Annotated in this window: 38 protein-coding genes (1 of these 38 running past the window's edge); 20 read left to right on the top strand and 18 right to left on the bottom strand. The window is 68.9% G+C overall.

Translation table 11 applies throughout. From position 1 onward, the window contains the following. Positions 1-326: 326 nt before the first annotated feature. Positions 327-1,850 (top strand): MocR-like pyridoxine biosynthesis transcription factor PdxR, encoded by a 1,524-nt coding sequence (gene pdxR / locus AC6LJ2_RS08135; protein ID WP_263912580.1) that lies wholly within the window; start codon positions 327-329, stop codon positions 1,848-1,850. 57 nt (positions 1,851-1,907) lie between these two features. Here the strand turns inward: pdxR and AC6LJ2_RS08130 are convergent, their stop codons facing one another. The 11 genes from AC6LJ2_RS08130 to xsc form a co-directional block, all read right to left on the bottom strand. After that, on the bottom strand, positions 1,908-3,314 hold the full coding sequence (locus AC6LJ2_RS08130) for an NAD(P)/FAD-dependent oxidoreductase (RefSeq protein ID WP_498151143.1): 1,407 nt from the start codon (positions 3,312-3,314) through the stop codon (positions 1,908-1,910). A gap of 63 nt (positions 3,315-3,377) precedes the next feature. Further along, entirely contained in the window at positions 3,378-3,770 is a 393-nt protein-coding gene (locus AC6LJ2_RS08125) for a nuclear transport factor 2 family protein (RefSeq protein WP_263912578.1), read from the bottom strand. 176 nt (positions 3,771-3,946) lie between these two features. Further along, positions 3,947-4,930 (bottom strand): CobW family GTP-binding protein, encoded by a 984-nt coding sequence (locus AC6LJ2_RS08120; protein ID WP_498151142.1) that lies wholly within the window; start codon positions 4,928-4,930, stop codon positions 3,947-3,949. A gap of 1 nt (position 4,931) precedes the next feature. Beyond that, complete coding sequence (locus tag AC6LJ2_RS08115; RefSeq protein ID WP_498151141.1) at positions 4,932-6,584, bottom strand: amidohydrolase; 1,653 nt, start codon at positions 6,582-6,584, stop codon at positions 4,932-4,934. 25 nt (positions 6,585-6,609) lie between these two features. Beyond that, positions 6,610-7,617, bottom strand: coding sequence for an ABC transporter ATP-binding protein (locus AC6LJ2_RS08110; RefSeq protein ID WP_263912575.1), 1,008 nt, complete (start codon positions 7,615-7,617; stop codon positions 6,610-6,612). Then, on the bottom strand, positions 7,614-8,612 hold the full coding sequence (locus AC6LJ2_RS08105) for an ABC transporter ATP-binding protein (RefSeq protein ID WP_263912574.1): 999 nt from the start codon (positions 8,610-8,612) through the stop codon (positions 7,614-7,616). The genes AC6LJ2_RS08110 and AC6LJ2_RS08105 overlap by 4 nt, the downstream gene beginning before the upstream one ends. Then, entirely contained in the window at positions 8,609-9,514 is a 906-nt protein-coding gene (locus AC6LJ2_RS08100; protein ID WP_263912573.1) for an ABC transporter permease, read from the bottom strand. Before AC6LJ2_RS08100 ends, AC6LJ2_RS08105 begins: the two co-directional genes overlap by 4 nt. Next, the gene (locus AC6LJ2_RS08095; protein WP_263912572.1) at positions 9,511-10,479 is read right to left on the bottom strand and encodes an ABC transporter permease; all 969 of its coding nucleotides are present in this window, start codon (positions 10,477-10,479) and stop codon (positions 9,511-9,513) included. Before AC6LJ2_RS08095 ends, AC6LJ2_RS08100 begins: the two co-directional genes overlap by 4 nt. Before the next feature lie 12 nt (positions 10,480-10,491). Continuing rightward, on the bottom strand, positions 10,492-12,069 hold the full coding sequence (locus tag AC6LJ2_RS08090; protein WP_498151140.1) for an ABC transporter substrate-binding protein: 1,578 nt from the start codon (positions 12,067-12,069) through the stop codon (positions 10,492-10,494). 127 nt (positions 12,070-12,196) lie between these two features. Then, a complete protein-coding gene (locus AC6LJ2_RS08085; RefSeq protein WP_498151139.1) occupies positions 12,197-13,117 on the bottom strand; it encodes a bifunctional enoyl-CoA hydratase/phosphate acetyltransferase in 921 nt (306 codons plus the stop codon). 3 nt (positions 13,118-13,120) lie between these two features. Next, the gene (gene xsc / locus AC6LJ2_RS08080) at positions 13,121-14,932 is read right to left on the bottom strand and encodes a sulfoacetaldehyde acetyltransferase (protein ID WP_445658857.1); all 1,812 of its coding nucleotides are present in this window, start codon (positions 14,930-14,932) and stop codon (positions 13,121-13,123) included. A gap of 160 nt (positions 14,933-15,092) precedes the next feature. Between xsc and AC6LJ2_RS08075 the strand changes: the two genes are divergently transcribed. From AC6LJ2_RS08075 to AC6LJ2_RS08050, 6 genes are all read left to right on the top strand, one after another. Then, positions 15,093-15,911, top strand: coding sequence for an IclR family transcriptional regulator domain-containing protein (locus AC6LJ2_RS08075; protein ID WP_263912568.1), 819 nt, complete (start codon positions 15,093-15,095; stop codon positions 15,909-15,911). Positions 15,912-16,015: 104 nt separating this feature from the next. After that, positions 16,016-17,404, top strand: coding sequence for an ATP-dependent RNA helicase DbpA (gene dbpA / locus AC6LJ2_RS08070; protein WP_445658855.1), 1,389 nt, complete (start codon positions 16,016-16,018; stop codon positions 17,402-17,404). Between the two features lie 181 nt (positions 17,405-17,585). After that, a complete protein-coding gene (locus tag AC6LJ2_RS08065) occupies positions 17,586-17,993 on the top strand; it encodes a DoxX family protein (RefSeq protein WP_498151138.1) in 408 nt (135 codons plus the stop codon). 238 nt (positions 17,994-18,231) lie between these two features. Beyond that, positions 18,232-18,375, top strand: a complete 144-nt coding sequence (locus AC6LJ2_RS08060; protein WP_175194236.1) for a hypothetical protein — start codon at positions 18,232-18,234, stop codon at positions 18,373-18,375. 30 nt (positions 18,376-18,405) lie between these two features. Next, the gene (locus AC6LJ2_RS08055) at positions 18,406-19,659 is read left to right on the top strand and encodes an adenylate cyclase (RefSeq protein ID WP_445658854.1); all 1,254 of its coding nucleotides are present in this window, start codon (positions 18,406-18,408) and stop codon (positions 19,657-19,659) included. Positions 19,660-19,757: 98 nt separating this feature from the next. After that, positions 19,758-20,297, top strand: a complete 540-nt coding sequence (locus AC6LJ2_RS08050) for a peroxiredoxin (RefSeq protein WP_263912564.1) — start codon at positions 19,758-19,760, stop codon at positions 20,295-20,297. A 69-nt stretch (positions 20,298-20,366) separates the two neighbouring features. On the opposite strand, the gene AC6LJ2_RS08045 is transcribed toward AC6LJ2_RS08050, so the two are convergent. Beyond that, the gene (locus AC6LJ2_RS08045) at positions 20,367-21,815 is read right to left on the bottom strand and encodes a CoA transferase (protein ID WP_498151146.1); all 1,449 of its coding nucleotides are present in this window, start codon (positions 21,813-21,815) and stop codon (positions 20,367-20,369) included. A gap of 297 nt (positions 21,816-22,112) precedes the next feature. On the opposite strand from AC6LJ2_RS08045, the gene phrB reads away from it, so the two are divergent. Both phrB and AC6LJ2_RS08035 read left to right on the top strand, forming a co-directional pair. Next, complete coding sequence (gene phrB / locus AC6LJ2_RS08040; protein ID WP_498151137.1) at positions 22,113-23,531, top strand: deoxyribodipyrimidine photo-lyase; 1,419 nt, start codon at positions 22,113-22,115, stop codon at positions 23,529-23,531. A 163-nt stretch (positions 23,532-23,694) separates the two neighbouring features. Continuing rightward, positions 23,695-25,389 (top strand): methyl-accepting chemotaxis protein, encoded by a 1,695-nt coding sequence (locus AC6LJ2_RS08035; RefSeq protein ID WP_498151136.1) that lies wholly within the window; start codon positions 23,695-23,697, stop codon positions 25,387-25,389. Positions 25,390-25,439: 50 nt separating this feature from the next. On the opposite strand, the gene AC6LJ2_RS08030 is transcribed toward AC6LJ2_RS08035, so the two are convergent. Both AC6LJ2_RS08030 and pdxA read right to left on the bottom strand, forming a co-directional pair. Beyond that, a complete protein-coding gene (locus tag AC6LJ2_RS08030) occupies positions 25,440-26,114 on the bottom strand; it encodes a beta/alpha barrel domain-containing protein (protein ID WP_263912561.1) in 675 nt (224 codons plus the stop codon). Positions 26,115-26,133: 19 nt separating this feature from the next. After that, on the bottom strand, positions 26,134-27,141 hold the full coding sequence (gene pdxA / locus AC6LJ2_RS08025; RefSeq protein WP_498151145.1) for a 4-hydroxythreonine-4-phosphate dehydrogenase PdxA: 1,008 nt from the start codon (positions 27,139-27,141) through the stop codon (positions 26,134-26,136). 169 nt (positions 27,142-27,310) lie between these two features. Here pdxA and AC6LJ2_RS08020 point away from each other — a divergent pair, with 169 nt between their 5' ends. Beyond that, entirely contained in the window at positions 27,311-28,189 is an 879-nt protein-coding gene (locus tag AC6LJ2_RS08020; protein ID WP_498151135.1) for a LysR family transcriptional regulator, read from the top strand. A 55-nt stretch (positions 28,190-28,244) separates the two neighbouring features. On the opposite strand, the gene AC6LJ2_RS08015 is transcribed toward AC6LJ2_RS08020, so the two are convergent. After that, on the bottom strand, positions 28,245-28,580 hold the full coding sequence (locus AC6LJ2_RS08015) for a hypothetical protein (protein ID WP_263912559.1): 336 nt from the start codon (positions 28,578-28,580) through the stop codon (positions 28,245-28,247). A 370-nt stretch (positions 28,581-28,950) separates the two neighbouring features. Here AC6LJ2_RS08015 and AC6LJ2_RS08010 point away from each other — a divergent pair, with 370 nt between their 5' ends. The 4 genes from AC6LJ2_RS08010 to AC6LJ2_RS07995 all read left to right on the top strand — a co-directional run bounded on the left by AC6LJ2_RS08010 (position 28,951) and on the right by AC6LJ2_RS07995 (position 33,652). Next, positions 28,951-30,519 (top strand): DUF1800 domain-containing protein, encoded by a 1,569-nt coding sequence (locus AC6LJ2_RS08010; RefSeq protein WP_498151134.1) that lies wholly within the window; start codon positions 28,951-28,953, stop codon positions 30,517-30,519. A 23-nt stretch (positions 30,520-30,542) separates the two neighbouring features. After that, on the top strand, positions 30,543-31,745 hold the full coding sequence (locus AC6LJ2_RS08005; protein WP_498151133.1) for a DUF1501 domain-containing protein: 1,203 nt from the start codon (positions 30,543-30,545) through the stop codon (positions 31,743-31,745). A gap of 175 nt (positions 31,746-31,920) precedes the next feature. Beyond that, positions 31,921-33,123: an MFS transporter gene (locus AC6LJ2_RS08000; protein WP_263912556.1), complete on the top strand. Its 1,203-nt coding sequence runs from the start codon at positions 31,921-31,923 to the stop codon at positions 33,121-33,123. A gap of 34 nt (positions 33,124-33,157) precedes the next feature. Further along, on the top strand, positions 33,158-33,652 hold the full coding sequence (locus tag AC6LJ2_RS07995; RefSeq protein ID WP_263912555.1) for a glutathione peroxidase: 495 nt from the start codon (positions 33,158-33,160) through the stop codon (positions 33,650-33,652). Positions 33,653-33,734: 82 nt separating this feature from the next. Here AC6LJ2_RS07995 and AC6LJ2_RS07990 read toward each other — a convergent pair whose 3' ends face one another. Continuing rightward, complete coding sequence (locus tag AC6LJ2_RS07990) at positions 33,735-34,202, bottom strand: Lrp/AsnC family transcriptional regulator (RefSeq protein WP_175194257.1); 468 nt, start codon at positions 34,200-34,202, stop codon at positions 33,735-33,737. 123 nt (positions 34,203-34,325) lie between these two features. Here AC6LJ2_RS07990 and AC6LJ2_RS07985 point away from each other — a divergent pair, with 123 nt between their 5' ends. The 6 genes from AC6LJ2_RS07985 to AC6LJ2_RS07960 all read left to right on the top strand — a co-directional run bounded on the left by AC6LJ2_RS07985 (position 34,326) and on the right by AC6LJ2_RS07960 (position 38,576). Continuing rightward, positions 34,326-35,231, top strand: a complete 906-nt coding sequence (locus tag AC6LJ2_RS07985) for a DMT family transporter (RefSeq protein WP_445658849.1) — start codon at positions 34,326-34,328, stop codon at positions 35,229-35,231. Between the two features lie 175 nt (positions 35,232-35,406). After that, positions 35,407-36,105 (top strand): glutathione S-transferase N-terminal domain-containing protein, encoded by a 699-nt coding sequence (locus tag AC6LJ2_RS07980; protein ID WP_263912553.1) that lies wholly within the window; start codon positions 35,407-35,409, stop codon positions 36,103-36,105. A 12-nt stretch (positions 36,106-36,117) separates the two neighbouring features. Then, positions 36,118-36,600: a GNAT family N-acetyltransferase gene (locus tag AC6LJ2_RS07975; RefSeq protein WP_263912552.1), complete on the top strand. Its 483-nt coding sequence runs from the start codon at positions 36,118-36,120 to the stop codon at positions 36,598-36,600. A 38-nt stretch (positions 36,601-36,638) separates the two neighbouring features. Next, complete coding sequence (gene lplB, locus AC6LJ2_RS07970) at positions 36,639-36,914, top strand: lipoate-protein ligase small subunit (protein WP_263912551.1); 276 nt, start codon at positions 36,639-36,641, stop codon at positions 36,912-36,914. Beyond that, on the top strand, positions 36,911-37,687 hold the full coding sequence (locus AC6LJ2_RS07965) for a lipoate--protein ligase family protein (protein ID WP_445658848.1): 777 nt from the start codon (positions 36,911-36,913) through the stop codon (positions 37,685-37,687). The genes lplB and AC6LJ2_RS07965 overlap by 4 nt, the downstream gene beginning before the upstream one ends. Positions 37,688-37,754: 67 nt before the next feature. Beyond that, on the top strand, positions 37,755-38,576 hold the full coding sequence (locus AC6LJ2_RS07960) for an RsiV family protein (RefSeq protein ID WP_263912549.1): 822 nt from the start codon (positions 37,755-37,757) through the stop codon (positions 38,574-38,576). Positions 38,577-38,748: 172 nt separating this feature from the next. Here AC6LJ2_RS07960 and AC6LJ2_RS07955 read toward each other — a convergent pair whose 3' ends face one another. Next, the gene (locus AC6LJ2_RS07955) at positions 38,749-40,038 is read right to left on the bottom strand and encodes a Glu/Leu/Phe/Val family dehydrogenase (protein ID WP_263912548.1); all 1,290 of its coding nucleotides are present in this window, start codon (positions 40,036-40,038) and stop codon (positions 38,749-38,751) included. A 145-nt stretch (positions 40,039-40,183) separates the two neighbouring features. After that, positions 40,184-40,600, bottom strand: partial view of a GlxA family transcriptional regulator gene (locus tag AC6LJ2_RS07950; protein ID WP_498151132.1) — the 3' end only. Its footprint extends 654 nt past the window's final position; the window shows 417 of its 1,071 coding nt (coding positions 655-1,071); the start codon falls outside the window, past its right edge — the gene reads right to left on this strand; its stop codon occupies positions 40,184-40,186.

Genomic DNA, 40,600 nt, shown 5'->3' with positions numbered 1-40,600 from the left:
ACGCCTGTTGAGTCGGCAGTGTCGATTGGGAATAAGGAACCGGGCCAGGGGCGGGGGCCGCGGCGTGGATGGGCCACGCAAGGTGAGCGCAACGACGCCTGGCAGCCGATTACCGGCCTGCCCGAAGGGTGAGCACCCAAATGAGCGCCTCTCAGCGTTGCGAATGCTCGCCGGGGGCCTGCCACGACTGCGCTTCGCGCCTTGACAGTCACTCATTTGGGCGCTCATGCGAGGCTCCTTTCAGTGTGAACAGGCCCCAGCCCCCCGCCCCGCTCCGCGCCTCGCGCCGGCACGGCCGGGGCGCGTCGCCACTACAAGGAGCCGCCATGTCCAGCCAGGCCTCGATGCTCAAGCCTGTGTTGTGGGAACGCCTGTTCGAACGCGAAAGCGCGCCCAATCTCAGCCTGCAGGGCCGGGTCCGGCAGATGCTGGTGTCGGCCATTCTCAGCGGCCATCTGCCGCCGGGCGCACCGGTGCCGTCCAGCCGCTATCTGGCCGACCAGTTGCGCATCGCCCGCAACACCGTCGTGTTCGCCTACCAGCAGCTGGTCAGCGAGGGCTACCTGGAATCGCGCGAGCGCAGCGGCCACTTCGTCAGCGCCGACGTGCTGCAAGGGCGCGCCGCGCAGCACGCGGACCCGTGCGCCTCGAACGTGGCGGCCGACGCCGTGCGCTGGGACGAGCGGCTGCGCTTTCGCCCGACCCGCCAGCGCAACATCGTCAAGCCGCAAGACTGGCAGAAGCAACCCTATCCCTTCGTCTACGGCCAGTTCGACCAGGACCTGTTTCCCACCGCCGAATGGCGCGAATGCTGTATCAAGGCCCTGTCGGTGCTGGACATCCGCAGCTGGGCGCCCGACCTGATCACCCACGACGACCCCGCGCTGATCGAGCAGATCCGCACGCAGGTGCTGCCGCGCCGCGGCGTGTGGGCCGACGCCGAGGAAATCGTCATCACCGTGGGCGCGCAGCACGCGCTGTATCTGCTGGCCGACCTGCTGGTCAATGAAGACACGGTGGTGGGCATGGAAGACCCGGGCTATCCCGATGCGCGCAACATCTTCGCCAGCCACACCCGCCACCTGCTGCCGCTGCCGGTGGACGGCCAGGGCCTGTGCACCGGCACCCACCTCCTGGGCTGCGACTACCTGTTCGTGACGCCGGGCCACCAATGCCCCACCACCGTCACGCTGTCGGCCGCACGCCGCGACACGCTGCTGACGCTGGCCCGCCAGGCCGACAGCCTGATCATCGAAGACGACTTCGAAAGCGAAAGCCGCTGGGGCGAAGGCGCGATCCCGGCGCTGAAAAGCCAGGACCGCGACGGCCGCGTGATCTACGTGGGCAGCCTGGCCAAGTCGTTTGCGCCGGGGCTGCGCATCGGCTACATCGTCGCCCCGCGCGAACTGGCCGCCGAACTGCGCGCGCTGCGCCGCCTGATGCTGCGCCATCCGTCGGCCTACATCCAGCGCGCGTTCTCGCTGTTCATCTCGCTGGGTCATCACCATTCGCTGCTGCGCCGGCAATCGCAGGCCTACCAGCAGCGCGGCGCCGAGCTGACGGCGGCGCTGGCGCGCTGGCTGCCCGACTTCACGGCGGTGCCCATCACCGGCTCGTCATCCTGCTGGCTGCAGGGGCCGGCATGGCTGGACGCCACCGAACTGTCGCAGGCGGCGCTGGCCGAAGGCGTGGTGGTGGAGCCGGGCAAGGTGTTCTTCATGGACGGCGCCAACGCGCCACGCAATTTCCTGCGGGTGGGGTTCACGTCGATCCGTGCCGAGCACATCGGGCGCGGCATCGAGAAGCTGGCGCAGGTGGTGCACCGTTACCGGCTGCGGGCCGCGGCGTAGCAGGCGGGCGCCGCGCCGGGTCGCGGCCCGGCTGCCGCCGCCCCCGGCGCACCGCCGTCAGAGCATTTCGTCGCGCAGGTAGTACCACCGGTACAGCAGCGCCTGCCCCAAGCGGCGAAACGGCGCGAACAGGTGCCCGGGCAGCGGCGTGTCGTAGATCGGCAGGTCCCACGCGATGCCGTCCTGCCCCATCATGCGCTGCGCCAGGCGGCGTCCGGCGTGCGCCGAGAACGCCACGCCGTTGCCGCCATAGCCAAAGGCGTAATACACCCGCTGCGCCGGATCGGGCTGCGTGATGCGCGGCATCATGTCGTGGCTGACGTCGACCCAGCCCCACCAGGAATAGTCCACCTCGACCCCGCGCAACGACGGGAACTTGCGCGCCAGGCCGTTGCGCAGCAGCGCCAGGTGGCGCGGGTGCTGCGCGTCGGCGCCGCGCAGCGCGCTGCGGCTGCCGATCTGCATGCGGCCGTCCGGCAGCAGGCGGTAGTAGAAGCGCAGCGTGCGCGTGTCGGTGATGAACACCGTGCTTTTCAGCCCGGCGCGCTCGCGTTCGGCGGGCGTCAGCACCCGGGTGACCATGGAATTGGACAGCACCGGCATGATGCGGTTGTCCAGCAGGCCGTTGACCCCCTGCGCGGTGTAGCCGCCGGTGGCGAAGGCCACCCGCTTGGCGCGCACCGTGCCGCCTGGCGTCTGCAGACGGTAGCCGCCAGCCTCTTCGGTCCAGCCCAGCACGGGGCTGCCCGGATGGATGCGCACGCCCAGCGCGCGGGCCTGGCGCATGTAGCCGTAGGCCAGCTTGAGCGGATGCACGCCCACGCCGTCCGGCTCGTGCATGGCGCCCACGGCCTCGTGGTCGTCGACATAGCGTTCGCGCAGCGCGGCCTTGTCCAGCATATGCGTGTCGTAGCCGAACTGTTCGCGCATCACGCGGGCCTCGTTGCGCAGGAACGCCATCTTCTTTTCGCGGTGGGCGGTGTACAGATGGCCGCCGGGCTGGGCGTCGCAATCGACCTGGTCCACCAGGCTTTTCCAGTACTCGAAGCCTTCGCGAATCTCGGCGTCCAGCCGGCGCGCGGTGGGCAGGCCCCAGCGTTCGATCCATTGCGACCGGTACAGCCGCCCCGACGCGTTCTGGCCCTGCCCGCCATTGCGGCTGGTGCAGCCCCACACGGCGCGGTTGGCCTCCAGCACCACGGCTTTCACGCCGTAGTCGCGCGCCAGCGCCAGCGCCGCCGACAGGCCGGTGAAGCCCGACCCGACGATCACCACGTCGGCGTCGATGTCGCCCTGCACCGGCCCGTCGTCGGCCGGCGGCGGCCCGGCCGTCGCGACCCAATAGGTCGGCGCGTAGTCCTGCCCGCGGCCCGGCGGCGAGACCAGCGGATCGTAGGTGGGGTTGTAGGCGCTGGCGGCGGGGCTGGCGGCGTCCGGGGGATCGAAAGGCATAGCGGTATCCATGCGGCGGGGTCCGGTAGCGGTGGGCGGGGTCGGGGCGCGATGGCGGCCAGGGAAATCGGCGGGTCAGCCGCGAGCGGGCAAGGCCGGGCGCTGTTTGCGGAACGCGTTCTTGACGCGGATCTTGCCGCCCTGGAAGGTGAAGACATCGACCATGTCGGCCTCGATGCGCGAGCCGTCGGCGGCAGTGCCGGTGAAGGTGGATTCCGACACGCCCCGGTCCCCCGCCACCCAATGGCGGCCGTGGTTCCATTGCGCATCCGGGAAGTTCTTCCAGGCGGCTTCGAACGCCGCGCGCACCGCCTCGCGGCCGGCGTGGCGGGCGCCCCAGCGCTCGGGGCCGCCCACGGTTTCAAAGACGCAGTCGTCGCTCATGAAAGACATCAAGGCGTCGATATCGTGGCGGTTCCACGCGGCCGCGAACTCGGCCAGCATGTCCACGGTGACGGTCTGGTGCATTGCCTACCCTCCTGAATCCGCGGGCGCGACATGCGCCTGCGTGCCAAGCCCAAGGTACGCGCGGGGCCTGGCAGGGTCTAGAACCAGACGCGGGCAATCGCTTGCACCAGACGGCCGCGATGGCGCCGCGCCACGCGGGCAGCTCGGGCCATCCGTGCAGCTCGGCGCGGCGCCCGTCACGCCGCAGCCGCCGAGAGATGCGCGGCCACCTCGCCGCCGCCGGCCCCATCGCGCAGTCCGATGAACACCAGCGCCGGCCGCTCGATCTCGGCCGGGCGTTGCGCCTGCGTGTCAAAGCGCACCCGGCGCCCCGCCAGCTGCACCAGCACCCACCCATGGCGTTCGGTGCGCACCCAGCCCTTGGCGCGCAGCCAATGCCGGGGCAGCTGCCGCAGGCTGCTGGCCAGCCGGTCGGCATGCAACAGGTCCGGCGCCGGCCACAGCCAGCTTTGAAACGGATGCGCGGGGTCGTCATCGTGGCGGGGGCCGTCATCGTGGTGATGCGACGCGTCGTGGCTGTGCCGGCCACAGTCGGCATGGGTGCAGGCGTCATGGGTGCAGGCGTCATGGATACAACCCACGCCCCCCAGCGCGCTCAGATCGACCCGCCCTTCCCGCGCGGCCACGATCGGCGCGCCGCCCGATTGCTCGCCCAGCCAGGCCCGCAGCGCCGCCGCCTCGTCGGGCGCCACCAGATCGGTCTTGTTCAATACCAGCAGGTCGGCGGCGCGCAACTGGCGCATCACGGTGTCGGCCAGCAGCGGATCAGCGGCCGTCTCGCGGATGGCGCCGGCATCCACCAGCACCACCACGCCTTCCAGCTGCAACAGGGGGTCCGCCATGCCCACCTGCGCGATGCGGCCGGGGTCGGACACGCCGCTGGCTTCGATGACGATCCATTGCGGCGCCGGCTCCATGGCCAGCACCCGCGCCAGCGCGTCGTCCAGCCCGCCGGCCATGGAACAGCAGACGCAGCCGTTGGCCAGCCGGATCACGTTGTCGGCGCGCTGGGCGACCAGGCCCGCGTCGATATCGATCGGCCCGAAATCGTTGACCAGCACCGCCGCCCGGCGCGGGCTGCCGGTCAGCACATGGTTCAACAACGTCGTCTTGCCCGCGCCCAGGAAGCCGCCCACGACCGTCAGCGCAATGCGCGCCATGTCAGGCGCCCTGGCGCGCCAGGGGCCGGCCACCGACCATCGTGCCCAGCACGGCAATGTCCTTCAGGCTTTCGGGCGGCACGGCCAGCGGATCGTCCTGCAACACGCAGAAGTCGGCCTGTTTGCCCACTTCGATGGACCCGACCAGGTGATCCAGGTGCAGCGTATAGGCGGCGCCCAGCGTAATGGCGTGCAATGCCGCGTCGACGCTGATGCGTTCGGATTCGCCCAGCACCCGGCCCGACGCGGTCTGGCGATTGACGGCGCACCAGGCGGTGAACAGCGGCCCGAGCGGCGTGATGGGTGCGTCGGAATGGATGCCGAACGGCACCCCGGCGCGCATCGCCGAGGCGCAGGCGTCCATGCGGTTGGCGCGGTCCGGGCCCATGGTGAGCGCGTGGTGGGCGTCGCCCCAATAGAAGATGTGGTTGGCGAACAGGTTGACGCACAGCCCCAGGCTGGCCATGCGCCGGAACAGCGCGGCGTCGGCCATCTGGCAGTGCTGCAAGGTGTGGCGGTGATCGGGCCGCGGGCTGCGGCGCAGCGCCCGGTCGATGGCGTCGATGGCGCGTTCGGTGGCCTCGTCGCCGTTGGTGTGGATATGCAGCTGCACGCCGGCCTCGTGATAGGCCTGCACCAGCGCATCCAGCTCGGCCGGCGCGATCACCCAGATGCCGTTGGCCGCGCCGTTGTAATAGCCCGGCCAGCGCAGCCGCGCCGTGAAGCCCTGGATGGACCCATCCACCACCAGCTTGACCATGCCCAGGTGCAGCTTGCCGTGGTTCAGCCGGCGCGCGGTTTCCAGCCGCGCCAGGCAGGCGGCGGGGTCGCCGGCAAAGGCCAGCGCCGACGCGGCCGGCACGATCCGAACCGGATAATCCGGCTCGGCCGTGACCCGCGCCAGGGTCGCCAGGCCGTCGTCGCCCAGCTCGTTGACCAGGTCGGTGGCGGTGGTGACGCCGGCCCATTGCGCCACCTGGCCGAACAGGCGCAGGCCGTCTTCCGACAGGCCCACCGTGCGGAACGGGCTGCCGATCAGGCGCATCACCGGGAACATGGCGGCGAACTCGCACAGTTCGCCGTTGGGGGTGCCGTCGTCGAATCGGCTGATGCCTTCGATGTCGGTATCGCGGTCGATGCCGGCCCGTGCCAGCATCGGCGTGTTCACGTTCATCAGGTGCATACTGGCGTGCATCACCACCACCGGCCGTTCGGCCGACACGGCGTCCAGGTCGCGCACGCTCATGCGCTGGCCGCCGAAGAAGATCGGATCGAAGCCCCAGCCGATGAGCGTTTCGCCCTTTGTCAGGCCCTGGCCGAATTCGCGCAGGCGGGCCGCCACGGCGTCGAAGCTCTTCAGGCCCGGCCACAGGCGGCCGTCCGGCCCGCGGCGCTCGTAGAACCCGACATAGGCGAACTTCCACATACCGCCTTCGGGCAGATGGCAATGCCCTTCCACCAGCCCCGGCATCAGCACCTGGCCGGCGTAGCGCTCGTCCAGGTCGGCCGGCCCCCAGCCGGTCAGGTCGTCCAGGCTGCCCACGCCCAGGATGCGGCCGTCGCGCACCGCCACGTGCGTCGCGCGCGGTTGGGCCGGATTCATGGTCAGGATGCTGCGGGCGGAATAGATCGTGGTGCGGGGGGCAACGGACATCGGGACTCCTTCGGTTGGGGCGGCGTCACGCCTGCAGCGGCGAGACGGCGGCGCCGTGACGGGATTCGACGAAATGGCAGGCCACGTGGTGGCCGGGCGCGGCCTCGCGCAGCGGCGGTTCCTGGGAGGCGCACAAAGGCTGCGCCACCGGGCACCGCCCCGCGAAGCGGCAACCGGGCGGCGGATTCACCGGGCTGGGCGGATCGCCCGTCAGCCGCACCCGGCGCGCGGCCGCATCGCGCCCGCCCTTCACCGTGGGCACGGCCGACATCAGCGCCACGCTGTACGGATGCAGCGGGCGCGAGAAGAACGCTTGCCGCGTGGCCCGCTCGATGATCTTGCCCAGGTACATCACGGCGATGTCATCGCAGACGTGTTCCACCACCGCCATGTCATGCGAGATGAACAGGAACGACTGCGACTGTTCGCGCTGGATGCGCCGCAGCAGGTTGAGGATCTGCGCACGGATGGCGATGTCCAGCGCCGACACCGGTTCGTCGCACACGATCAGGTCCGGCCCGCTGGCCAGCGCCCGCGCGATGTTCAGCCGCTGGCGCTGGCCGCCGGAGAACTGGTGCGGGTACAGCTGGCGTTGATCGGCCCGCAAGCCGACCAGTTCGAACATCAGCGCCACACGCGCCTCGCGCCCACCCGGCGGATCGATGCCCATCAGGTCCAGCGGCGCACGCACGATGTCACCGGCGCGCTGGCGCGGGTTCAACGACGAATACGGGTCCTGGAACACCAGTTGCAGGCGCCGCCGCATGCGCCGCAGCGCCGTGCCGCGCAGGGACGTCAGGTCGGTGCCGTCGAATTCGATGCGCCCGCCGGTGGGGTCTGCCAGCCGCAGCACCGACAGCGCCGTGGTGGTCTTGCCCGAGCCCGATTCGCCCACGATCGCCAGGGTGCGGCCGCGCGCCAGGTCGAACGACACGCCATCGACCGCGCGCACCACGGCCTGGCCGCCGATGGGAAAGTGCACGGCCAGATCGCGCACGGACAGCAAGGGGGAAGATTGCGGCTGCGCGGTCATGCGGCCTCCGGATAGAGCCAACAGGCCACCGCATGGCCATCGCCCACGGCGGCCATGGGCGGGAATTCACTGCGGCAACGTGCCAGCGCGCGGTTGCAGCGGTCCTGGAAGGGGCAGCCTTCGCCGCGTTCCCACACTGACGGCACCACCCCGGGAATCTCCGGCAGGTCGGGCCGGTGCGCGCTGGGCGTGCGGTCCAGTTCGGGCAGGCAGGCGATCAGCCCCTGCGTATACGGGTGGCGCGGCTGCGTCAGGATCTGGCCCACGTCGCCCTGCTCCACCACCCGCCCGCCATACATCACCGCCACCCGGTCCGCCATTTCGGACACCGCCCCCATGTCGTGCGTGATCATCAGCACCGCGGTGCCCCGGCGCGCCTGCTGTTCGCGCAGCAGGTCGAAGATCTGCGCCTGCACGGTGACGTCCAGCGCGGTGGTGGGCTCGTCGGCGATCAGCACTTCGGGGTCGCACGCCAGGGCGATGGCGATCATCACCCGTTGCCGCATGCCGCCGGACAACTGGTGCGGGTACTCGTCCACCCGCCGTTCCGGCAACGGAATGCCCACCGACCGCAGCATGCCGATGGCACGCTCGCGCGCCTCGGCGCGGCCCAGGCCCTGGTGCTGGCGCAGCGGCTCGGCGATCTGGTCGCCCACCGTATAGACGGGGTTCAGCGCCGTCATCGGTTCCTGGAAGATCATCGAGATATCGTTGCCGCGCACCCGCCGCATGGCCTCGTCGCCATACGACGCCAGGTCGGCGCCGCGCAGCCGCACCTGGCCGGCGCCGATGCGCGCCAGCGGCGGAATCAGCCGCATGATGGCCAGCGCCGTCATGCTCTTGCCGCAGCCGGATTCGCCCACCAGGCACAGCGTTTCGCCGGGCCGCAGATCGAAACTGACGCCGCTGAGCACGTCGGCCGTGCGGCCGCGGGTGCGGAATTCCAGGCTCAGGCCGTCCACCTGCAGCACGGGCAGTTGATCGGCGGCGTTCATGCCCGCCCCCGCGAATTCGGATTGAGCGCATCGTTCAGGCCGTCGCCGATCAGGCTGACCGCCAGCACCGTCACGAAGATGGCCGCGCCCGGCAGCGTCACCGCCCACCAGGCCGCCAGAATGTAGGGTCGGTTGCTGCCGATCATCAGGCCCCAGCTCATGACGTTGGGATCGCCCAGCCCCAGAAAAGACAGGCCCGCCTCGAACAGAATCGCGGTGCCGATCGCCAGCGTGGCCGACACGATGAGCGGCGCCAGCGCATTGGGCAAGATCACACGCCAGATGATGCGCGCATTGCTGGCGCCGATCACCCTTTCGGCCAGCACGTACTCGCGCCGCTTCAAGCGCAGGAATTCGCCCCGCGCCAGGCGGGCGGTGCCGGTCCAGCTGACCACGCCGATGGCCACCGCGATGGTCGCCAGCGACGGGCTGAACAGCGTGACCAGCACCATGGCGAACAGCAGTGCCGGCAGCACCTGGAAGAATTCCGTGATGCGCATCAGCGTTTCATCGACCCACCCGCCGTAGTAGCCGGCCAGCGCGCCGACGGTCACGCCGATGGCCATGGACAGCACCGCGGCCACCACGCCGACCAGCAAGGTGGCGCGGCCGCCGTAGACCATGCCGGTCAAGACGTCGCGCCCCAGGTAGTCGGACCCCAGCCACAGCTCGCCGCCGGGCGGTTCCATGGGTGCGCTGACGATCTCGAACGGGTCGGCCGGCATCAGCACCGGACCGAACAGCGTCACCGCCAGGATGGCGGCGAGCAGCAGCACGCCGAGCATGGCGCCCGGGTTGCGCGCGAACACCCGCAGCGCTTCGTACGACGGCCGCGGCGGCGCCTTGCGCGGCGAGGCGTTCAGGGTGGCGTTGGCAGGCACGGCAAGGGGAGCTTGGCTCATGAGGTCTTGATCCTGGGGTCGATCAGCCGGTAGGCCAGGTCGGTCAGCTGGTTCATCACCACCACCAGCAACGAGGCAAAGAGCAGAATGCCGAGCAAGGTCGGATAGTCGCGCCGCAGCACGGAATCGAAGGCCAGGCGGCCCAATCCGGGCCAATTGAAGACCGTCTCCACCAGGATGGCGCCGGCCAGCACGTTGCCGAATTGCAGCCCCAGCATGGTCACCACCGGCAGCACGCCGTTGCGCAGCGCGTGCTTGTACAGCACCGTGCGCTCGGGCAGGCCCTTGGCGCGGGCCGTGCGGATGTAGTCGGCCGACAGCGCATCCATCACGCTGGTGCGCGCCAGCCGGCTGTATTGCGCCAGGTACACGAAGGCCAGCGTGAAGGCCGGCAGCACCAGATGGTGCAGCACATCCAGCGCGCCGGCCCAGCCGCCGTCGGGCCCGCCCGCCGAGCGCATGTCGGACACCGGAAACCACGGCAGCGCCGACGCGAACAGAATGATGAGGATGATGCCCGTCCAGAACACCGGCGCCGAATAGCCCACGATGGACAGCAGCGTGATGCCCTGCGACAGCGGCCCGTTGGGCTTGCGCGCGGCCAGCGTGCCCAGCAGCGTGCCCGCCACGAACGCGCTGGCCACCGACGTCACCACCAGCAGCAGCGTGGCCGGCACGCGTTCCCAGATCAGCTGGGCCACCGGCAGGTTGAAGAAGTAGGAATAGCCCAGGTCGCCCCGCACGACATGCGACAGGTACAGGCCCAGTTGCGCCAGGAAGGGCCGGTCCAGCCCGTACTGGGTGCGCAGTTGGGCGCGCAGTGCTTCGCTGATGCCGCCCATGGACCCGGCGATGGTTTCCACCGGATCGCCCGGCGAGATGTGGATCAACAGGAAATTCAGCGTCACCACCGCCAGCAACAGCAGCACGGCGTAGGCGAGGCGACGCGAGAGATATCGCAGCATGACGGCCTCCCGCTATTGCAGATAGGTGTCGTCCAGCGGCGACAGCACGCCCCAGATACCTTCGGGCAGGCCATGCACCTTCTTGGACGACAGCGTGTGATACGGAATGACGGTCAGGAAGTCGATCGGCAGGTCTGCGGTGACCTGTTGCTGGAATTCGGCGTACAGCGCGCGGCGCCTGGCCTCGTCGGTTTCGGTGCCGGCCTGCGCCAGCACGGCGTCGACCTTGGCATTCTTGTATGACTGCGTGTTGGTCCAGATGATGTCGCGGATATTGCTGGACAGGTAGGTGCGGTGCACGCCGATCACCGGGTCACCCCAGTTGAAGACGATGTCGGTGGTCATGTCGAAGTCATGGCTGGCGATGCGCTTGGCCCAGGTCGGAAAATCCGGCGACGCGCGCACCTGTACGGTCACGCCCACCTTCTTCAACTGGCTGCGCAGGTATTCGGCCACGTTCTTGCCCTGCACGTCGCTGCCGGGCATGTAGTCCACCGTCAGCGACAGGCGTTCGCCCTTGCCGTCTTTCTTGAAGCCGGCCTCGTCCAGCAGCTGCTCGGCCTTTTTAAGGTCCAGCGGGTACTTTTTCAGGTCCTGTGTGGCGAACGGGCTGGAGGCCACGATCGGGCCGTCCGCCGGCTTGGCGAAGCCGGCGTTCAGCGCCTTGGTGATGAAGTTCTTGTCGATGGCGTAGGCAATGGCCTGCCGCACCCGCACGTCGTCCAGCGGCTTGCGCGCCGTGTTGAACGCCAGCCAGCTGAGCGCACCGATGCCTTCGTAGCCGCGGCTGCTCATCGTGATGCCGGGGTTGTCCTTGGCGCGCCGCAAAATGGTGGGTTCGGACATGAACGGCAACGCGCCGACCTCGCCGCGTTCCAGCCCGATCAGCAGGTTGGTGGCGTCGGGGTTGATCTTGACCACCACGCGATCCAGGTAGGGTTTGCCTGGCAGGAAGAACTTGTCGAAGCGCTCCAGCACGATCTCCTGCCCGGGCTTGAATTCCTTCAGCTTGAACGGGCCCGACCCGACCACGTCGGCAGAATTGCGCGGATGGTTCTTCAGGTCCTGCCCATCGCCATAGATGTGCTTGGGCAGCACCGGCATCAGGGCCGGCGACAGCGCCAGCAGAATCGCCGGGTGCGGCTGGCTCATGCGCAGCACGGCCGTGTAGGGGTCGGGCGTGTCCACGCTTTCGACGGGCGCGAACATGCTCTGGAACGGATGGTTCTGCTTGACCGCCATGACCGAAAACGCCACGTCCGCGGACGTCACCGGCTGGCCGTCATGGAACAGCGCGTCGTGGCGCAGGTGCAGCGTCAGCGACTTGGCGTCGGGCGCCAGTTCCCACGACTGCGCCAGGTAGGGCTGCGGCTTCCAGTCGGCGTCGTAGCGCAAGGGGCTGGCGAACAGCTGGGCGCTGGGCAGCGCGGTGGCGATGCCCGATTGCACCGCCCCGTTCAGGTGCCGCGGCACCTGCGTCGAGCCGATGACCAACGTGCCGCCCGGCTTGGGCGCATCGGCGGCCTGCGCGCCGGACAGCAGCGCCAGTGCCGTCATGATCGTGGCCAAACCCCATCGTGCGCTGCGCATCTTTCACCCCCTGGTTTTGAGCTGGCCGTTGAGAAGCGGCCTTGGCATTAGCCTAGTCAACCCCAGGGCCTGCCCTTAGTACCAAACCGGTGGACTCGCTGGTGCCAGGGGCAGGCCCGCGCCGCCCTCACGCCGCCAGCGCGCGGGCATACAGCACGGCCACCGCGCAGCTGTTGACGCGGGCCTCGACCGAATCCGAGCGGCTGGTCAGCAGCACCGGCACGCGCGTGCCCAGCACCAGCCCGGCCGTGCCCGCGCCGGCCAGCCAGGTCAGTTCCTTGTAGAGCATGTTGCCGGCCTCGATGTCGGGCACCAGCAGGATGTCGGCATCGCCCGCCACCGGCGACACGATGCCCTTCTGCTCGGCCGCCAGCCGCGATATGGCGTTGTCGAACGCCAAGGGGCCGTCGATCTCGCCGCCGCGAATCTGCTGGCGGTCGGCCATCTTGGACAGCGCTGCCGCATCCAGCGTGGCGGGCATGGCGGGGTTGACGGATTCGGTGGCGCACAACACCGCCACCTTGGGCCGCGCCACCCCCAGGGCGCGCGCCAGGTCGATGGCGTTCCGGGCGATGTCAGCCTTTTCCGCCAGCGTGGGCGCGATGTTGACGGCGGCGTCCGTCAGGATAAAAAGCTTGGCGTACGCCGCCACCGACATGACAAAGGCATGGCTGATGCGCCGGCCGGTGCGCAGGCCGGCCTCGCGCGCCACCACCGCCGCCATGAAGTGGTCGGTGTGCAGGCTGCCCTTCATCAACATGCCCGCCTTGCCGTCGCGCGCCAGCGCCGCCGCCACCCCGGCAGCCTGGCGTTCGTCATCGGGCGTATCGATGATTTCCAGCGAGCCGGCGCGCAGCCCCATGTCGGCCATCAGCGCGGCCAGCCGGGCCGCCGGCCCGACCAGCAACGGCTCGATATAGCCGGCTTCCTGCGCCTGCACCGCCGCGCCCAGGCTGGCCGCGCACAGCGGATAGGCCACCGCCGTGCGCACCCGCCCGGCCGACAGCGCCGCGGCCCGCAACGGCTCGAACAAGCGGTCGGCGGCCATGGTCTAACCGCGCACCGGATCGATCGACAGCGGCACCTCGCCCGGCTGGAATGGCTGGTTGACGTAGCGCTTGTACTTGTCCAGCAAGCGCAGCGGCTGCTTGAGCGCGTCGCGGCGGAACGGGTCGCCCAGTTCCTGGCTGACCATCATTTCCAGCACCGTGGTCTTGCCTTCGGACTGCGCCTTGCAGGCCGCCTGCAAGGCCGCCCCCACCTGGTCCGAGTGTTCGACGCGGATGCCCTCGGCGCCCATGGCGCGGGCCAGCTCGGCGAAGTTGGGGTTCAAGAGGTTGCTGCCGACGAAGCGGCGGCCGTAGAAGTCCACCTGGTTCTTCTTTTCGGCGCCCCACTGGCCGTTGTGGAACACCACCGCGGTGACCGGAATGCGCTCGCGCACGCAGGTCAGCAGTTCCTGGAAGCTCATGCACCAGGCGCCGTCGCCCACGTACGCCACCGCCGGACGGTCAGGCCGCCCCAGCTTGGCGCCGATCAGCGCCGGCAAGGCGTAGCCGCAATTGCCGAAGCTCATGGCGGCCAGCATGGAATTGGGCTCGTCAAAGCGCAGGTAGCTGTTGGACACCGAGCAGATGTTGCCGATGTCGGTGGACACCATGGCGTGCTTGGGCATGGCGCGTTCCAGCTCGCGCAGCATGCGGCGCGGATGCATGCGGCCACCGCCATGCTCGATGATGTCCAGGCTCCAGTCGTCGCGTTCGTGCGACCACTCGTCCAGTTCCTTTTCCCAGGCGTTCTTTTGCGAAGCGATCTGGTCGCGACGCGCCTCGCGGGTCTGGGTGCAGGCCACCTCGCGCGCCTGCAGCCTGGCCGTCAGTGCGGCGGCGGCCGGCTTGGCGTCGCCGCAGATGCCCACCGACACCGGCCGCACCAGGCCCAGCATGCGGTGGTCGGCATCGACCTGGATGATGCGCGCGCCCTGCGGCCAGTAATCCAGCCCGTGCTGCGGCAAGGTGCCGAAGGGCCCCAGGCGCGTGCCCAGCGCCAGCACCACGTCGGCCTGCGACAGGAGCTTCATGCCGGCCTTGGACCCCTGGTAGCCCAGCGGACCGCACCACAGCGGATGGCTGGCCGGGAAGGCGTCGTTGTGCAGGTAGCTGGTGACCACCGGCGCGCCCAGCAGTTCGGCCAGCGCCACGCATTCGGCCTGGCCGTCCGAGAACAGCACGCCCCCGCCCGCCACGATGACCGGGAACCTGGCGCCCGCCAACAGGCGCGCCGCGGCTTCCAGGTCTTCTTCCGAGCCGGGGCCGCGGCGGATGCGGCGCGGCTCGGGAATGGCCACGTCGATCTCGCCGTAGAAGTAGTCGCGCGGAATGTTCAGCTGCGTGGGGCCGCGTTCGGCCAGCGCGTTGTCGAAGGCCTTGGCGGTGAATTCGGCCATGCGGTCCGGGCGGTTCACGTGCGCCTGGTACTTGGTGATGCGCGAAAAGATCGGCAGCTGTTCGGTTTCCTGGAAGCCGCCCAGGCCCATGCCGGCGGTGCCGGTCTCGGGCGTGATCGCCACGACCGGGCTATGGGCCCAATAGGCCGCGGCCACGCCGGTGACGAAGTTGGTGATGCCCGGGCCGTTCTGCGCGATGCAGACGCCATGGCGGCCGGTCACGCGCGAATAGCCGTCGGCCATGTGCGCCGCGCCCTGCTCGTGCACCGTGGGCACGAAGCGGATGCCGGCCGCGGGAAACAGGTCCAGCGCGTCCATGAAGGCCGAGCCGACGATGCCGAAAACGTCCTTGACGCCCTGCGCCACCAGCGTTTCGACGAACGCCTCGCTGGGGGTCATGTGTTGCTTGCTGCTCATGGTCTCTCTCCTGGCGGGCCGGCGCGGCTTGGATTGCATATTGGCCGGTGTGAACCGATACTGCAGCACAAGCATGCGTTTTCCCACCCCGCTGCGTTCCGTTTTCTGCAGAATCCGCACACAACGGGCGCCCTTTCGCCAAATCTTCAAATATTGAAAGATGAAAGACGAATCCTCCGCGGCGCTGCGCGCGCTGACCCTGCTGGAACAGGTGGCCCGGTCCGAAACCCCCGTGTCGCTGGCGGCGCTGACCGAGGCCACCGGCCTGCCCAAGCCGTCGGTGCTGCGCATCCTGTCGCGGCTGGTCGATGCCGGCATGCTGCTGCGCGAGCCGGCCGGCAAAAGCTATATCAGCGGTCCGCGGCTGTCGGCGCTGGCGCGCGACACCCTGCTCAATTCCCCGCTGCGGGCCGAACGCCACCGCATCCTGGACAGCCTGGTCGACGAAATCGGCGAAACCTGCAACTGCACCATGCTGGACGGCGACGAGGTGATCTACCTGGACCGCGTCGAAACCGCCTGGCCGCTGCGGGTCAACCTGCAACCCGGCTCGCGCGTGCCGCTGCATTGCAGCGCCAGCGGCAAGCTGTTCCTGGCGCACATGCGGCGCGAGGCCCGCGCGCGCCTCCTGGCTGCGGCGCCGCTGCCGCGCTACACGCCCAACACGCTGTGCGAGGCCACCGCGCTGGAACAGGAACTGCAGGCGATCCGCAAGGAAGGCGCCAGTTTCGACCGCGAGGAATTCCTGTTGGGCATCGTCTGCATGGCGGTGCCCATCATGCAGGGCCGGCGCGCCATCGCAGCGGTGGCGCTGCACGCGCCGGTGGCCCGACTGTCGATCGACGGCGCCCGCGCCTGGCTGCCGCGCATGCAGGAGGCCGCCCGGGCCCTGGCGGGCACCTATGAAGCCCCTGCGCAGGAAACGGAGCCGGCGATGGAGCCGGCAATGGCCCCTGAGACAGACCCGGCGACGGACTAGGCGCCAGGCATGGCCGCCGGACGGGCCTGGCGGGCGCTTTCCAGGCCCCCAGGGCTTACACTGTCGGCCGAATCCGCTTTTTTCGCAGTTTCTGCGACCCTACTGTGACCCACACGCCTTTTACCTCCCTGCCCCTGCTCCCCGCCCTGCTCGAGAACCTGCAAAGCCTGGGGTTCGAGAACATGACGCCGATCCAGGCGCAAAGCCTGCCGCTCATCCTGGAAGGCCGCGACATCATTGCGCAGGCCAAGACCGGCAGCGGCAAGACCGCGGCGTTCGGCCTGGGCGTGCTGCAGAAGCTGGATACCACCCGCCTGACGCCCCAGGCGCTGCTGGTGTGCCCCACCCGTGAACTGGCCGACCAGGTCGCCCAGGAACTGCGCCGGCTGGCCCGCCAGATCGCCAACGTCAAGATCCTGACCCTGTGCGGCGGCGCCGCGGCGCGCCCGCAGGCCGAATCGCTGGCGCGCGGCGCCCACCTGGTGGTCGGTACGCCCGGCCGCATCCAGGACCACCTCGAACGCGGCAGCCTGGACCTGTCGGGCCTGACCACGCTGGTGCTGGACGAAGCCGACCGCATGGTCGACATGGGCTTCTACGACGATATCGTCGCCATCGCCTCGCATTGCCCCACCAAGCGCCAGACGCTGCTGTTTTCGGCCACCTACCCCGACAACATCAAGAAGCTCAGCGCGCGCTTTCTGCGCAACCCGGCCGAGGTCAAGGTCGAGGCCCAGCACGATTCCAGCCGCATCGAACAGATCTTCTACGAAATCGACCCGGCCGACCGCCTGGACGCCGTGGCCACGCTGCTGGCGCATTTCCGTCCGGTGTCCACCCTGGCCTTCTGCAATACCAAGGTGCGCAGCCACGACCTGGTCGAACGCCTGCAGGCCGAAGGCATCAGCGCCCTGGCCCTGAACGGCGACCTGGAACAGCGCGAACGCGATGAAATCCTGATCCAGTTCGCCAACCAGAGCTGCGCCGTGCTGGTGGCGACCGACGTGGCCGCGCGCGGGCTGGACATCCAGAACCTGGGGGCCGTCATCAACGTCGACGTCACCAAGGACACCGAAGTCCACGTGCACCGCATCGGCCGCAGCGGCCGTGGCGAACAGAAGGGCCTGGCGCTGAGCCTGTGCTCGCCCGACGAAATGCGCTGGGCCAACCTGATCGAGCAATACCAGGGCTCGCCCCTGACCTGGGGCGACATCAAGTCGCTGCGCGCCAAGGCCGACCGCCCGCTGCGCGCGCCCATGATCACGCTGTGCATCCAGGGCGGCAAGAAAGACAAGCTGCGTCCCGGCGACCTGCTGGGCGCCCTGACCGGCGATGGCGGCCTGACGTTCGAACAGGTCGGCAAGATCAACATCACCGAATTCAATTCCTACGTCGCGCTGGACCGCAAGATCGCCAAGCAGGTGTTTTCGCGCATCTCCAACAGCAACATCAAGGGCCGGCGCTTCCGCATGCGCTACCTCGAGGAATTCTGAGCGCCCCGGCGACAAGTCGGCCAGTCCCCGATATCGGGGTCAAAAGCTTGATGGTTTTGCTCGGGATTTGCCATAATGGCCCCGCCCGGCGCTCCAAGCGGCGCCGGGCGCGGAACCAAAGGCTCGCCGTGCGCTCCAATCCGCGCATTGCCCCCCTTAACCATCACAAGAGAAACTCACCATGATCAAATCCGACGACACCGGCAAGCTGATCCTGCGCCTGACCCTCGGCATTCTGATTCTGCCCCATGGCTTGTTCAAGATCACCGGCGGCGGCGTCGGCGGCATTGCGGGCATGCTGTCTTCGCACGGCCTGCCCGGCTTTTTGGCCTACGGCGTCTACATCGGCGAAATCCTCGCCCCGGTGCTGCTCATCGTCGGCATCTACACCCGCCTGGGCGGCCTGATCATCGCCATCAACATGGTCGTGGCCATCCTGCTGGCGCACACCGGTCAACTGTCCAGCCTGACCAACAACGGCGGCTGGGCGCTGGAACTGCAAGGCATGTTCCTGTTCACGGCCCTGGCCATCGCCTTCATGGGCGCCGGCCGCTTCAGCCTGGCCGGCAACGGCGGCCGCTGGAACTGACCCCGCGTCACCTCCTTCGCCAACCTGAAAGGCCGCTGTCACACCAGCGGCCTTTTTTCATGGGCGAATGGCACAAATGCTACGAACGACATCAACGGTCACGCTGGCGCAAACATCGGTCACCTGAAAGCTGTTTCGGATCCATTACAGACCCGAACTCGCCTGCCCGGGCGTGGCCTAATTCCTACGAGCCCATTGAACGCGTGGTGCACGCCCGGCGCTCGGCAGGAGATTCCAAATGAAGAAGACCGTGTTGTTGATGCTGGCCATGGCCAGTGCGCTGTCGGGTTGCGTCGTGGTGCCGGCGCGTCCGGCTTATTACCGCCCGGCGCCCGCTTATTACTACTATCCCGCCCCGCACTACTACTATCACGGCTACTGATCCACGCGCCCGCCGCGTAAAGGAAACGCCATGAACGCCCACGCCAGGATTCTTCCGCTTCGCCCGCTGGCCGCCGCCGTCCTGCTGGCGGCCAGCGCCGGCGCAATGGCGCAGACCTATGCACCGCCCCCCGCGCCGGCCGCCCCCGCCTACGACAACGGCGATCCCGCCAACGCCAACCTGGCGCCTGTCGACCGCAGCCCGCAGCCGCCCCCGCCCCTGCCCGTCTACGAACAGCCGCCCGCCCCCGGCGACGGCTACATGTGGGTGCCCGGCTACTGGAGCCTGAACCGCCTGGGCTACTTCTGGGTGCCCGGGGCCTGGGTGCTGGCCCCCTACACCGGGGCGCTCTGGACGCCCGGTTATTGGGGCTTCGTCGACGGCGTCTACCTGTGGCATGCCGGGTACTGGGGGCCGCACATCGGCTTCTATGGCGGCGTGAACTACGGCTTCGGCTACATCGGCATCGGCTACGTGGGCGGCTATTGGAACCACGACCGCTTCTTCTACAACCGCGCCGTGACCAACGTGAACGTCACCCGCGTCACCAACGTCTACAACCACACGGTGGTGGTCAACAACATCGACAACCGCCGCATCAGCTACAACGGCGGCCCGGCCGGCATCCGACGGCAAGCGGATCCGCGCGAGATCGCCGCGCGCAATGAACAGCATCGTCCGCCCACGGACGTGCAGCGCGGCTTTGCCCGCCAGGCCGCCGGCAATCGGGCGCAATTCTTCGACCATAACCAGGGCCGTCCGGCCCAGGCCTTCGTCGAACATGCGCCGGAGCGCGGCGGGCCGGGCCAAGGGCCGCGGCCAGGCGGTGCGCCGGGCAATGGCCCGGGCGCGGGTCCCGCCAACGTGCCGAACGCGGGTGGGCCTGGCGGCCGCCCCGACATGAACCGCGGCGGGCCAGGTGATCGGCCGGGGATGAATCGCGGCAACGGTGGCGATCGGCCCGACATGAACCGTGGCAACCCGGGCGGCATGCCGGCAGGCCAGGCGCGTCCCGGGCCGCAAGGGCAGCAACCGGCCGCGCAACATGCCCCCCAGCCGCAAGCGCGCCCGCAGCCCGCACAGCGGCCCACGCCCGCGCCCGACAACCTGGCGCAGGCAGCCGCGCGTGAACGCCATGGCGCGCCCCAGCATCGGCCGCAAAGCCCGCCGCAGGCCCGTCCCGAAGGCAACCCGCAGCATGGCGGCGGCAACCGGCCGCAAGGCGGGCACGAGCCGCCGCGTGGCGGCGAGCGTGCCGCGCCGCATGATCGAGGCCGCGACTGAATTTGCGCTGACTGAATCCGGACTGGATTCCCCCCGCGCGCGGGGCTACAGTGCAAGGCTGACGCAGCCCCGCCGCGCAACGCTACCCGGAGACTCCCATGAAGCGCCTTGCCCCCCTGTTCCTTGCCTGCGGCCTGTTGGCCGGCACCGCCGCCCACGCGGCCCTCAACGTCGGCGCGCCCGCGCCCGACTTCAGCACCCAGGCCTCGCTCGGCGGCAATGTATTTACCTTCAAGCTCGCCGAGGCCCTGAAACAAGGGCCCGTGGTGCTGTATTTCTATCCCGCCGCGTTCAGCAAGGGCTGCACCATCGAGGCGCACGATTTCGCCGAAGCCACCGACGAATACAAGTCGCTGGGCGCCACCGTCATCGGCGTGTCGGCCGACGACATCGACACCCTGAACAAGTTTTCGGTCAGCGAATGCCGCAGCAAGTTCGCGGTGGCAGCCGATGGCGACGGCAAGATCATGAAGGCCTACGACGCCGTGCTGGACGCCCGCCCCGAGCGCGCGCAGCGCACGTCCTACGTGATCTCGCCCGAGGGCAAGATCCTGTACGAATACACCAACATGAATCCCGAGTCGCACGTGGCGAACACGATGCGGGCCTTGCGGGAATGGAAGGCGGCCAAGCAGTAAGCAAGCCAGTGGCACCGGTTGGGCCAATGACAAAGGGGGGCTGACGCCCCCCTTTCTACCTGCGCCGGGTCAATTGAACGGCCACACCGTCGGGTGCGTGCCGGGCGGGCAGGAAGGCCGGATCCAGCGCGCAGGCGTGTCGGAAAACTGCGCCGCGTGGCGCACCGCCACCAATTCGCCAAAGCCCGACGGCGTGGTTTCCAGCAAGCCGTTGAACCCGGGCATGGCACAGTCCAGGCCGCCGTCGACGCGACCCAGCGTGCGCAGCCAGTGCGCGGTCTGGGCCAGCGAGACTTTGACGTGCCAGCTGCCGCCTTCGGTCGCCTGGCGCGCCAGCGCCACCTGCGCGCCAAACGCCATCAGATAGCCCGACGCGTGGTCCAGGATCTGCATGGGCAGCGGCTTGGGCGCATCCTGGCCGGCGGCCTGCGCTTCGGCATGGTTGAAGCCGGCGGCCGTCTGCACCAGTGAATCGAAGCCGCGGCGGTTGGCCCATGGGCCCACCGGGCCATATGCCGACAGCGACACGTAGACGATGCCCGGACGGATGCGAGCGACGTCCTGCGGGCCGAAGCCCAGCGCGGCCATGCCGCCGGGACGATAGCCCTGCACGAAGATGTGGGCGCTGCGCAGCAGGTTGCCCAGCGCGATGCGGCCGTCGGCCGTGTCCAGGTCGGCCAGCACCGACAGCTTGCCGCGGCTGGTGTCGATGAGATTGCCGATATTGGGCAGATTCGGGGAATTCACCAGCATCACGTCGGCGCCGTAGGCGGCCAACGCCCGCCCGCACACCGGCCCGGCGATGATGCGGGTCAGGTCCAGCACGCGGATGTCCTGCAGCGGACGCGCCTCCTGGCCGTATTTGGGCAGCGGCCGGGGATCGGCGTCGCCAATGCGTTCGATGGTCAAGAGAGGCTGCGCCGCGATGGCCTGGCCCTGCGGATGGCGGTCCCATTCGTCGAAGCTGCGCATGGCGGTGACCACCAAGCCGGCGTCGGCGGCGACCTGCTCGAAATCCTGTGCGCGCCAGCGGCCCAGCGCCTGTTCGACGGCGGCCCGCGTGGCGCCCTCGCCGGTGGGACAGCCCAACAGCGCCAGCGCACCGTCGCGATGGTGCGGGAAGTTGGCGTGGATGCGGACCCAGCCGCCATCGCCGCAGCGGTAGACGCCGGTGATGGGATCATGCGGATCCGGCGCAGTGCCATTCACCGTGAAATGGCTGCGGCATTCCTGCGCCGCGTGCAGCATGTCCACCGAGACCTGCTGGCGGGCGCCGCCCCGCAACTGCCAGATTTCGGCAGCGGCCAACGCCGCCGCGGCGATGCTGGCCTGCGCCGCGGTGCCCACCGCGAAAGACGATGGCACCACCGGTTCCGCGCCGGTCAGCACCACGTGTTGCAGCGACTCGTCGGGCAGGTCGAATGCGCCCCAGAGGCGTTGCAGGACCTCGCGAGTTGTCTTGCTGGCGGGTGTGCGTCCCTTGAGAAAGGACGGGCGGAAATCCATCAGGTGTCCCATATCGTTCATCTTCTTTTGGCGTTAAGTGGATTACATGGCGGCCCCGCCAGCCGCGTCAATACAGGGAAAGCGCCAGCGTGTTTCATGGTTTGACGGCCGCGCGCGGCGTTTTCCCGGGGCGGCGGCCCGGGACCGGTGGCCCGTCGACGCGCCCGGGGCAGCCCACCTTGGTCACATCTACTCGTAGTTTTTACACGGCGTGGCATCGTCCCCGGCCCGCGCCCTCGACCCAAGATAGAATGCCTGCCTTGCGGCGCGCCGCCCGGCGTGCGCGTTTTTCCGTCCGACCGCCCCATCATGAAGACGCTGATCTGGCTGCGCACCGACCTGCGCCTGCACGACAACCCCGCCCTGGCCGCCGCCGCGGCCAACGGCACGGCCACCGCCCTGTTCATTGCGGCCCCCGGCCAATGGCGCCGGCACGGCGACGCGCCGGCCAAGGTCGATTTCTGGCTGCGCAACCTGCGCGAACTGTCGCAGGACCTGGCCCGGCTGGGCATTCCCCTGAAGCTGCTGACCGTGGACACCTGGGACGAGGTGCCCGACGCGCTGCTGGGGTTCTGCGCCGACCATGAGATCAAGCAGGTGCACGCCAATACCGAATGGGCCGTCAACGAACGCCGCCGCGACGATACGGTGTCGTGGCGCCTGGCCGAGGCCGGCGTGGACTGGACGCTGCACCACGGCGCGACGCTGCTCAAGCCGGGCACGGTGCTGACCGGCAAGGGCGACACCTACCGCGTCTACACCCCCTATGCGCGCGCTTGCCGCGAGCGCCTGCGCAGCGCCCCGTTGCGCGCCATTGCCGCCCCCAAGGCGCAGACGGCGCCGGCCTGGGGCCCGGACCCCTTGCCCGACACGTTCGACGGCTACGGCCCGGCCAGCGACGCCATCCGCGCGCTGTGGCCCGCCGGGGAACACGCGGCCAGCGAGCGGCTGGACGCCTTCGCCGACGGCGTCATCGACGCCTACCGCGACGAACGCGATTTTCCCAGCCTGCCCGCCACCAGTTGCCTGTCGCCCTACCTGGCGGCCGGCGTGCTGTCCCCGGGCCAGGCATTGCGGGCAGCACAGGCCGCCAACCACGGCGAGCTGGAAAGCGGCAACGTCGGCGCCGCCACCTGGATCAACGAACTGCTGTGGCGCGAGTTCTACCAGCACCTGCTCGCCGCCTGCCCCACGCTGTCCATGCACCAGCCCATGAAGCCCGAGACCGCCGCGGTCCCGTGGCGCGACGCGCCCGAAGACCTGCAGGCCTGGCAGCAAGGCCGCACCGGCCTGCCCATCGTGGACGCCGCCATGCGCCAGCTGCTGGCGCTGGGCTGGATGCACAACCGCCTGCGCATGGTCACGGCGATGTTCCTGTCCAAGAACCTGCTGATCGACTGGCGCCTGGGCGAAGCCTGGTTCATGGCGCACCTGGTGGATGGCGACCTGGCCGCCAATAACGGCGGCTGGCAATGGAGCGCCTCCACCGGCGCCGATTCGGTGCCCTACTTCCGCGTCTTCAATCCCCTATCGCAGTCTCGCAAGTTCGATCCGCGCGGCGTGTTCCTGCGCGAATGGCTGCCCGAACTGGCGCACCTGGACGACTCGGCGATCCACGACCCCAGCCCCATGGAGCGCGCGGCGGCCGGCTATCCGCTGCCCATCGTCGACCTGGCGCAAAGCCGCCTGCGCGCGCTGGAAGCGTTCGGCAACCTGCCCAAGGCATAGCCGCGCGCATCAAAGCCGTCCATCACAGCACGGCCCTGCTTCGACGGTCACGTTTACTTTTCGAATAACTTATAAATATCTTGATGTAGATCAAGCCCGTCATGTCGTCCGTCCCGGATCATCCGGCAGCACCTCGCCACGCCCATCACAGGACGACAGACGCATGCGCAACAACCAGCCGGTCTACGACAAGGAATACACGCTGCACGACGAGCAGTACCTGATTTCGCGCACCGACTCGCGCGGACGCATCATCTACGCCAATCCGGCGTTCGTCGAAGTCAGCGGCTTTTCACGCGATGAACTTGTGGGCGCGGCCCACAACATCGTGCGCCATCCCGACATGCCCGAGCAAGCGTTCGAAGACCTGTGGCGCACCATCCAGCGCGGCGAGTCCTGGACCGGCGTGGTCAAGAACCGCCGCAAGGACGGCGGCTTCTATTGGGTGCTGGCCAACGTCACGCCCATCATCGAACGCGGCGAGACGGTCTGTTATGCCTCGGTGCGCGTCAAGCCGACGCGGACGCAGGTCGAGGCCGCCGACGCCGCCTACGCGCACCTGCGCAACGGCACCGCGCGCGGATTCAAACTCAGCCGCGGCCAGGTCAAGCCCACCGGCATCCGCGGCGTGCTGGCATGCCTGAAACTGTGGCGCCTGACCGGGGTGCGCTCGCGCATGCTGGCCTGGGCCATGCTGGCGTCCAGCCTGTTCCTGGGCGCGGCCGGCGTGGCCCTGTACGGCATGCTGGACCGCATGAGCACCGAAGACATCGCGCTGGCCGGCGCCATGCTCGCCGGCGGCGTGGTGCTGATCTTCGCGTCGGGCTGGGGCTTTGCGCGGTCGATCACCGGGCTGCTGGTCACCGCCACCGACTTCACGCGCCAGATCGCCGCGGGCAATCTCAGCACGCCCTTGCCGCCGGCCAGCATCCGCGACGAGATCGGCGCCTTGAAATTCTCGCTGGAGGTGATGCGCAAGAGTCTGGTCAGCATCACGCGCGACGTGCACCAGGGCATTGAAAGCGCGCTGACGTCAGCGGCCGAAATTGCCGATGGCAACGCCGACCTGTCGGCCCACACGCAACGCCAGGCGGCATCGCTGGAAGAAGCGGCGGCCAGCATGGAACAGCTGGCGTCCACCGTGAAGCAGACGGCCACCAATGCGCACGGCGCCGACCAGATGGCCAACCAGGCGTCTGACGTCGCCAAGCGCGGCGGCCAGGTCGTCAACGAGGCGGTGACGGCCATGCAGGGCATCGTGCAAAGCACGTCACGCATCACCGAGATCGTCGGCATCATCGACGGCATCGCGTTCCAGACCAACATCCTGGCGCTCAACGCCGCGGTGGAAGCGGCCCGCGCGGGCGAGGCCGGCAAGGGCTTCGCGGTGGTCGCGGCCGAGGTGCGCAGCCTGGCCCAGAAAAGCGCCACCGCCGCGCGCGAGATCAAGGAACTGATCGAGGCCTCGAACCACAAGGTCGAAGACGGCGTGCGGCATGTGGAACGGGCCGGCGAGGCGATGCTGGACATCGTCGATTCGGTGCAGCAGGTGACGCAGATCGTCAACGAGATCGCGGCCACGTCCACCGAACAGCACACCGGCATCGACAACGTGAGCCGCACGATCTCGGAAACCGACAATGCCGCGCAGCGCAATGCGGTGCGCGTCGAACAGGCCAGCCTGGCGGTCGACAACCTGCGCACGCGCGGCGCGCAGCTGCGTCACGCGATCGAGGTGTTCCGCATTGCCGGCGCGCAGACGGTGCTGCCCAAGCGTGCCGCTGCGCCGGTGACCGCGGCGCTTATCGCATCGCCGCAGCGCGTGGCACAGCCGTTGCTTGAACAGCGGATTTCTTGAGTCAGCGTGCCGGGCGGCCACGCGGCCAGGCCCGATCTGCACGCGATCGCTCAGGCGGCTTGCGCGGCCGCCAGAATCGCCTGCAACTGCCCCGCCAAGCCTTCCCGGGCGGCGGGAAACTTGCCGTCCAGCGCCGCGGTGCCGACCGTGAAGCCTGCCGCGCCCGCGCGGCAGGCCAGCTGGATGCGTTCGGCCGAATCCAGCGACCCCGCCACGATCACCGGCACATCGACGCGGCACACGTCGGCGATCAGGGCCGGCACATCGACATCGGCGCGGTAGGCCAGCAGATCCAGCCCATGCACGCCGGGCAGGTCCGCCAGCTGGCGCGCGCTGCGGGCGATCGCCTGGCGCGAACCGCCCAGGATGCCGGGATGTCCATGCACCTGGCCGGGAAATGGGTAATAGCGCAGACGCGACCCCGCCAGCAGCGGCAATGCATCCGCCACATGCGTGCCGCCCAGCAGGAAGTCCACGTCCAGTTCCCGCGCCGCGCGCACCGATGCCAGTTCGCTCTCGCGGTCCTGCGAGACCACTTCCAGGTAGCTGCTGGCGCCGGCCTCGCGGATGCGTTGGTGCAGGCGCCGCAGCGTTGCCAGCGGCTGGCCGATGTCCTTGAAGCCGATGTGCCGCACCCCGCAGCCCAGCGCAATGTCCAGATAGGCCTCGGCATGGTCGACCGTGCGGTCGTTGCGCGTCAGCATGAAGATGAAGTCGGTTCGCATGATGGCGTGGGGGTCCGGGTCAGATATTGTCGGCAGGGTTGGCCGCCGCGTGCAAGCGCTGCGCGTGCGCGGCCAATTGGAAAGCGCGGTCGATGGCGCTGCGCAGGCTGGCCGGGTCGGCAATGCCCTGCCCGGCGATGTCGAAGGCCGTGCCGTGGTCCGGACTGGTGCGCACGAAAGGCAGGCCCAGCGTGATGTTCACGCCCAGCTCCAGGCCCAGGTACTTCACCGGGATCAACCCCTGGTCGTGGTACTGCGCCACCACCACGTCGAAACGCCCTTGCCGCGCCTGCATGAAGACCGTGTCGCCGGGCCAGGGGCCACTGGCGTCGATGCCTTCGCGGCGCGCCGCGTCGATGGCGGGCCGGATGATGCGCGCCTCTTCGTCGCCGAACAGCCCGTCTTCGCCGGCATGGGGATTCAGGCCGGCCACCGCCACGCGCGGCGCGGCCACGCCCAGGGCACGGCCGCCTTCGTGCGCCAGCCGCAGGGCCGACAGTTGCGCCTCGAAATCAGCACGCTCGATTGCCTGGCGCAGCGAGCAATGGATGGTCACCAGTACCGTGGCGATGGCCTCGTTGGCCAGCATCATCGCCACGCGCCGCGCGCCGCCGCGATCCGCCAGGATCTCGGTGTGGCCCGGGTACGGCACGCCGGCCGCGGCCAGCGCGGCCTTGTGGACAGGCGCGGTGACCATGCCCGCCACGCGGCCCTGCCGCGCCAGGTCGATCGCCACGCAGACGGCCTGGTAGGCCGCCCGGCCGCACGCCGCGTTCACCCGCCCCAGCGAAGGCAACGGATGCAGCGCGGACGACGGCACCAGGCACAGGCGGTCGGCCCGCAGGTCGGCATCGGCCACGTCCTGCACGACGTGCAGGCGGTGGGCAGCGCCCAGCGGCGCCAGCGCGCGGGCCATGACGGCGGGGTCGCCCACGACCAGGCAGCGTTCGGCGTAGCGAGGCAACAGCAGCGTCTTGGCAACGATCTCCGGCCCGATGCCGGCGGGGTCGCCCATCGTGATGGCCATGGGCAGGCCAGGCCCCGCGCCATCGGCGGTGCGGGTCAGGTCATCGGCAATGATGCCGACGGCGGGGGAAACGGTTGCAGGGGCGCGGTTCATATTGGTGATTAAAATGCATATCACCAGCCAGGAATATCCATGATTTCTGACGTTTATTCGTGATAAAAACTCACCAATGACCCGCCGCCCATCCCTGAACGACCTGCGCGCCTTCGAAGCCGTGGCCCGCCTGGGCTCGATGCGCGCCGCCGCCGATGAACTGTCGCTGACGCATGGCGCCGTCAGCCGGCGCGTGGCCAAGCTGGCCGACGACCTGGACCTGGTGCTGGTCGAGCCCGCCGGCCGCGGCCTGCGCATCACCGCCGCCGGCCAGTTGCTGGCCTCGTCCATGCACCGCGCCCTGGCGCTGGTCAACGGCACGATCGACACCCTGCAAGACCGCGGCGCCAGGCGGCCCGTGGTGCTGTCATGCGAACGTTCGGTGGCCATGCGCTGGCTGATTCCGCGGCTGTCGGCCTTCCAGGACCGGCATCCCGACATCGACCTGCATCTGTCGGTGGGCGGCGGCGCGCTGGATTTTGCGCGCGACTCGGTCACGCTGGCGCTGCGGCGGCTGGATTTCCCGGTGCGCCCTGAATGGACGGTCACGCGGTTGATGCCCGAAAGCATGGGCCCGGTCATGGCCCCCGCGCTGGTGGCGGACTTTCTATCAGGCCATTACGTGGCGCTGGCCTCACGCACCCGGCCGCAGGCCTGGGACGACTGGCTGGCGCAGGCGTCGGCGCACCCGGCGCCGCGCAGCACGCGGCACCTGGATCATCATTTCCTGATGGTGGAAGCCGCCGCGGCCGGCCTGGGCGTGGCGCTCAGCCCGCGCATCCTGGCGCTGGACGATCTGCGCACCGGGCGGCTGGTCGCGCCCCTGGGCTTTGCGCCGGATGGGTCCGAGTATGGCCTGATCGAGCCGCGCGCCACGCCCGCCGGGGCCGCGGCGGCGCTACAGGCCCTGAAGCAATGGCTGGTCGCCACCGCCAGCGACATCGACACGGCTTGACGCGCCGCCGGGGCCACTCGCCCTGTGCGGGCACGCGATGGGCGTAGTGACGCCATCACTGCTGCGTGGCCGCCGCATCCTTGTCCAGCCGCTTCATGAACACCAGCAGTTCCTTTTCGACCTGCTTGTCGCCGCGCGCCTGCGCGGCTTGCAGGCCGGATTCCCAGGCGGCTCGCGCACCGGCTTTGTCGCCCAGGCCCAGGCAGGCCTTGCCCAGCCATTTCCAGGCCACCGAATACGCTGGATCGAATGCCAGCGAGGCGCGCAGGTGCGTCTCAGCTTCGCGAAAGCAGTCCTGTTCGGCATAGGCCTTGCCCAGCGAGAATCGCAACAACATGTTGTCCGTGCCCTTGGCCAACATTCCTTCCAATCGGTCGATCATTTCCCGCATCACCGGCCTCCTTTGCGCCGCATGCGCTGACTGCGATGGCACATGATAGGACGGCCCGCCCACGCCGGCAGCAATGGCCCCGCGGCGCGCAGGGATAGCACCGGGCCGGCAAAACGATCGGTTTCCGTGCGTTTCAAGCGGCGTGCGCAAGGGAATGCCGGTGCGAATATCCTGTCACAGCCCAAGGGCCGGCACGTTGTGCGCCGGACCTGAACACCTGCTGACGACAGGCCTGATCGATCACCAGAGAGGTGCCCGCTTGATGCCGTATTTGCGCTCCTCGTTTTGGCACGCGCCGTATTGTCGACTGACGTCGTTGCGACTGCCGCATTGGCGCCCGCCGCGTCTGTTCCTGCATTTGCGCCTGCCCATGCGCCCGCTGTGGCGCCGTCTGGCGCCCCTGGCGCTGCTGCTGCCGCTGGCGGTCCAGGCGGCCCCGTCCGGCCCCGCGCCGGCCACTGCGGACCCCGCGCCCGCCAGCACCCGCGACGCCCCCGCGCAGGACGCCGCCCTGCTCAACCGCATCACCTGGGGCGCCACGCCCGCCGACCTGGCGCGGCTGCGCGAACTGGGCGCGGCGCGCTACCTGCAAGCGCAATTGCACCCCGACCCGCACGCCCGCCTGCCGCCCGCGGTGCAACAGCGCATCGACGCGCTGTCAATCTCGCGCCAAAGCGCCGACGATGCCCTGGCCGAACAGCGCGCGATCCGCCAGGACGCCAAGGACGCCGCCCCCGGCCCCAAGCAGGACGCCCAGCGCGACGCACGCGCCATTGCGCGCCAACGTGCCGACGACACCGCCACCCGCGCCTTCTACCGCGCCCTGTATTCACCCAACCAGCTGCAGGAACAGATGACGTGGTTCTGGATGAACCACTTCAATGTGTATGCCGACAAGAACGACATCGGCACCTACATCGACCAGTACGAAGAACGCGCCATCCGCCCGCATGCGCTGGGCAGGTTCCGCGACCTGCTGGCGGCCACGCTGCGCTCGCCAGCCATGCTGGTGTACCTGGACAACACCCAGAACGCCGCCGGCCACATCAACGAGAACTACGCCCGTGAATTGATGGAGCTGCACACGCTGGGCGTCAAGGGCGGCTACACCCAGGCCGACGTGCAGGAACTGGCGCGCATCCTCACCGGCCTGGGCATCCGCAATGCGCAAGGCACGCCCAACCTGCGGCCCGAACTGCGCGGCCAACTGGTGCAAGACGGGCTCTTCATCTTCAACCCCGCGCGCCACGACTACGGCGACAAGACCTTCCTGGGCCACACCATCCGCGGCGCCGGCATGGCCGAAGTGGACCAGGCCGTCGACCTCTTGGCGCGCCACCCCGCCACCGCGCGCTTTGTCAGCACCAAGCTGGCCGTCTACTTCCTGGGCGACGCGCCACCGGCCTCGGTCATCGACAGGATGGCCAAGACCTTCCAGGCGCAGGACGGCGACATCGCCGCCACGTTGCAGACGCTGTTCACCTCGCCCGAGTTCGCGCGGTCGCTCAAGACCGGCGTGTTCAAGGACCCGGTGCACTACGTCTATTCCGCGCTGCGCCTGGCTTACGCCGACCTGCCGCCCATCGTCAACACGCGGCCCGGCATGGGCCTGCTGCGGCAATTGGGCCAGCCGCTGAACCAGCGCCTGACGCCCGATGGCTATCCACAAGCGCAGTCGGACTGGGCCGGTTCGGGCCAGATGACCGCGCGCTTCGAAGTGGCGCGCGCCATCGCCGCCGGGCCGCAGGCCTTCTATCGCGAAGGCGACGACAAGGGGCCGGTGGACCTGCCGCGCATGCCCGACCTGTTGCGCGAGCACAGCGCCGATGGCCTGTTCGCGCACCTGTCGCCCGCCACCCGCCAGGCCATCGCCCAGGCCAAGAATCCCAAGGACGCCAACACCTACCTGTTGGCCTCGCCAGAATTCATGCGCCGCTGACCCGCGGCGCGAGGAGTCCCGACATGCATCGCCGCCGCATCCTGCAATTGATGGCCTCGGCGCCGCTGGCCTTCGGCGCCAGCCGCCTCTACGCCGCCCCCGCCGCCGCCGGCAACAAGCTGCTGGTCGTCTTCATGCGCGGCGCCTACGACGCCGCCAGCCTGCTGGTGCCCGCCAGCAGCGACTTCTATTACGAATCGCGCCCGTCCATCGCCATCGCCCGCCCCGGCAGCGGCGCGGACGCCGCCCTGCCCCTGGCCGACGGCTGGGCCCTGCATCCCGCGCTGGCCGACAGCCTGATGCCGTTCTACCAGAAGCGGCAACTGGCCTTCGTGCCCTTCGCCGGCACCGATGACCTCAGCCGCAGCCACTTCGAAACGCAGAACAGCATCGAACTGGGCCAGGGCGCGGCCCGCGCCAAGGGCGGCGATTTTCGCTCGGGCTTCCTGAACCGCCTGGCCGCCGCGCTGAGCAGCGGCGGCACGCAGTCGGCCGCCTTCACGTCGGAGGTGCCGCAGATCTTCCGCGGCAACGAACGCGTCCCCAACATCGACCTGGGCGGCGCCAGCCGCAAGTCGCGCCTGAGCGACGACGACAACCGCGTCATCGCGTCCATGTACCGCCACACCGACCTGGACGCCTCGGTCACCGAGGGCCAGCGCATCATGGGCGCAGCGCGCGAAGAGCTCGACGCGGAAATGCAGGCCGCCAACGGCAACGCCGTCTCGGCCGGCAAGCTCGAACAGGAAGCCCGCCGCATCGGCCGCTTCATGCGCGACCGCTACCACCTGGGCTTTGTCGACGTGGGCGGCTGGGACACCCACGTGGGCCAGGGCGCAGCCACCGGCGTGCTGGCCAACCGGCTGGGCCAGCTGGGCCGCGCGCTGGCCGCCTACGCCGATGCCATGGGTCCGGCCTGGAAGCAGGCCACAGTGGTGGTCATCAGCGAATTCGGCCGCACCTTCCGCGAAAACGGCAACAAGGGCACCGACCACGGCCACGGCACGGTCTACTGGGTGCTGGGCGGCAACGTACAAGGCGGCCGCATCGCCGGCCGCCAGGTCAAGGTCGCGCAGAACACGCTGTTCCAGGACCGCGACTACCCCGTCCTGAACGAATACCGCGCCCTGTTCGCCGGCCTGTTCTCGCGCCTGTACGGCCTGGACAAGGCCCGCCTGGCGCAGATATTCCCCGGCATCGCGCCGCTGGATCTGAAGCTGGTGTGACCCACTTGCGGGATGGCTCCTGCGCGTGCGCCGACACCTTCCTGTAAGGCCTTGCCCCTATCATTGGCGGGTCATTGCCCGGGCCCGCGTGCCCGGCTGCCCTAAAATCACGGACTTGTTCCCCTTGCCGCCCGCGCCGCATGCCGCGCCCCGGCCATCCCCTTTCCGGTTTTCCATGCCCCTGCATCTGCTCGCGCTGGCCGCCGCCGCTTTCGGCATCGGCACCAGCGAATTCGTCATCATGGGCCTGTTGCCCAACGTCGCCGCCGACCTCGATGTGACCATCGACATCGCCGGCCTGCTCATCACCGGCTACGCCATGGGCGTGGTGATCGGCGCGCCCATCATGGCCATCATCACCGCCAAGCTGCCGCGCAAGGCCACGCTGATCGGCCTGGCCAGCACCTTCGTGCTGGGCAACCTGCTGTGCGCGCTGGCGCCCAACTACGGGCTGCTGATGGCGGCGCGCGTGTTCACCGCCTTCTGCCACGGCGCCTTCTTCGGCATCGGCGCCGTGGTGGCGGCGGACCTGGTACCGCGCAACCAGCGGTCCAGCGCCATCGCCCTGATGTTCACCGGCCTGACGCTGGCCAATGTGCTGGGCGTGCCGCTGGGCACCGCGCTGGGCCAGGTGGCCGGCTGGCGTTCCACCTTCTGGGTGGTCAGCGGCATCGGCCTGGCCGCGGTGGCGGCGCTGGCGGCGTGGCTGCCGGGCCGCATCCCGATGCAGCCGGGCAACATCCTGCGTGAATTCAAGGTGCTGCGCGACATCCGCGTGCTGTGGCCGCTGGCGGCCAGCGTGCTGGCGTCGGCCTCGCTGTTCTGCGTACTGACCTACATCGCGCCGATCCTGCGCGACATCACCGGCGTGTCCGAACGCGGCGTGACCGGCGTGCTGCTGCTGTTCGGCGTGGCCCTGACGGTGGGCAGCACCCTGGGCGGCAAGCTGGGCGACCGCAACCTGGAAGTCTCGCTGCGCCGCATTTTCCTGGGGCTGGTGCTGGTGTTCCTGGCGCTCAGCCAGGCCATCCACGCGCTGGCGCCGATGCTGGTGATGACGTTCATCTGGGGCACGCTGGGCTTTGCCGTGGTGCCGCTGCTGCAGACCCTGATCGTGGACCAGGCGGCCGATGCGCCCAACCTGGCGTCGACGCTGAACCAGGGCGCCTTCAACCTGGGCAACGCGGGCGGCGCGTGGCTGGGCAGCCTGGCGCTGGGCCACGGCCTGCCGCTGACCGACCTGCCCTGGATGTCGGCCGCCCTCGCCGCCAGCGTGCTGCTGCTGACCTTGTGGGGCACGCGCTACTATGGACGCCATGCCGGGACGGCGCAGCCGCGGCAAGCCAGCGAACTGGCCTCGTCCCGTTCCGACGCCTGATCACCCGGCGGCGTCGACACCCCAGGAGCCCACCATGAGCACGATCTACGATTTCTCGGCCCGCGACATCCACGGCGCCGACCAACCGCTGGACGCCTACCGCGGCCGTGTGCTGCTGGTGGTGAACGTGGCCTCCAAGTGCGGCTTCACGCCGCAATACTCGGGGCTGGAAGAGCTGTACCGCGCCCTGCGCGATGACGGCCTGACCGTGCTGGGTTTTCCGTGCGACCAGTTCGGCCACCAGGAACCCGGCGACGAAGCCGAGATCCAGAATTTCTGCTCGACCCAGTACGACATCACCTTCCCGCTGTTCGCCAAGATCGACGTCAACGGCGCCGATGCCCACCCGCTGTACCGCTGGCTGAAAGGCGAAAAGCCCGGCGTGTTCGGCACCGAGGGCATCAAGTGGAACTTCACCAAGTTCCTGGTGGGCCGCGACGGCCAGGTCATCAAGCGCTACGCCCCCACCGATACGCCCGCGGGTTTGAAGGACGACATCGTGCGCGCACTGGCGGCGCCGGCCGTGTAACGCCTGTTGAGCGCCGCCCTGCCGCGGCATGGCAGGGGGAAAGCGCCCGCCCGAGTTGGCCGGCCCCGGCCAACGGCCCGCCTCAACGCAGCGGCGGCAAGCGCCGGCGCACCGTGTGCGACTTGACGATGGCGGTGTTGGTTTCGGCGAATTCGGTCACGCGTTCCAGGATGCCGTCCAGGTGCGTGATCGACCGCAGCACCAGCCGCGCGATGAAGCAGTCGTCGCCCGTGACCTTGTCGCATTCGACGAAGTCCGGAATCTCCTGGATCAGGCCCTCGACCCGGCGCAACTGTCCGGGCAGCGGGCGGATCCGCACGATCGCCTCCAGCGTGTAGCCCAGCGCCACCGGATCGACGTCCAGCGTGTAGGCGCGGATCACCCCAGATTCTTCCAGGCGCCGCAGGCGATCGGCCACGCTGGGCGCGGACATGCCGACCTGGCGCGCCAGGTCGGCCGTGGTGGTGCGCGCGTTGGCCGTCAGGGTCTCGACCAGGCGACGGTCGATACCATCCAGCACCGGGCTTTCATTCTTTAGGTCGTTTTGCATAAATTCCACCTAAATGAAGGTTCAAAAACAAAACTGCCGTAGCAACATCATATAGCTCGGACGATCGGCCTGGGATAATTTCTCCATCGAATCCCTGGCCCACAAGGCCCCTGGAGCCTCCCCATGTCCCCGTCCTCCGACCGCCTCGGCCTGGCGCAAATGGCCGCCGCCATGACCCTGTCGGGCACGCTTGGCGTGTTCGTCCTGGAATCCGGCCAAAGCGCCTGGAACGTCGTGTTCTTTCGCTGCGTCTTCGGCGCCTTGTCGCTGTTCCTGTATTGCTGGGCCCGCGGCCTGCTCAAGCCGGGGCTGTTCACGGCCCGCACGCTGGGCCTGGCGCTGGCGGCGGGCGCGGCGCTGGTGCTGAACTGGGTGCTGCTGTTTTCGGCCTACCGGCTGGCCTCGATCTCGCTGGCCACCGCCGTCTACAACGTACAGCCATTTTTCCTGATCGGCCTGGGCGCCCTGTTCCTGGGCGAACGCCCCAGCCGCGGCAAGCTGGCCTGGTCGGTGGTGGCCTTTGCCGGATTGCTGCTGGTACTGCGCCTGACCGACACGGCCGGCGCGGGCGGAGCGGCCTACCTGTCGGGCCTGCTGCTGGGCCTGGGCGCGGCGGCGCTCTATGGCGTCACCGCCGTGATCGTCAAGCGCCTGAAGGGCATCCCGCCACAGGTGCTGGCGCTGGTGCAAGTGACGCTGGGCGCCGTGATGCTGCTGCCCATGGCCGACTTCAACGCCCTGCCCGCCGCGCCGCTGCAATGGGGTTACCTGGTGGCGCTGGGGGTGATCCACACCTGCCTGATGTACATCCTGATGTACTCGGCCATCCAGAAGCTGCCCACCACGTCCACCGCCGCGCTCAGCTTCATCTACCCCGCCGTGGCCATCCTGCTCGACCTGGTGGTCTACGGCCACCGCATGGACGCCACCCAGGTCGTGGGCGTGGCGCTGATCTTCCTGGCGGCGGCCGGGGTCAGCCTGAACTGGCAATGGCGCCTTCCCGGCAGCGCCAAGCCGGGCGCGGTCTGATCCCCAGGCAGGCTGTCCCGGGCCCGGCCTGTCCCGGCAGGCGGGGCCGAGCCGCGGCCCCCTGCGCACAAACCCGCACCCGGCTTCGGGGTATTCGTCCACGCCGGCCCCACCCGCCGCTATCATGGTTTTCCTATCCGCCGCCCGGCGGCGCCAAGACAAGAAAGGAATCCGCATGATCGATCTCTATTACTGGACCACGCCGAACGGCCACAAGATCACGATCTTCCTGGAAGAAACCGGCCTGCCTTACCAGATTCATCCGATCAATATCGGCAAGGGCGACCAGTTCAAGCCCGACTTCCTGGCCATCGCCCCCAACAACCGCATTCCGGCCATCGTCGACCAGGCGCCCGCCGATGGCGGCGCGCCGATCTCGCTGTTCGAATCCGGCGCCATCCTGCAGTACCTGGCCGAAAAGACCGGCCGCTTCCTGCCGGCCGACCTGCGCGGCCGTGCCGACGTGTCGCAATGGCTGTTCTGGCAGATGGGCGGCCTGGGCCCCATGGCCGGCCAGAACCACCACTTCTCGGGCTATGCCCCCGAACGCATTCCCTACGCCATCGACCGCTACGTCAAGGAAACCAACCGCCTGTACGGGGTGTTGAACAAGCGCCTGGCCGACCGCGAATTCGTGGCCGGCGACTATTCCATCGCCGACATGGCCGCCTACCCCTGGATCGTGCCGCACGCCAAGCAAGGCCAGGACCTGAACGACTTCCCGCACCTGAAGCGCTGGTTCGACGCCATTGCCGCGCGTCCGGCCACGCAGCGCGCCTACGCCCTGGCGGACCGCATCAACACCACGCCGTCGGTCAGCGACGACGAATCGCGCCGCATCCTGTTCGGCCAGACCGCCCAGCACGTGCGTTGAACGGGCGCTGCCATGACCGATGACACCACCGACCGCGGCGCCGCGCTGCACTTTCGCCGCGCCACGCTGGCCGACCTGCCCGCCATCGTTGCGATGCTGGCCGACGACGAACTGGGGGCCAAGCGCGAAGATCCCTCCATTCCGCTGAACCCCCGCTACACTTCTGCCTTTACCGCCATCGAGCAGGACCCGAACCAGTTCTTCGCGGTGGTCGAACGCGATGCGCACCTGGTCGGCTGTTTGCAGTTATCGTTCATACCCGGCCTGTCGCGGCTGGGCCAATGGCGCGGACAGATCGAAAGCGTGCGTATCGCCTCGTCCTCGCGCGGCCAGGGCCTGGGGCGCATCATGTTCGAGTGGGCCATCGCGCAGTGCCGTTCGCAGGGATGCGACATGGTGCAGCTGACCACCGACCGCGCCCGGCCCGACGCCCGCCGCTTCTACGAAAGCCTGGGCTTCGTGGCCAGCCACGACGGCATGAAACTGAGCCTGTAGCGCCCCCCCGGCGCCCAGGCCAACCTAAGGAGCGCCCCATGCACGGCGAATACAAAGTCCCCGGCGGCAAGCTGGTCGTCGCGGACCTCGAAGTCCAGGACGGCCGCCTGGCCAACGTCCGCATCAGCGGCGACTTTTTCCTGGAACCGCCCGAGGCCCTGGAAGCCATCAACAGCGGCCTGAACGGCATGCCGGCGGACGCCGGCGAGCTGGAACTGGCGGTGGCCGTGCAGTCGGCCCTGCCCGCCAACACCGAGATGTTCGGCTTTTCGGCCGAGGCCGTGGCCGTGGTGCTGCGGAGGGCCCTGGCATGACCCGCACCGACTGGAACGACTACGACTGGCAACTGATCCACGAAGCGCCGCAGCCGCCCGCGCTGCACATGGCGCTGGACGCCGTCATCACCGACGAAGTCGGCGCCGGCACGCGCCCGCCCACCCTGCGCATCTGGGAATGGTCGGCGCCCGCGGTCGTGATCGGCCGTTTCCAATCGCTCAAGAACGAAGTCGACCCCGACGGCGCCGCGCGCCACGGCATCGAGGTCGTGCGCCGCGTCAGCGGCGGCGGCGCCATGTTCATCGAACCCGGCAACAGCATCACCTATTCGCTCAGCGCCCCGCAGGCGCTGGTGCACGGCATGAGCTTCCAGGAGTCCTACGCCTTCCTGGACGCCTGGGTGCTGCAGGCCTTGCAGGGCCTGGGCATCAAGGCCTGGTACCAGCCCCTGAACGACATCGCCTCCGACATCGGCAAGATCGGCGGCGCCGCCCAGGCGCGCCGCGCCGGTGCCGTGCTGCATCACGTCACCATGTCCTACGACATCGACGCCGATAAAATGGTGGAAGTCTTGCGCATCGGGCGCGAGAAACTGTCGGACAAGGGCACCACCAGCGCCAAGAAGCGCGTCGACCCGCTGCGCACCCAGACCGGGCTGGCGCGCGAAGTCATCATCCAGCGCATGGTCGATACCTTCGCCGGGCTGCACCGCCTGACGCCGGGCCAGCTGGGCGCCGCCACGCTGGCGAACGCCCAGGCCCAGGCCGCAGAAAAGTTCTCCACGCCCGAATGGACCGCGGTCGTCCCCTGACGGCCCCCGGGTTTACGTTCGACGGCCGCGCCGCAAGGCGCGGCCGGGTCTTTCTGGAGGTAGTTCAATGCGTCGCCCCTTTACGCCTCGCGGCGGGTTAAGCGCCCTGTTCCTGGGCACCGCCCTGTTGGCGCTGGCCGGCTGCGGCAGTTCGCCGCCCGCCAACATCACGCTGGACTCGCCGGCCTCGGCGTCGGCCTCGGCCACGCCCGAGAAAGTGGGCGACCTGTCCACCGAACGCATCAAGTGGTCGTCGGACAAACCCGGCTGCAAGGGCGACTGCCCCCGCATCGAAATCGACAGCGTGGCGTTTCCCGGCCTCCCCAAGCTGACCGCGCTGGTCGACCACGTGCTGGCCTACATGACCGGCACCGACGCCAACCGCCGCGGCCCGTATGAAACGCTGTCGGAATACACCCAGTACTTCTGGTCCACCGCCCGCCCGCGCGACGCCACCTACTTCAAGGCCAGCGTCAAGGACACCGTGGGCGACATCGTGTCCATCGAACTGCACACCGAACAGTTCCTGACGGGCGCCGCGCACGGCATCCCCGCCACCCAGTACCTGAACTGGGAACGCAGCCGCGGCCGCGTCATGGCGCTGGACGAAGCCCTGATCCCCGGCCGCCGCGGCGAGTACGTCGCCGCGCTGCAGCGCGCCCACGCCAAATGGCTGGCCGGCAACGCCGACGCCAAACGCGACCCGGCGGCCTACAACAAGATGTGGCCGTTCCAGGAAAGCGACAACTTCGCGCTCACGCGCGATGGCATCGTGGTCAAGTACGACGCCTACTCCATCGCACCCTACTCCCACGGCGAACCCGAGCTGAGCATTCCCTACGCCGACCTGCGCGGCATCCTCAAGCCGGAACTGCTGCCCAAGTCCTGACGCGGGCGCCACCAGGGCGGCCGTCGCCGGGATTGCCGCCCCCGATGAACGGCGCCCTCGTCACGGCGGGCCGGCGACCTTCGCACCAATGCAAACCGCCCCTTGCGGGGCGGCGTGCTTGTCTTCCTCACTGCTCCTCCAGCGCCGGGCCCGGGCCCGGCGCAAGAAGACCTTACGGGTACAGGCCGCGCACCTGGCGGGCTTGCAGGATGCGCGTGCAAGCCACGATGAACGCAGCGGTACGCAGCGTCACCTTGTGCTCTTTGGCCACCTGCGCCACCGAGGCGTAGGCTTCGCGCATGATGCGTTCCAGGCGCTGGTTGATCTCGTCTTCGCTCCAGAAGAAGCTGGAGAAGTCCTGCACCCACTCGAAGTACGACACGGTCACGCCGCCGGCGTTGGCCAGCACGTCCGGCACCACGTACACGCCGTGTTCAGCCAGGATGTCGTCCGCTTCGGGGGTGGTCGGGCCGTTGGCGCCTTCGACCACGATCTTGGCGCGCACCTTGGCGGCGTTGTCGATGGTGATCTGGCTTTCCAGCGCGGCCGGGATCAGGAATTCGGTTTCGAGCGTCCAGAATTCGTCCTTGTCCAGGGCCTGGCCGCCCGAGAAACCGCCCACGCCGCCATGTTGCGACACGTGCGACAGCAGCTTGTGCACGTCCAGGCCGGCCGGGTTGTGCACCGTGCCGGTATGGTCTTGCGCCGCGATGACCTTGGCGCCGGCTTCGTGGAACAGGCGGGCGGCGGTGCCACCCACGTTGCCAAAGCCCTGCACCACCACGCGTGCCTTGGACACGTCGATGTTCAGGTCGCGCGCCGCTTCGCAGCCGACCACGAACACGCCGCGGCCGGTGGCCTCGACGCGGCCCAGGCTGCCGCCCAGCGCGATCGGCTTGCCGGTCACCACGCCGGTGGCGGTGGAGCCTTCGTTCATGGAGTACGTGTCCATCATCCAGGCCATGGTCTGGGCGTTGGTGTTCACGTCAGGAGCGGGAATGTCCTTGGAGGGTCCGATGATGACCCCGATTTCCGAGGTGTAGCGGCGCGTCATGCGCTCGAGTTCGGACTGCGACAGCTTGCGCGGGTCGACGCGGATGCCGCCCTTGGCGCCGCCGTAGGGCAGGTTCACCGCGGCGTTCTTGACCGACATCCACGCGGCCAGCGCCATCACTTCCGACAGGGTGACGTCCTGGTGGAAGCGCACGCCGCCCTTGCCGGGGCCGCGCGAGGTGTTGTGCTGCACGCGGTAGCCTTCGAAGTGGGCCACGCTGCCGTTGTCCAGCTCGATCGGCACATCGACGATCAGCGAACGCTTCGGGCGCTTCAGGGTCTCGACCCAGCGAGCCAGCGAGCCGAGGTACGGGGTGACCCGATCGACTTGTTGCAGGTAATTACCCCAGGGGCCGAGATCGTCGGCATTCAGATAAGACGGCAAGGCATGGGTGGGAATTTGAGACATGAACATGCTCTCCTGACAAAGTTGCGCCATTTTATCCATAACCATAATGCGTCCCCATATTTAATATAAATATTTTAATTGGGGACGCATTTATGCGCATGGAGACCGCGAGCGTTGCCGAGCCTGCCGAAACGCTGCGCCTATCCTAGCCCTGCGAGACGCCAGCGTCCAGGCTGCGGGACCTGTCCAACGGCTGGTTCACACGGGCTTGCCGCCCGGGAACGGACGAAGACGCGTCCCGGGCCGCCATGCGCCGGATGCTCTGCGGCGGATGGCCGAGAATGCGAATGAACGCCCTGCGCATCCGTTCCGGATCAGCAAAGCCAATGTTCTGCGCTATCAATTCAATGGGTTCCGCGCCCCGCTCGACGCGCTGCCTGGCCACCTCGACTCTCAGACGCTCTACAGCCTTGGCTGGCGTCTCCCCCGTTTCGGCAAGAAATGCGCGCCCGAACTGTCGCGGGCTCAAGCAGGCGATGGAAGCCAGCAGCTCCGTCGACAATGCCTGGTCGAGGTGTTCACGCATATAGGTAAGCACATTGCGGATTCGATCCGACTCGGG

Source organism: Achromobacter sp. 1014246743 (genome assembly GCF_059760725.1).
This window is presented reverse-complemented; position numbering and strand designations above follow the sequence as displayed.

Bases quoted from the DNA above. Each gene is read 5' to 3' on its own strand.
- pdxR (WP_263912580.1), top strand. From the start codon at position 327: ATGTCCAGCCAGGCCTCGATGCTCAAGCCTGTGTTGTGGGAACGCCTG.
- AC6LJ2_RS08130 (WP_498151143.1), bottom strand. From the start codon at position 3,314: ATGGATACCGCTATGCCTTTCGATCCCCCGGACGCCGCCAGCCCCGCC.
- AC6LJ2_RS08125 (WP_263912578.1), bottom strand. From the start codon at position 3,770: ATGCACCAGACCGTCACCGTGGACATGCTGGCCGAGTTCGCGGCCGCG.
- AC6LJ2_RS08120 (WP_498151142.1), bottom strand. From the start codon at position 4,930: ATGGCGCGCATTGCGCTGACGGTCGTGGGCGGCTTCCTGGGCGCGGGC.
- AC6LJ2_RS08115 (WP_498151141.1), bottom strand. From the start codon at position 6,584: ATGTCCGTTGCCCCCCGCACCACGATCTATTCCGCCCGCAGCATCCTG.
- AC6LJ2_RS08110 (WP_263912575.1), bottom strand. From the start codon at position 7,617: ATGACCGCGCAGCCGCAATCTTCCCCCTTGCTGTCCGTGCGCGATCTG.
- AC6LJ2_RS08105 (WP_263912574.1), bottom strand. From the start codon at position 8,612: ATGAACGCCGCCGATCAACTGCCCGTGCTGCAGGTGGACGGCCTGAGC.
- AC6LJ2_RS08100 (WP_263912573.1), bottom strand. From the start codon at position 9,514: ATGAGCCAAGCTCCCCTTGCCGTGCCTGCCAACGCCACCCTGAACGCC.
- AC6LJ2_RS08095 (WP_263912572.1), bottom strand. From the start codon at position 10,479: ATGCTGCGATATCTCTCGCGTCGCCTCGCCTACGCCGTGCTGCTGTTG.
- AC6LJ2_RS08090 (WP_498151140.1), bottom strand. From the start codon at position 12,069: ATGCGCAGCGCACGATGGGGTTTGGCCACGATCATGACGGCACTGGCG.
- AC6LJ2_RS08085 (WP_498151139.1), bottom strand. From the start codon at position 13,117: ATGGCCGCCGACCGCTTGTTCGAGCCGTTGCGGGCCGCGGCGCTGTCG.
- xsc (WP_445658857.1), bottom strand. From the start codon at position 14,932: ATGAGCAGCAAGCAACACATGACCCCCAGCGAGGCGTTCGTCGAAACG.
- AC6LJ2_RS08075 (WP_263912568.1), top strand. From the start codon at position 15,093: ATGAAAGACGAATCCTCCGCGGCGCTGCGCGCGCTGACCCTGCTGGAA.
- AC6LJ2_RS08065 (WP_498151138.1), top strand. From the start codon at position 17,586: ATGATCAAATCCGACGACACCGGCAAGCTGATCCTGCGCCTGACCCTC.
- AC6LJ2_RS08060 (WP_175194236.1), top strand. From the start codon at position 18,232: ATGAAGAAGACCGTGTTGTTGATGCTGGCCATGGCCAGTGCGCTGTCG.
- AC6LJ2_RS08055 (WP_445658854.1), top strand. From the start codon at position 18,406: ATGAACGCCCACGCCAGGATTCTTCCGCTTCGCCCGCTGGCCGCCGCC.
- AC6LJ2_RS08050 (WP_263912564.1), top strand. From the start codon at position 19,758: ATGAAGCGCCTTGCCCCCCTGTTCCTTGCCTGCGGCCTGTTGGCCGGC.
- AC6LJ2_RS08045 (WP_498151146.1), bottom strand. From the start codon at position 21,815: ATGGGACACCTGATGGATTTCCGCCCGTCCTTTCTCAAGGGACGCACA.
- phrB (WP_498151137.1), top strand. From the start codon at position 22,113: ATGAAGACGCTGATCTGGCTGCGCACCGACCTGCGCCTGCACGACAAC.
- AC6LJ2_RS08035 (WP_498151136.1), top strand. From the start codon at position 23,695: ATGCGCAACAACCAGCCGGTCTACGACAAGGAATACACGCTGCACGAC.
- AC6LJ2_RS08030 (WP_263912561.1), bottom strand. From the start codon at position 26,114: ATGCGAACCGACTTCATCTTCATGCTGACGCGCAACGACCGCACGGTC.
- pdxA (WP_498151145.1), bottom strand. From the start codon at position 27,141: ATGGCCATCACGATGGGCGACCCCGCCGGCATCGGGCCGGAGATCGTT.
- AC6LJ2_RS08020 (WP_498151135.1), top strand. From the start codon at position 27,311: ATGACCCGCCGCCCATCCCTGAACGACCTGCGCGCCTTCGAAGCCGTG.
- AC6LJ2_RS08015 (WP_263912559.1), bottom strand. From the start codon at position 28,580: ATGCGGGAAATGATCGACCGATTGGAAGGAATGTTGGCCAAGGGCACG.
- AC6LJ2_RS08010 (WP_498151134.1), top strand. From the start codon at position 28,951: ATGCGCCCGCTGTGGCGCCGTCTGGCGCCCCTGGCGCTGCTGCTGCCG.
- AC6LJ2_RS08005 (WP_498151133.1), top strand. From the start codon at position 30,543: ATGCATCGCCGCCGCATCCTGCAATTGATGGCCTCGGCGCCGCTGGCC.
- AC6LJ2_RS08000 (WP_263912556.1), top strand. From the start codon at position 31,921: ATGCCCCTGCATCTGCTCGCGCTGGCCGCCGCCGCTTTCGGCATCGGC.
- AC6LJ2_RS07995 (WP_263912555.1), top strand. From the start codon at position 33,158: ATGAGCACGATCTACGATTTCTCGGCCCGCGACATCCACGGCGCCGAC.
- AC6LJ2_RS07990 (WP_175194257.1), bottom strand. From the start codon at position 34,202: ATGCAAAACGACCTAAAGAATGAAAGCCCGGTGCTGGATGGTATCGAC.
- AC6LJ2_RS07985 (WP_445658849.1), top strand. From the start codon at position 34,326: ATGTCCCCGTCCTCCGACCGCCTCGGCCTGGCGCAAATGGCCGCCGCC.
- AC6LJ2_RS07980 (WP_263912553.1), top strand. From the start codon at position 35,407: ATGATCGATCTCTATTACTGGACCACGCCGAACGGCCACAAGATCACG.
- AC6LJ2_RS07975 (WP_263912552.1), top strand. From the start codon at position 36,118: ATGACCGATGACACCACCGACCGCGGCGCCGCGCTGCACTTTCGCCGC.
- lplB (WP_263912551.1), top strand. From the start codon at position 36,639: ATGCACGGCGAATACAAAGTCCCCGGCGGCAAGCTGGTCGTCGCGGAC.
- AC6LJ2_RS07965 (WP_445658848.1), top strand. From the start codon at position 36,911: ATGACCCGCACCGACTGGAACGACTACGACTGGCAACTGATCCACGAA.
- AC6LJ2_RS07960 (WP_263912549.1), top strand. From the start codon at position 37,755: ATGCGTCGCCCCTTTACGCCTCGCGGCGGGTTAAGCGCCCTGTTCCTG.
- AC6LJ2_RS07955 (WP_263912548.1), bottom strand. From the start codon at position 40,038: ATGTCTCAAATTCCCACCCATGCCTTGCCGTCTTATCTGAATGCCGAC.